The following is a 56,689-nucleotide window of genomic DNA, read 5'->3' as shown; positions in this document are numbered from 1 at the left end:
CGGCACTCGAAATCATCGGTCACGCGAATCAGACCGCCCACGAGAAGGGCAAGTGCGTCATCGAGTTCGAGAAGACCGAGAGCGGCGCGATGAACATACAGGACATTACCCAGCACGTCGAGGTGCTGGAGGGTGTCAACGACCTGCTGATGCAGGACGACGAGGAAGAAGATGCCAACCCAGAGTGACCGACTGACGAGCCTGCGTGACAGCACCCCGAAAGGTGAACTCCCGTATATCAGCAAGAGTCGGCTGACGAAGTACGTGAAGTGCCCCGAGCAGTTCCGGTACTCCTACGTTCAGGGCCTCAAGGAGCCGGGAACCATCTACACCCGGCGCGGAACCATCATCCACGAGGTGCTGGAAGACTACTACTACGCCGTCGAGGCCTACGTCAACGAGACCGGGGAGTTCCCCGAAGACCTCGTCGCCTTCCTGCCGGAGTGGGACAGGTGGGCCGACTATCTGGAGCCGTACATCACGAACTTCATCAACTTCGAGTACGCCCGGATGGAGGTCTCACCCGACCCTGAGACGTGGCTCCCGGTCGGCATCGAGGCGGAGTCGTGGCTGGAAGACCCCCTACCGGACAGGGAGGGCCGACAGCCATCGTGGATGGGGTACGCGGACGCCATCTACGACGACCGCTCCGTTCCCGGCGTCGAACCCGCCGGGGGAGTGGTCATCACGGACTTCAAGACCGGGAAGACCCCCAAGAAGCAGTACCGCGACGAGGGCATCTACCTCGAAGGCGAATACTACGCCGTCCTGTTCGAGCAGGAGTGGGACGTAACAGCGGTCGCTGGGTACTACCCCAAGGGGGACGACCTGATTATCAGCCCCCTCAAGGAGTCTCGCCGGGACTTCATCTACGAGACCATCAGCGAGATGCTGGATATGATGGAGGCTGACGAGCCGCATTGGCCCATCAACGAGACCCCGCTCTGCAAGTGGGGGCCGGGCCGGGACGAGCAATGCTCCTACTACGATATCTGCTCCTCGACGTGGGGAGAAGCCCTGAAACACGACGACCAATTGAAGGAGATGCTGGACGCCGGTATGACGCCCCACGAAATCGCGCAGGAACTCGGTACGAAGTCGAACTACGTGACCTACGCGATGCGGAAGATGAACCTGTAACGGCCCTTCCTGAGTCTGAAAATGTATGAAAGCGGCAGGAAGCGAGGCGTAAATCCAGAGACCAATCAGACCCAGAGAGATGACCAACCTATTCGACTACGAGGACGTTGAAGCGCCGATACTGAAACACCAGCCCCGGCGGCATATTCGTGTCCCGGCCCCCGAGATGCACGGGGTAGCCGGGACGGTCGGTGTTCTCAGGGGGAGAGACGAGGTCGCGTACCTCTCAAAGAGAACCCGAGAAGAACACTTCTACCGGAAGCATCGTGGCTACGCAGTCTCCGACCACATCATCGACTACCTCGACCGGAAGGGCGTCAACACCGTCCTGATAGCCGAGGAAGACACCCGGACGGTCTACGAGTACCACATCAAGGACTTCCGAGACCACGGAATCGACACCACCGACGAGCCGGGCGACCCCCAGACGTGCGTTCCCGTCTCTTTCGCCGCTCGAACGTGGGAGAACCACGCCGCGTACTAACCACCCAACCAGACCCAAATGCTCGAAATACTCGTCACCAACACCGCCTGTATCGAGAACCACGACGACTCCTTCACGCTCCGCCTCTACGGGCGCGACGCCGACGAGGAGCGACACACGGTGACCATCACGGACTTCCGGCCCTACTTCTACGTGGAGGCCGCTGAGGCCCGTGAGCGGAAGAACGAACTCCTCGGAGAGTGCGGGATTCGGGAGTTCGACTTTGACGTTGACCGCACCGGCTTCTTCGGTGAAGAGGTCGCCTGCGTCTACGTCACCACCCCCGGAGACGTTCGGGACGCGAAAAAGGAGTTCCACGGCAAGACCTTCGAGGCCGACGTAAACCCCACCCAGCGCGTCCGAATCGACCGCGATGTGAAGGCGTGGATTCGCGTTCCCGCCGAAGAGGTCACTCTGGACGAGGTCGAGGCCATCGAGGCCCCCGTCGAGAACGACCCCCGGCCTCGGGTGGTCGTGTTCGACATTGAGACCGACGACCGTGGCTCGTTCCCCGAGCCGGGCGAGAAGCGTATCACCTCGCTGGTCGCCTACGACTCCTACGAGGGGGAGTACGTCGGCTTCTTCGACACGGCGGGAAGGCCCTCCGAGACCTGCTTCCCGAACGGCAAGCCGGAGGAACTTGACCGTCTCCACTACTTCCCCGACGAGCGCGTTATGCTCATCAATTTCGGGGAGTGGGTCGAAGAGCGCAACCCCGACCTGCTCACCGCGTGGAACGCTCCCTTCGACGGGCCGTACACCATCGAGCGGATGAAGAAGGTCTCGGCGCACCCCTCCCGGCTCTCCCCCGAGGGGAACGCCCACGTCACCCGGCGCGGCGACCCGAAGATTCTGGGCCGGACGGTCTACGACCTGCTCCACGCCTACAAGAAGAACTCGTGGGGCGAACTCCGCTCCTACTCGCTCGACTACGTGGCGGGCGAAGAACTGGGCGCGTCGAAACTGGCCCACGAGGAAGGGTACTTCGAGATGTGGCGGGACAACCCCGAGAAGTTGATGAACTACAACGCTCGGGACGTTCGCCTCACCGCCGGGATTGACGAGGAGGCCGGTGTGGTCTCCTTCCGCGACTCCCTGCGAAAGATGGTCGGCGTGGACTTCGAGGACACCCGAGAGAACTTCCAGTTCATCGAGATGATGGTTCGCCGCAAACTGGACGAGCGCGGCGAGGTCGGCCCGACGAAGACCCACTCGAACGCAGAAGACTACGAAGGGGGCTTTGTTGTTGAGCCGTACACCGGGAAGGCCACCAACGTCGTCGGAATTGACTTGGCGAGCCTGTACCCGGCGACGATGAAGATGCTGAACACGTCGCCCGAGGTGAAACTCGACGCGACGGAGCCGGAACTCGGGAAGGTCGCGGTCGCTCCGAACGGGCAGGCGTTCTCGCTGGAGCGGGATGGCCTCTTCCGGCAAATCGTTGACGACGCCCTTGACCTCAAGATGACCTACAAGCGCCTCAAGCGGGAGGCGGAACCGGGTTCAGATGAAGAGGAAAGATACGCAGAAATGTATCAGGTTAGTAAGACAATCACCAACTCAATCTACGGCGTTTTGGCTTGGTCTAAGTTCTTCCTCTACGACCGCAAGACAGCAGAGGCTATCACCCTCGCCGGGCAGGCGGTTCTCAAGGAGACCGCCCGCTACGTCAACGAAGAAACTATCGCGGAGGTGATATATGGCGACACGGACAGCAACTATATCAGATTCCCGAGGAATATGCGGCAGGAGTCCTGCCTCGAAGCCGCACAGGAGATTTGCGACACCCTGAACAACGAGGTCTACCCGGCCCTCGCGGAGACGATGGGCGTCCCCGCCGAGGATAACCTCTGGGAGATTGAGATTGAGATGTTCGCGCCCCGGTTCTTCCAATGGGGCCGCAAGAAGAAGTACGCCTACGCGGCCTCGTGGAAGGAGGGGATGGACTTCTCCGACTCCCTCGACCAGTACGATATCTCCATCAAGGGGTCTGCCGCAAAGCGGTCGGATGCTTCCCGCCTCACTCGGGACACCGAGAAGAAGGTCATCAAGGCCATCCTCCACGACAAGGACAACAACGAGATAGCCAACTACGTCTATCAGGCGGGAACCTCGCTCGACCCCGACGACCCCGACTGGGAGAACATCGGTATCCCCGGCGGCATCGGCAAGGAGTTCAACGAGTACGACTCCCCGACGGCTCACGTCGAGGCCGCGATGAACTCGAACGAACTCCTCGGCACGGAGTTCTCGAAGGGAAGCAAGCCGATGCGGTGCTACATTATGCCCACCTACGTTGACGCGCTGGGCGAGAAGATAGACCGCATCGCCTACGAGGACGCCGAGCAGGTCGAGAACACCGGCTTGACGCCGGACGTGGGCCGTATGACCCAGACCCTAATCATCAACCCGCTCGGCCCCGTCCTCGACGCGGTCGGCATCGACGTGGAAGCCGCCGTTGAGGGCCAACTCCAGACCGGCCTCGGGGCGTTCTTCTAACCACCTAACCAGACCCAAATGAGTACCCAGCAGAAACTACCCGTAGGAGATACATCTGTACCGACCTCAAACCAGCGGGAACGCGACGTAGTCTTCACGGCCCGTGGTTCCGCCGACGCTACCGAAGCGGCGTGGCGGGTCGGGGCGCTAATCGGCTACGAGTCGATGAACTACCGCCCCCCGGAGCGGTTCGATGTGGACTTCGTGGACTGGCCGTTCTCGAAGTTGAAGAAGCAGACCGTTCCCGACGAAGAGGGAGCGTGGCGAGAACACCAGAAGACGGTGCGCTCGGAGAAGCCCCGTTACGCGGTCGCCCCGGACGACGACGAGAACAGTCCCGGTTGGGGGTGGGTTCTCGACCGGGCCGCCGACCTCGCGGAGTACGCGGAGACTGTTATCGTTGTCCCGAAACTCCATCACCCCCGCGACGTTCCGGCTCGCTATCGGGTCGGCCTTCCCTGCCAAGAACGGTACGGCCCGAGTCCGCACCCGTGGACGGCCTACCGTGACTGCCCGGAAGTCCACTTACTCGGTGGCTCCCCGGTGAAACAGGCGCAGGCCCGGAAGTATGGCGTTCCCGTCGAGAGCGCCGACACCACAAGCCCCCTAACGGCGGCGAACTGGATGGGCTACTTCGACGGCTACGGCTGGACGAAACTCCCCAGCGAGCGGTCGGACTACTACGAGTGCGTCCGGCGTTCGTATAGCAATCTGCGGTTTGCCCTGAACCCTGACCGCTCGGTATGGTCGCCCCGCGCCCGGAACGAACAGCACGACTACGAAGAGGCCTTCTACGACTCCCACCCCGACGCCGACTGTTGGGGGCCGGGAGAGGAAGCGCCGTCTCGGATGTACGAAATGTATGCGGACTAACCAGACCTAATGACAGCATTTGACCTATTCGGAAGCATCGAGAAAGTGAAGGACGCGGCCTCTCTCAAGGCCCTCGACACAGACGACCCGACCATCGAGTTCGCCACGGAGCCGGAACTCTACGGGGCCATCCCCGAGCCGATTCCAGCCAACAAGGTTCTCCCAGAGTGGTACAAGAACCTCGAAGGCAGGATGGGCGACGGCATCAAGCAGTCCACCGTCAAGCGGTGCGCTCCGTTTCTCGACGCCCTCTCGATGGGCTGGATTATCCCCCTCGCCGGGGAAGTCCAGTTCAACTCGAACGGTGAGGGCAACGTGGACTATCAATGGGGCTTCGACCGCGACCTGATTAGCAACCACAGCCACGGGCAGGTCGGGGGAGACGAGTTCCCGACGTTTCCGGCCCCGATTATGAAGTTCCACAACTTCTGGGCCATCAACGTCCCCGACGGCTATTCGGTGCTGTTCACCAAGCCGTTCAACCGCATCGAGCGCCGCTTTCAGGTCTTCTCGGGAGTAGTCGATTGCGACTCCTATTACAACCACATCAACTTCCCGTTCATCTGGTCTGACCCCGAGTTCTCAGGTGTTATTCCGGCGGGAACCCCGCTGATTCAGGCAATCCCGTTCAAGCGCGACGGTATCATCTCGGACGCGGTCGTGAAGGAGATGAACGAGGACGAGCAGGCGGCCCTCCAGAAGACGAAGACGATTCTGGGGAGCCGGGAGTCCGCGTACCGGAACGAGATGTGGCAACACAAGCGCGGCTCTCGAAACATCCCTGAGCGCGACTAATCGTATGACAGAAAATCACTTACCCGACCCAGAAGTTAGCATCGAAGTCGAATACAGCGGGTTCCCGCCGTATGCGGACAAGTACGGCCTCAACTGGTACACCTGCCTCCAGTTGACGCTCGTGATGAAGTTCCCGGTCTCGGAGACCGCTCACCTCGAATCAAGGATGCCAGCGACGATGGAGAGGGTGGCTCTGTAAAGGGCGTGGAGTGGAGCGTTTACCCGCACGTTTATTTGGACTTGCCATCCAGATAGCAGTAGTTCACGGAGTCAATTTACTCAATGTCTTCCGATTCATCCTCCACCCCGACCGAGTTTGTCGCTGATGCCTTCGAGACAACCGTTTCCGAGCCGGAAGAGGCTCGGCTCATAGAGACCATCAACGAGTCTGTCTCGAACCTCCGCGACCAGATAGACGACGAGACCCTCGAAAGTATCCTTCGAGCCGACCCCGGTTCCTACGAACTCAAGAGTGGGATGACGAAAGACGGGCTTCAGCCCGAGTCTTTCACAAAGCAAGCCGTCATCAATCCTCTTCTCGACGCGCTCGGCCACGAATACTCTACCGAGGCTGGTGGCCTCTCCGGCGGGCAAACCCAAGTTGCTGACTACACTATCTCTCTCCGCGATTTCCACGGAATTGACTCCACTCGACTACTTATCGAAGCCGAACACATCAACAAAGACCTCGATAGCCGTAAGCACGGTATTGGGCAGGTACGCGATTGGCTCAGTCAACGAGAGTTCGAGTCGGACTTCGGCTTCGCCACGGACGGCCTCCGGTGGGTGTTTGTCCGGTACGACCCCGATTCTTACACACTCAACACTATTGAGGAAGTGGACTTACAGCCCGTCTTCCTCGCTCTCTTCGAGAATCAGGTCGGGAAGCGAGACGACCCGGTGGAAGCCCTCTTCGACGCCGACCGCGACCTCGTCACCCGGCTCATCCGTACCTTCGAGTTCGAGAACTTCACATCCATCGCCGGAGACGCCCGGCAGGTCATCAAGCAAAAGAAGGAGCAGGTCACCGATGAGTTCTATGACGACTATATTCGGTATGTCTTCGGTATCGTTGACGATGGTGAGGAGACTGCCCGTTCGCTCGTCGGGGATGGTGTTGTAGTCCCCGACGCCGCCACCGAAGACGACGCTCGACTCTTCGCGGTCGAACTGATGAACCGCCTCGTATTCATCAAGTTCCTCGAAGACAAGACCCTCGTTCAGCCCGACCTCCTTCAGACTCTCAAGGATAACTACGAGAACGGGATGCATCCCGCCTCGTTCTACGAGACGTTCTGCAAACCGCTGTTCTACGATGTGATGAACAACAAGCCGGACGACCGCCCCGACTCCGTCCAGAATATCGACCTCTTCCAGAACATCCCGTACCTCAACGGCGGTCTCTTTCGGCCCTCCATCGATGGGGACGACTTTGAGGAAGAGGACTTCGACGTGCGGAACTCGGTGCTGTTCTCTATCATCGACCTACTGGAGCGATACACTTTCTCCGCCGAGGGCGCACCAACCGACCTCGACCCGAGTGTTCTTGGCAACGTCTTCGAGAAGACTATCAACTACATCACCAGCGACAACGCGGACACGAACAAGGAACTCGGGGCGTACTACACGCCGAGCGAGATAACCCGATTTTGTGCTGAGGAGACCGTCCGCCCGGCTCTGTTAGACCGCTTCGAGACTGCTCTGGTAGAGGAGGCCGACTGGCCGGAACACGAGGCGACGGGCTTCAACTCCGTCTACGAACTCATTGAAGACCTGCCGGGACGCTGGAGTACGGTAAGCGCCCTTCTCGCTGAGGTGGACGAGTTCCGTGTAGTTGACCCCGCGTGTGGGAGTGGTCACTTCCTTACCAGCGTCCTCGAAGAAATTGTCAACGTCCGCAAGGCCCTCTATGCTCAAAGTGAATCATACCCAGACGAGTACCGTCTAAAGAAAACGACTGTTCTCAACAACATCTACGGTGTTGACCTGATGGGGCCAGCCGTGGAGATTGCGAAACTCCGCTGTTGGCTCTCGGTTATTTCTGAACTTGAAACCGAGAACGTGGACGACCTCGCGGAAGACGACGCCCTCGCACTACCTAACATAGCCTTCAACCTGCGGGAAGGCAACAGCCTCATTGGATACACGGGATTCCCCGAAACGAACGGTGACGACCAGTACCGACTCGGGAGTTTCAGCGAGGACACCGTCCGCGACCGCTATCAGGATATTATTGACGAAATCGAGAAACACGAACAGGCTATCGACAGCGAGACCGCCGAAAAACACCGCAGTCAAGCCTTCGAGAAACTACGGAACGCCCGCGAAGAACTGATAGACGACATTCACTCAGACTTCGTAGATGCGGGCATTGATGATATTACACCGGAAGAAGTCAGGGAATTAGAGCCGTTCAATTGGGTTCTTGAATTTGCTGAGGTCTATGCCGACGGTGGCTTCGATGTTGTTGTAGGAAACCCGCCTTGGGATGTGCTACGGACGAATCGAGATGACTTTTTCTCTCGGTATGACCCGACCTTCCGAACTCGGATGCCGGAAAACAAGGACGCGAAAATGGAGGAGTTACTGGAAGACCCCGAAATCGAGGAGGGCTGGGAACAATATAATCAGCAGATGCAGGCACGAGCCGACTATTTCAATAATTCCGATGGATATGAACTTCAGAGTCCAGTTGTAGACGGCAAAGAAGTAACATCAGAAAATGAGTTATCTGCTCTTTTCTTAGAGCGCGTATATAACATAGCGCGAGACGATGCCTATGTTTCTCTTATCCTGCCAAATGTGATATTCACCAGTTCCACCGCCAAAGACCTCCGGTTACACCTACTAAACAATACTACCGTGGATTCGCTCCTACATTTCGAGAACCACGGCATTTTCGAGGGGTTACACAATCAGTATCGGTTTGGTATCCTCACCTTCCAAAACGGTGGGCAGACAAATGAACTCCGAGGAATATTCTTGGAAAAGACCATTGATGTGATTGAGAAATTTGAGGAAAAAACAGTCAAGATTCCACGTAAGGTACTAACAAATTATTCGCCCGAAGCGGCGCTGTTCCCGCAGATTTCATCGCGTGGGGATACCGACCCTGAAAATGAAGTGGGTGTTTTGAGCAAACTCCTTGACCATCCCTCGCTTGACGAGCCAATTGAAGATTCTTGGAACGTCAGTATCCATCGTGAATTAGACCGTACATACGATGCAGACCGATTTGTGGAATCTCCCGACGAAGGTGATTACCCAGTTCTGGGCGGAAAAAACATCTATCAGTTTGTCTACGATGATAGATTTCTGGACGTGGAACCCCCCGAGTTTTGGAGTGTAGATGAGGACGTGTCAACCGAACTCAGCGCAAAAAGCCGTATCCGCGAAAAGGAGGTTCGTAATCTAAAAACGGCACTCTATAACGAATTTGATGGAACGGGGTCTCAGAAAGGCTTTGTAAACAATCTTCTTGAAGATGCCCGTGGTGAGCCTCTCTCCGAGGATGATGTTCTCCTTGATTGTACCACCCCACGAATCGCGTTCAGAGACATTGGAAACACTACCAACGAAAGGACGTTCATTGCGACAGTCCTTCCCGCCGGAGTAGTCTGTCACAGCAAACTTCGGACATTCAGACCACACGAGACGGTTGCTCAGGAATCCGATTTAGACGAAATGCCGCTACGGAGTATCTACCAACCTCGATTTACTAATGAAGAGATGTTCGCCGCTCTGGGATTGATAAATAGTCTTGCCTTTGATTATCTGATGCGGACAAAAATCGATAATACTCTTGTGGCGTACAAAGTTCGTGAATCACAGGTTCCGAGGTTGACGGACGGAGATGAATGGTTCGAGCATATTTGGAAGCGTGCCGCTCGACTGAACTGCTACGGAGAGGAGTTTGAGTCACTCAGAGACGAACTCGGTATCACACCAGCAACGAAGCACGAAGAAAGAAAGCGACTACAAGCCGAAATGGACGCTGGTGCGATGCTGGCGTATGGTTTAAGCCGAAATGAGATAGAGCATATGTTAGATAACTTTGGTCGGGTCAACAATCCGCGCCTGATGGACGAGGACTACTTCGATATGGTGTTGGAGGAGTACGACGACCTCGCCTAAACAAGTCTCGCGTGTTCCCGCCGCACACCGAATCTCTCTGTTTTCGTACCCTTATTCGGCCCGAGCCACGGCGTCGTTAACGGCTCAGCCCCCTACCGGCAAACACAACCGCTACCCGCGTACCGGATTTTCGTAACACGGCAGTCCCCGACAGTCGATTCGGGGTTGAGTACCTTCTCTGAGTACCTCGAAACACTTTTTAAGGCAACCGCTGAAATGCCTGTGTTCACCCGTTAGAGCGTTTGAAGAACGAGATAGTGGGGCCGGAGGGATTTGAACCCCCGATCGACTGATATCTCCGGCACGCCTCGGAACTCCAGAGGGTCGTCAACGCGAGCGATGATCAGTCGCCCGCTCGGTATATCAGTCTGGAGTGTCGTCCCGGGCGTGGCCTCTGGAGTCAGTCGCCATGCCTGGCTTGGCCACAGCCCCGCGCTTCTGCGAGTGTGGGTTGCCGAAACGCGGATAAAGGGGTTTCGATCCCGAGCGATCGGGGGACGTGACCGTCGTCGAACTACTCCCGGTCGTCGTCGGACCAATCGCACTCCTGGCACTTGTATCCGGTCACGAACTCCGTGACGCTCGGCATGTACCCGACGCTGATGACGTCGCCACCGCAGTCGGGACACTCGCGGTCGGCGTCGGCGATGTCCTCGGCTTCGAGGATCGACTCCCCTTCGACCAGTTCTGCAAGCGTTTCCGGCGTCACCATCCGACCCTGCACGACGCGATTTGACATACCCGACGTACACGACGGAGCTACCTAAAACCCGTCAAGCCGGTCGGGCGATCGTGAGGACGATCCCTCGACGCGGGAGGAGGGACGAGGTGGGTGACGACGCGACTCTCGAGACGACGCGAACCGCGCTACAGCCACGGCGCGCGCGAGTCGTCCTCGGTGAACGGGGTCGAGGGCTCCTCGCCGTCCCCGTCGTCACTCGTTGCGGCCACCGCCACGTCGTCGTCGACGAGACCGCCGGAATCGGTCGGCGCGTCCAACGGCCGATCGCTCGGGTCCGGCGTCGCCGGATCGTCGGTGTCCGCCCTCGAATCGTCGGCGGCGTCCGCGTCGTCCGGACCGTCGGCGTCTATCGAGCCGTCGTCCCCGTCGTCGGGGTCGTCATCGCTCCCGGGGGCTCCGATGCCGTCGGCGTCCGGGTCGTACGCGAACAGCGCGGTGACGCCGAGTACCGCCAACGCGATGGGAGCCTCCGTCTGCATCAGGCCGAACGGCCGCAACAGGATGGGAAGCGCGAGCACGCCGAGTGCGACCGCCGATCCGAACCGGAACCGGTCGATGTCGACGCGACCGCGCAGATGCGGGGACAACAGCGCGACCGAGAGCGCGAAGCCCACCCCGATGGCGGCGGCCGCGGTGCCGTTCACGACGTACTCCATGGACGTCTCGACCGCGAATCCGGCCGGATCGAAGCTCGCGACGAGCCCCAGTCCGATGATGACGGCCGGACTCGGGAGGTACTCGCCGAACTCCGCGCTGGCGGTCTTCGCGGCGATGGACAGGATGACGAGCCCGGCGAACCGCTCGAAGATGGCGAGTTCCAGGAACCCGCGGAGGGTCGGCGCGAACGCCGCCTCGATGGCGGCGACCGGTACGATGACCGCACCGATGAGCAGGACCGAGATCACCATCTCCCTGCGGGTTCCGTCCATCTCCGCGAGGATCACGGCGATCGTCGCGGAGCCGCCGAAGATGAGGATCCCGGTCTCGACGACGCCCGCCGCCGATCCGAGCACGCCGGCGACCACGAGCGCCGGGAATATGCCGTCGACGAGCGGCAGCGCCATCACCGTCGCGAGCAGCTTCGTCGCGCCGCCCACCTGCTGCTCCAGGCGGAGCGCGACGGGGTGACGTGAGACGCTCATTCAGGGACGATGCCCGTGACCGTGGGGCACGCGGCGGGAAGCGGACGACCTCCGATGACCGATCCGGTCATCGGAGTCGGAGCCGACCGAGGTCCGACGAGTCCGTGTAAAGGCCGAGTGCGTATTGCCGGGTGTAAAGGGCGCGCCGAGTTCGATCGTCGGCTGACCGGCGATACGCACGTTCACGGGACTGTCGGAGTCCATACCGGTATTACGGCTCGCGCGTGGGTTAAACGTTGTGTGAGGGTTGATCGCACGACTCGACCGCTTCGAAATCCGTGTTTATATATGATAGTGAAGATGTTCAGGTTCTATCGCGTATTCTCCGAGGATCCATCGGTAAACGAATACCACGAGAAACGATCCAGATATCGATGGTTTCCGGACGACGACCCCGCCGTGTCGGGAGCGGTCGGACGTGCGCATCACGACCCGCCGATCCGATCCATCCATGATCCTGATCAACCGGGCGGGATCGGATGTGAATTCCCGGCACATCCGTGCTGACTCGCAACGTTTTTGATTCCGCTCTCACGACGGTTTACATGGCGACAGATTCCGGTCGATTCTCGGAGAAGCTCGACGTTCCGGAAGCGCTCACGTTCGACGACGTACTGCTCCGTCCGATGGAGAGTCGCGTCGAACCCGACGATGCGGACCTCTCCTCTCGCGTCTCGAGAAACGTCGAACTCAACGTGCCCGTCCTCTCGGCGGCGATGGACACGGTAACGGAGAGCGATCTCGCGATCGCGATGGCCCGCGAGGGCGGTCTCGGCGTCCTCCACCGAAACATGACCGTCGAGGAGACCGCCGCGGAGGTCGAGCGCGTCAAGCGCGCCCACGAGCTCGTCATCCGTCGCGAGAACGTCGTCACGGTCTCGCCGGACGACACGGTCCGTGAGGCCGATCGGCTGATGGAACGCGAGGGCGTCTCCGGTGCGCCGGTCGTCGACGACGACGACGTCGTCCTCGGTATCATCTCCGGGACGGACATCCGCCCGTACCTCGAGGTCGGCGAGGAGGACGCAGTTCGCGAGGCGATGACCGACGAGGTGATCACCGCCCCCGAGTCGGTCGACGCGCGCGAGGCGCTCGAGCTGATGTACGACCACAAGATCGAGCGAGTTCCGGTCGTCGACGACGACGACCACCTGGTCGGGCTCGTGACGATGCAGGGCGTGCTACAGCGGCGCGAGCACGAACAGGCCGCCCGCGACGACGACGGTCGACTGCTCGCCGGCGTGGCCGTGGGTCCCTTCGAGGAGGAGCGCGCCGTCGCCGCCGACGAGGCGGACGCCGACGTGCTCTTCATCGACTGCGCGCACGCGCACAACCTCAACGTGCTCGAGTCCGCCGAGGCGATAAAGGAGACCGTCGAGGCCGACGTCGTCGTCGGAAACGTCGGCACGCGGGAGGCCGCCGAGGCGGCCGTCGACTTCGCGGACGGGCTCAAGGTCGGGATCGGCCCGGGCTCGATCTGTACCACTCGCGTCGTCAGCGGCGCGGGGATGCCGCAGATCACCGCGGTCTCCGAGGTCGCGGACGTCGCCGCCGAACGCGACGTGCCGGTCATCGCCGACGGCGGCATCCGCTACTCCGGCGACGCGATCAAGGCGATCGCCGCCGGAGCCGACGCGGTCATGCTCGGCTCGTACTTCGCCGGCACCGAGGAGGCGCCCGGCCGCGTCATCACGATGCAGGGGAAGAAGTACAAACAGTACCGCGGGATGGGCTCCGTCGGCGCGATGAAGTCCGGCGGCGGCGACCGCTACCTCAAGGACGACGACGAGGACGAGGAGTTCGTCCCCGAGGGCGTCGAGGCCGCGACCCCGTACAAGGGAACCCTCGCGTCGGAGCTCCACCAGCTCACCGGCGGCATGCGCTCCGGGATGGGGTACGTCGGGGCGGGCACGATCCCGGAAGTCCACGAGACCGCCCGGTTCGTCCGCGTCTCCAGTGCGGGCCAGACCGAGGGCCACCCGCACGACGTGATGATCACCGACGAGGCGCCGAACTACAGTCCCCAGGAGTGATCGCTCCGCGAAGCGTGTAGCCTCCACTCCTACGCGTGTGATCGTCTCTCACGCGTTGGACTTAATGCGTGCGTACCTGTGTACGGAGACATGGACGCATCCGAGCTGTGCCGGGTGTTGCGCGACGCCGGCCTCTCGAAATACCAATCGCAGGCGTACACCGCGCTTCTCCGGCTCGGTACGGCGAGCGCGACCGAGCTCGCGGACGAGAGCGGCGTCCCCGCCGCGCGGATCTACGACGTCCTCCGGGACCTCGAGGAGAAGGGATACGTCGAGACGTACGATGGCGACACGCTGCGGGCCCGTGCGTCGGAGCCGGACACCGTCCTCTCGGAGCTACGACGACGTTCGGGGGAGCTCTCGGAGGCGGCCGACGAGATCGAGACGCGGTGGGAGGCTCCCTCGCTGGAGCACCACCGCGTCGACATCGTCACTCGATTCGAAACGGTGTTCGAACACGCACGCGAAGCCATCGCCGAGGCCGAAACGGAGGTACAGGTGGCGGTGACGCCGGAGAACTTCGACGAGCTTCGAGAGTCGCTAACGACCGCTCACGACAACGGAGCGGTAGTGAAAGCGTCGATCCACACCGCGGACGGGAGCGAGGTGGTCCCGACGGAGTACGAGGGGGTCGCGACCGAGGTCCGCCACCGGACGCTTCCGACGCCGTTCGTCGCCATCGTGGACCGAACCGTCACGTGTTTCGCGCCCCACCGACGGTCGGTGAACGAGTACGGCGTGCTCGTCCGCGACTTCTCTCTGACCTACGTCTTCCGTTGGTACTTCGACACCAGCCTCTGGGAGGTGTGGGACCTCGTCTACGACGGACGACCGGAGGACCCGCCGCTCGTGTACGCCAACCTTCGTCGGTTCGTTCGTGACATCGAGCCGCTCTTCGCGGAGGGTGCCGACGTTCACGTCACCGTCGAGGGATCGAACATCGATTCGGGCGACCCCGTCACCGTCTCCGGGACGGTCACCGACGTGGTGTACGCCGGCGAGCCGCGCGAGGACGGCGAGATCCCGATCGGACAGCTCGCCGGACAGGTGACCGTCGAGGTGACGGCCGACGACCGGCGATGGACCGTCGGCGGCTGGGGGGCGGTCGTCGAGGACATCGAGGCGAGACGCATCACCGTGACGGGATACGACGGACCGGAGGAGGCGGTTCCGGGAGGCGTCGACGTGTGACCGGGAGGGTGTGTCCGGACGCCTCGAGCCGTCGCTCGACCTCCCGCGTCCATGGCACTCGCGTCCCTCGGTCGGGATCGAAGAGGTATTTTAATATAGTCCGCGGCGAGACGAAACGTGTGAGCGAACTCGTCGTCGCTCGGGTGACCCATGAGTGAACAACCGCCGCTCGTCCTCGTCGTCGAGGACGAACCCGACCTGGCAGACTTGTACGCCGCCTGGCTCGGCGACGAGTACCGGGTTCGAACGGCGTACGGCGGCCACGAGGCACTCGAGACCATCGACGAACTCGACGACGACGTCGACGCGATCCTGCTCGACCGGCGGATGCCCGGACTCTCCGGCGACGAGGTCCTCGACGCGGTTCGGGAACGCGGTATCGACTGTCGCGTCGCGATGGTGACCGCCGTCGAGCCCGACTTCGACATCCTCGAGATGGGTTTCGACGACTACCTCGTCAAACCCGTCGCCAGCGACACCCTCCGGGACACCGTCGAGGGGCTCCTCCGGCGGGGAGAGTACGACGCCGGCGTCCAGGACCTGTTTGCGTTGACCTCGAAGAAGGCGATGCTCGAGTCCGAAAAGAGCGCCAGCGAACTCGCCGACAACGAGGAGTACCAGGAGTTGACGGCTCGGATCGAGGAACTGCGCGAGGACGTCGACCGCTCGCTCGAGGCGGTCACGGAGAAGGACGACTTCGAGGGACTCTTCAGGGAGTTCGACGCCGAGGAGTGAGCCGTCGGACTCCTTCACTGCCGGTCCCCGGACACTATTTAAATACGATCGCGGCGAACCAACGTTCGGATGCGCGTCCGTTCCCTGCCGCTTCCCGAGCGGTTCGTCGATCACTTCGCGGGTCGGGGGATCCGCGAGTTGTACCCCCCGCAGGTCGCCGCGGTCGAGGCCGGCGTCTGTGACGGCGCGAACGTCGTCGCGGCGGTCCCCACCGCGTCGGGAAAGACCTTCATCGCCCAGTCGGCGCTCCTGACCGCCGGCGGACCGGGACTGTACGTCTGTCCGCTCCGCGCGCTCGCCCGTGAGAAGTACGAGACGTTCGCGGCGTTGCCCGGCGTCGACGTGGCGATCTCGACGGGCGACTTCGACGCGACCGGCGAGGACCTCGCGGGCCACGACGTGGTGGTCGCCACGAGCGAGAAGGTCGACTCCGCGATCCGAAACGGCGCGGAGTGGGTCGATGACCTGGCGTGCGTCGTCGTCGACGAGGTCCATCTGCTCGGCGCGGAGCGGCGCGGCCCGACCCTGGAGGTAACGCTCGCGACGCTCCGCCGACACAATCCGGCGATCCAGGTCGTCGCGCTCTCGGCGACCGTCGACAACCCCGAGGAGATCGCCGAGTGGCTCGACGCGACCCTCGTGGAGTCCGAATGGCGACCGGTCGACCTCCGCACGGGCGTCTGCGTCGACGGCGAGATACGGTTCGACGACGGTACGACACGCCACGTCGAGGTCGGCGGCTCGGCCGCCGAATCCGTCGCTGATGGAGGCGATGGGGCCGTCGAGGACACGATCCCGGAGGACGGCCCCGACGCGACGGACGTCACGGCCGCGCTCGTCGCGGACGCGGTCGCGGAGGGCGGCCAGTGTCTGGCGTTCGTCCGCTCGCGGGCGGAGGCCGCGACGCTCGCCGAGCGGCTCGCCGAGGACGATCTCGCGGATCGGATGGGGATCGGTTCCGCCGCGGCCGCCGTCGGCGACGACGTGGCCGACATCGACGGAACGGTGACGGGCCAGGAGCTCGCGACGTGTCTCCGGGCGGGCGTCGCGTTCCACCACGCGGGGCTCCGCGCGGACCACCGCGCCGCCGTCGAGGCGGCGTTTCGCGACCGCGAGATCGCATGTATCTGTGCGACGCCGACGCTCGCGGCGGGCGTGAACGTCCCCGCGCGTCGCGTGATCGTACGCGACCAGAAGCGGTACACCGGCTCGTCGATGGAGTGGTTGCCGACGCTCGAGGTCCACCAGATGTGTGGCCGGGCGGGTCGGCCGGGACTCGACCCGCACGGCGAGGCGGTCCTCGTCGGCGAGGCGTCGACCCGCGAGGAGCTGGTGGATCGATACGTGGAGGGTGAGCCCGAAGCCGTCGAGTCGAAGCTCGCCGACCCGGCGTCGCTCCGGACCCACGTGCTCTCGGCGATCGCGACCGGCTTCGCGGAGACGGAAGCGGAGATCCTCGACGTGTTCGACGGGACGTTCTACGCCCGCGAGACGGGGGCGGGCGGGCTGGCCGATGCGGTCGCCGTCGCGGTCGACGACCTCGTCGACGCGGGGATGGTCCGACGGCAGGGGGACGCGGAGACCTACCGGATCGTCGCCACGCCCGTCGGCGAGACGACCTCGAAACAGTACGTTCGCCCGGAGACCGGCGCACGGATCGTCGAGGGGCTCCGGACCGCCGCCGGGATGGAACACGCCACGACGCTCACCGTCTTCGAAACCATCTGTGACACGCCGGACATGCAGGACACGTACCTCGGGAACCGCGAGCGCGCGGAGATGTACCGGTTCGCCCGGGCGAACGCCGCGCAGTTGACGACCGGAATGAGCGACCCGGACGATTTCGAGGGCTGGCTGGAGTCGGTGAAGACCGCGCGGATCCTCGAGGAGTGGATCGGCGGCGCCACCGTCGAGGAACTGGTGGAGGCGTACCGGATAGGTCCCGGCGACCTCGATTCGCGAGTCGAGCGCGCGGAGTGGCTGTTGAGCGCGACGGAGGCGCTCGCGGACACGATAGGGATCTCGATGGCAGCGGTGACGCGGGCGCGAAGTCGGATCTGAACGGGAGAGACATCCGAGCGGGAGAAGGGCGATCGACCGATCGGCTCAGTCGGCGGGCTCGACGGCTCGGTGGTACGGCGTGTTCGCGATCGTCTCTCTGAGGTCCGCGAGGGAGTCGCGGCCGGCCTCGCCGGCGACGGCCATCACCGCGAACACCTCCTGTCTGGAGACCTTTACGCCGGTCTCGGTCAACGCGTCCTCCGGACGCGACCGGAGCTCGCGGAGCGTGCCGACCGCGAGCAGGTACGGGACCGTCCACGCCTCCATCGTGTTTCCGTGTGAGAGCGGCATGGTCTCGAGGTACGCCTGCGCGTCGTCGAGGAACGACCGAGCGTACTCGGCGGTGCGGTCGACGACGCGTGCGGACGACTCGCGGTTCTCGGGGTCGATCACCGCCTCCTGGTCGACGCCCTCATCCTCGAGCCACTGCGCGGGGAGGTAGACGTTGTTCTCCTCGGTGAAGTCGTCGTAGACGTCCTTCGAGACGTTCACGAGCTGTAAGAGGAGCCCGAACTCCTCGGCGGTCTCCCGGAGCCGTCGTGCGCGCGCCTCGCCGACCTCGCCGCGCGTGAGGAGGTTCGTGATGAGGTTTCCGACCGTGCCGGCCGCGTAGTAACAGTACTGTTCGAGCTCGTCGCGGTCGTCGATCCGGAGTCCGCCCTCCTCGGCGTGCCGGTCGACGAACATCGCCATCCCGTCGACCATCTCCAGGACGGGCGGGACGATCGCCTCGCGCGCCTCGGGCTCCAAGTCCTCGAAGGTCGCGACGATCGTCGGCGACTCGGCGACGACTTCCCAGTCCTCGTTCCGCTCCTCGGGAGCGGGGAGCCACTCGTCGACGGCCGCTCGGAAGTCAGTGATATCGGCGTTTCCGTCGGGATCGATCGCCTCCCGGTAGGTCTCGAGGACCGCGGTCTGTCTCTCCGGCGGGATGTGACCCGCGTCCTCGACGGTGTCGGCGACTCGACAGAGGAGGTAGCCGAGACAGATCTGTGAGGCCATCGGCTCCTCCAACACGTCCACGGTCAACGCGAAGGTACGGGACACGCCTTGAACCGCCTCGTGACACCACTGGAGGTCGGGATCCGCCGTGTCGTGTTCTCGTCCGCTCATTCAGTTACCAGACCTTACGGCACGACCCATAAAAAAGCCTCGCGGGACACGCCTCGAGGAGCGAACGGAGCGAAGTCGACGCCGACGGCCGGGGTGGAGATCCGGATTCTCCAGCCGGCGCAGCCCGCGTTCTCCCTCAGCGATTCGATCGGTCGCTCACGTCGTCCCGGGCGGGATCGTTCGGACCGCCGTCGCTCCTCTCAGAACTATCGTCGCTGTCGTTCCGGTCGTCGCTGCCGTCCCTCTCCGTCTCGGGTCGGTGAGCCACGTTCGCGTCCGAAGGGAACCGGTCGACGGCGTACTCGCCGGTGTCGACGCGCTCGGCGGGCTCGGAGTAATCGCGCTCCGACGTCGAGAAGTCGGGCCGGACGACGCCGTCGGGGACGTCGAGGTCCTCGTCGCGTTCGGAATCCTCGTCGCGTTCGAGGTTCTCGGAGGCGTCGCGTCCCTCGGCGACGCGATCCGGGCCGGCGGGATCGGCGTCGTCGCCTTTCGCGTCCGCTTCGTCTCTCGCGGCGGGTTCCCCCTCGAGCCACTCGAAGGACGCCTCCGGCTCTCGACGGTCGCGAAGCGCCCGTTGGAGCCGCTCGCCGAGTTCCGCCCGGAGATCGGTAGCCTCGTCGATGTCGAAATCGACCGCCGCGGCGTCGCTTCCGACGAGCGACCCGGTCCCGGCGGTGTCGGCGATCACGGTCGCCACGCCCCATCGCCGCTGGAAGACGGACCGGCTGTCGATCACGTTCTGGACCCGGTAGTACGGAACCACTCGCACGCTGCGGCTCCAGAACCCGTTCCGAGTCACGAGGTGATCGTCGCCGAGCCAGTAGCCGCGGTGTTTCCACTTCAGGTGGGCGGCTGGCGGCACCGCCAAAAACAGCGCGGCGGGCGCGTACCACGGAATCTCGGCGGCAACGTACCAGTCGACCGCGAAGGCGACGCCGAGCAGAACGGCGACGACGAGGACGTACCGGACCGCATACCGCCAGCGGATCCGCCGTGGCGGTCGCCGGAACGACGGCTCGCCGAACGACTCGATCTCGTGTGCGAGCTCGTAGACGCGACCGGACCTCGCGATCGGGATCGCGGCCTCGCTCCCGTACTCGCCGCCCTGTCCGGGCGCGTATCCGGCGGTCTCGATCGAGAGGGTCGCGTATCCGAGCGCACGCTTCGCGGGGTTGTCCGAGACCGTCAGCGTCTGGACCTTCTCGGTCGGGATCGAGCCGCTGTACCGGCGGAACAGCCCGCGTTCGTACCGGAGCTCGTCGCCCGCCCGGGAGAGCCGGAAGCCGTAGTAGTTCGAGAAGGACACCGCCGCGCCGATTGCCCAGGAGACGAGGAACAGCGCCCCGGCGGCGACGACCGCCGCCGCGCTGAGCGCCAGCGCCGAGGTCTCCGGGAGGTATCCGGACAACACGGGAACGGACCCCGTTCCCGCGAACGCGAGGAGCCCGATGAGCCGGCCGTCGAACGACAGCGCCCCGACCAGGGCGAGCTCGCGCGGCGAGATGGCGAACAGGTCCTCCTCGACGGGTCCCGTCGGGTCGCCGACCGCGTCGTTTTCGTCCGAGGCCGATCCGGTCGACCCGGCCGACTTCCGCCGCTGGACCTCGCGCTGGAGCCGCGTGGCCTCCTCGGGAGTCACGAACCGGATCGACCCCTCGGTGCTCGATCCGCCCGCGGTCTCCAGATCGACGGCGGCGACGCCGATCGCTCGCTGGATCACGCTCCGGCTCACGTCGACGTTCTGTATCCGGCGGTAGGGGATCTCCCGCTCGCGTCGCGAGATCACGCCCGACCGGATGTCGAGGGTGTCCTCGGTGAGTTCGTACTCGAACCGTCGGTAGTACGCGATCTCGTACCCGCCGGCGACGAGGAGGACCGCGCCGACGGCGCCGGCGGCCGCCGGGAATCCCCATCCGCTATCGTTCACGACGAAGAAGAGGACGACGACGATCCCGGCCACCTTCTGGAGCGCGCGGTACGGGACCGACTGGGGAGCGAGTTTCACACCGCGTCCTCCCCGTCGGCGCGGATCGCCAGTCGCTTCAGCTCCTCGCGGAGGTCGCTTGCCCCGTCGGGCGTCAGCCCGGGGATGCGGACGTCGGCCCCGCGGGAGCCGGCGGTGTACACCACACACGAGGCCAGCCCGACGCCCCGCTCGACGGGGCCGCGCCGCGAGTCCACGTGCTGGATGCGGACGAGCGGGACCGTCGTCCTGACCTGCGTGATCACGCCGCGGTCGAGGTAGAGGGCGTCCTCGCGGATCTCGTAGCTCCACTGTCGGTAGCGGAGGATCGCGTGGACGACACCGAGAGCGACGAGGACTCCTCCCGTGGCGACCGGAGCCCACTCCGGGAGGTATCCGAAGTAGTACCCGCCGGCGACGGGGGCGGTGAGTATCGCGGCGGCGAGGACGGCGCGAAGGATCCAGACGATCCGTACGCGGGGATGGAGTCGCTGGGTCGTCATCGGCCGTCCTCCGTCGCGTGTCGAGGGCTCATGGTCCACCGTTGTCGACGACCGCTTATAAGATCCGGCGGAACGGGTGACCCGCCGTGTCGCCCCGGCCGTGTTCGTTCGGCCCTTCGTCTCGATCCCGCCCCATGCGTGTTATTTACACGCGCTCGCAATATTTGCGAAAGGAATATAATCGATCATGGAGGAATCCTCGATGATGGCCGACGATCCGTTCGAGAACATGCTCGCACAGATGGACCGCGCCGAGGAGTACGCGGACGTCGACCACGGCGTCTTCGAGCGGCTCAAACACCCCGAGCGGACGCTAAAGGTCACGCTCCCCGTGGAGTTGGAGTCGGGCGAGGTGGAGGTGTTCGAGGGGTTCCGGTGTCAGTTCGACGGCGCGCGCGGGCCGTTCAAGGGCGGCGTCCGGTATCACCCGACCGTCTCCCAGCGCGAGGTCGAGGCGCTCGCGGGATGGATGACCTGGAAGGCGGCGCTCGTCGATCTCCCGTACGGCGGCGCGAAGGGCGGCGTCATCTGTGAGCCGAAGGACCTCACCGAGCGCGACCTCGAACGGCTCACCCGGCGCTACACCGAGGGCATCCGCCGCATGATCGGCCCCGACGTCGACGTGCCCGCGCCGGACATGAACACGAACCCGCAGACGATGGCGTGGATGATGGACACCTACTCGATGTACGAGGGTTACACGGTCCCGAAGGTCGTCACCGGCAAGCCGCTGGAGATCGGCGGAACGCCCGGTCGCGTCGAGGCGACGGGCCGGGGCGTCTCGATCATCACCGAGAAGCTCTTCGAGTACCTCGAGCGGGACCTGACCGACGCGAGCATCGCCATCCAGGGCTTCGGGAACGTCGGCTCGAACGCGGCCCGCCTGCTCGACGACGCGGGCGCGCGGATCGTCGCGACCTCGGACGTGACCGGTGCCGCCTACGACCCCGACGGTCTCGACGTGGCCGCGCTGGGCGCACACGTCGAGGCGGGCGGCATGGTCGAGGAGTACGTCGCCGGCAACGTCCGCGGAACGGGAGTCGGCGACTCCTCCGGGGACGACGCCGACCTCGTCTCGAACGAGGAGCTGCTGGCGCTCGACGTCGACGTGCTCATTCCGGCGGCCATCGAGGGCGTGATCACCGCCGACAACGTCGACGACCTCCGCGCGAGCGCGATCGTCGAGGCGGCCAACGGTCCGACGACCGTGGCGGCCGACGAGACGCTCACCGAACGCGACGTTCCCGTGGTCCCGGACATCCTCGCGAACGCCGGCGGGATCATCGTCTCGTATCTCGAGTGGGTCCAGAACTCCCAGGAGTTCTCCTGGCCGCTCGAGACGGTCAACGTCGAACTCGAGCGTCGCATCGGCTCCGCGTTCGACGAGACCATCGAGCGCTACGACGAGGGGGAAGTCCCCGACCTCCGGACCGCCGCGTACACCCTCGCGCTCGAGCGCACCGCGAGCGCACACGAGTACCGCGGACTCTTCCCGTAGCGGATCACGGGGCGCGTCGTCCTTCCCGAACCACGCCTCGGTCTCACTCGCCTCCGGCCGGATCGTTCCCGTTCGCGTCCGATCCACCGTCTCCGTCTACGCCCGGTCGGCCGTCGTCCGCGTCCTTCCACTCGCCGAGGCCGGAGGGATCGAGGTGGACGTGGACGTCCCCGACGTCCTCCAGCCCGCGAAGCCGCGTGACGAGTTGCGTCTCGATGTCGTGGGCCCGTCGGAGCGTCATCTCGCCGTCGACCTCGACGTGGACTTCCACCTCCAGATCGGTCCCGTCGTAGAACACGCGGAGGTCGTGAACCCCGACGACCTCGGGATGATCGCGGAGCGTTCCGGTGATCCGATCGCGGTCGTCCGGCGGCGGGGCCGCACCGACGAGATACGTGACGTTCTCCCGCCCGATTTCGACGCCCTGGTACACGACGAGCAGGCTCACGACCGCGCCCGCGATCGGATCGAGGATCGGGACGTCGAGGAACACGCCGAACACGCCGATCACCGCGGCGACGGTGGTGTAGATGTCGTTGAGACAGTCGACCGCGAGCGCCGAGAGCGCGGTCGATCCCAGGTCCGCGTTCACCCGCATCGTGTACCAGTAGAGGACGTACATGTCGACGAGCGCGAACGCCAGGGCGCCGAGCAACAGCCGGCTGAATCGTACGTCGGTCCCGAACCGGATCCCCTCGATCGAACTCCACAGCAGATTGAGTCCGAGGAGGACGATCACCGCGCCGACGAAGAGGGCGGTCAGCGGCTCGATCCGCTGGTGACCGTGCGGGTGTTCCGCGTCGGCGGCGTCGTATCCGGACCCACCCCAGACGAACACCACGCCGCTGGCGACGAGATCGGCGACGGAGTGGGCCGCGTCGGCGACGAGCGCGACGCTACCGAACGCGAACCCCGCCGCCCCCTCGACGAGGATCTTCGCGGCGTTGCCGAGGACGTTCACCCCGGCGGCCCGCCTGAATCGTCGCTTCTCGTCGCCGACCGGGGGAGCCGTCATATCGGTGTCTCGCTCGCCATCGGTGTTAAGTGGTGCGCCCCGGCGCGAAGCCGACGGCGTGCCCGGGATCCGAGTCGATCCGCTATCAGATCCGATAGCCGAGGGTCGACGTTTAACCGTCTGGGGCGCCGAGAGCCGGCATGTACCGCAGCGAGCGCGCCCAGAGCGAGGTCCTCGGGACCGTGCTCCTTCTGGGGATCACGATCGCCGCCGTGACGGTCACGGTGGCGACGGGGAGCGTCGCGCTCGCGGCCGTCACCGACGAGGCGCAGACGGCGGGCGTCGAGAACGGGATGTCCCAGTTCACCTCCCAAGCCAGCCTCGTCGCCCTCGGCGAGACGGACGCCAAGCGGTTCGATCTGGGCTCGGTCGACGGCGGCGACCTCCGGCTCGACGAGGACGCCGGGCACGTCGAGGTCCGGATCGAGGGGGAGAACGGAACCGTGGCCAGAAACAGGTCCAGTCTCGGGACGCTGGTTTACACGGGCAAGGGTCGGGAGATCGCGGTCCAAGGCGGCGGCGTCTGGACGACGGACGGCACCCGCGGCAGGATGGTGTCGCCGCCGGAGTACCACTACCGAGGGGAGACGCTCACGTTCCCGATCGTCCAGTTGACCAGCAACGAAACCGCCCCGTCCCGAGGGACCGGCGTCGTTCGACGGACGACCGCCGGCGAGGAGGTCTTCCAGAACGTGTCGAACCCGCTCGAGAACGGGACCGTCGTCGTCGAGGTCCAAAGCGACTACTACGAGGGATGGTACGACTTCTTCAGTCAGCGGGCGGAGGGCGAAGTCACGAAGGACGACGCGAACCGGACGGCCACCGCACGGCTCGTCGTCCCCGGGAAGGTCGAGTTGGACAAGCCGCTGTCTCTCGGCAGTTCCGATACGGACACCGACATCCCGCTTCACGAGGACGACTACGAACTCGGCGCGTCCCACCCGTCACCGTCGCCGATCATCGACGAACGGATCGAGAACGCCTCGACGAACGGGCAGCCGATCGGGAACTGTTTCAACGCCAGCACGTGTTCCTCCGGACTCTACTACGCCGATAGCGACACTGCGTTGAGCGGAGACGTCGACTTCAATACGACCGGCGGAAACGTGACGCTCGCGATCGACGGCGACTTCGACATCGGCGGCAACGACCTCCAGATCACCGACGGAACGGACAACGTGGTCAAGTACTACGTCAACGGTAGCCTGGAGCTCAACAACCCCACGATCGGAACCGAGGCGTCGTCGGTCGACGCCCGACGGACCCAGTTCTACGTGAACGGCGGGGTTGCGGAGAACACCAACGGGATCGGGAACGCGGAGATCGACGCGATCATCTACGCCCCGAACGCGAACGTGGAGGCGAACGGAAACCCGACGCTCAGAGGGGCGTTCGTGTTTGACCGGCTCGATCTCGGCGGCGCGTCCTCGATGTCATACGACACCGATCTGGGTGCCCTCGAGTTGACGATCACCGGCGGGGCGGGGCAGAACCCGATCACGTACCTCCACGTGAGCCGGAACGAGATCGAACTCCGGTTCGACTGAGAACGGGTTTTGGCGGATCGATGGCGTGACGTCGACCGAGTTTTCCTTCCTATCCACTCCCCGACTCACTCATCCTCCGACCGTCTACCGACGGTACGACACGTCCTCTACCGACGGTACGACACGTCCACGACGATCACGCGCACGTACACCGTTTCGTCGTGTTTGACCGTCGCGACCACCTCGTCCGTGCCCGTCGAGACGTTGGCGAACCGGTCCGTCCCGTTGAGATATCTCCCCCACGCGTTGGCGCGGGAGGAGTCGATCCTGACTCTAATATCGTACGGACCGACGTTCTCCTCCGGAAACTCGAACCGACGCACCTCGCCCACGGAGGCGGATATCTGAACCGTTCCCTCTCCGGTCGCGGTCTCGGGGCCGTCACCGGATCGGGTCCGTACGACGGTGATCACCGTGCGGTTCGAACCGTTCTCCGCCGAGACGAACCGGGGTTCCGAACGGAACAGCGTCGTGTTCCCGTCCGTCCGGAACCGCGCCCCCATGTCGTAGCCGATCGTCGTCTCCCCGCGGGTGTACGTCACCGCGCTGGAGTTCGCCCGCGTTACGTTTTCGCTGACACGCGTCCCGTTGTGGACCTGTTCGACCGTGACGTTCGTTTTCGACGACAGCGAGAGCTCGCCGCCGCTGAGCCGGACCTCGGTCGCTCGGCTCGGGTCCCCGTACCGTTCGAGGTCCCGGACGTTGTCGTCGAACACTTCGAACGCGCGCTCGACGTTCTCGACGCGTTCGGCGTCCCGTCGGTCCTCGATCCCACCCATTCCGATGGCGAACACCGACGTGATCGTCGCCGTGACCAGCGCGAACACGAGCACGTATCCGACCACGTCGCTGACTCCCCGCTCGTCGAGGAAGGGGGCCCGTCGACCCGCGCGACCGCGGCGATCGGGGCTCATCGCTCACGCACCACCAGGGATCCGTTGTTCGGGTCGGTGCGGTCGGGATCGTACGCGATCCGAACCGGTCCCCCGCGGGTCGTCGCCCGGTCCACCGTCGTGTGTGACCGGTGGGGAACTCGGACGATCACCTCCGGGCGGCTCGTCCGGACGACGACCGTCTCGTTAGTGACCTCGATCGTGTACGGGATCCCGGCGGTCCTCCCCGGGAGGTCGACGTCCACGGCGGCGGTCGCGTTCGCGTTCCCGGGGTCGAGGTCGGGGTCGGTCCGTCCCGCCTCCGCCAGCCTGGCGAGCCGGTCCGCGCCCTCGATCTCGGCCGCGAGCTTCTCGCCGACGACCGTCAGGTCGCCGCGGACCGCCCTGTCGGTCTGGGAGTCGACGACGCCGCCGACGCCGATGACGACCCCCGAGAGCAACACGGCTCCGATGGCGAGCGTCAACACGTACCCGACGGTCGTGCTCACCGCCCGGTCGTCGCTACGGAGTGGTCCGCTCTGTTGGGCAGGGTCACGCATACGGCTCACCCGGGGCGACCCGGACCGTCGTCTCGAACCGGAAGTCCGCCGTTCGGTAGCGGAGGTCGACCGTCGCGTCGTAGACGGCGGGAGAGACGCCCGCATGGTCGGCGTCGGGATCGGCCCCGGTCGGTCGCGGCCTGACCGTCGCGGTCGCGGTTCCGTCGGCCGCGTCCGCGTTCCCGAAGTCGATCGCGTACGGATTCGACGGCGCGAGGAGCGCCGAGGGCCAGACGCCGAGACAGGGCGTGTCGTTGAGGCGTTCGCCGGTGAGATCGAGTCGGACCTCGTCACCGGGATCGACCGCGACCGAACACCGTTCCGTCGGCGTCGCGCCGTCGCTTCCGTTCGCGACGACCACCTCATCATTTCCGTTCCGATAGACGTACACCTCCTGACTCTCCGAGAGAGCGGAACCGTTGAACGCGACGTGGAACGCCTCGTCGGTCGCGTTCGCCGCGGTGGTGTTATTCACGCTGTCGAAGTCCAGCGTGAACTCCCTCGTTCGGTCGACGCCGCCCGCGAACGTGTATTCCGTCGCGTTCGTCGCGTTCGCCAGCGACGTGGCGTTGCCGTCGGTCGTGACGTACTTCCCTCTCGTGAGCCGCGAGTCGTTGGTGGCGAGGTGGACCGTTCCGCCACGGTCCGCGTAGCTCCGCGCCATCCGCCGGTCGAGGTCGGCGACGCCGTCGACGACGGTCCCGGTCGCGGCGGCGTGGTCTCCCGGTTTCGCCCGGTTCGTCGCGTCGATCAGCTCCCCGACCCCCCCGACCGCGGTCGCCCTGACGTCCGCCGCCTCGCGGTCGGCTCCCTCGACCCCGCGCGTGGCGAGGTTCTCGCCGTAAATGGTGGCGTTCAACAGGACGACGAGCACGACGAGCGAGACAGCCATCACGAGTCCGGCGACGACCAACATCTGCCCGCGGTCGGTCTCGCGGAACCGTCGTCCGTCCGGCTGGTGGGGGATCACATCCGCCATGTGACGATGCGCACCTCCAGGTGGTTGTACGTCGGGCCGTCGTCGACGGGCGGGGCGTAGAACTCCCCGTCGGGGTCGGCCGCGACTTCCGCGAGCATCCGGTTCTCGAATCCCGGGGCAGTCAGAGCGGTGTCGTTCGACACGGTGATCGTTCGGCTCGCCGTCACGGCGTTGTCGCTCGGCGTTCCCATGTCCACCATCTCCTGTCGGTTCACCGGTGTCCCGTTGTAGGACGTCGGGTCGACGTGATAGCGGACGTGGACGTTGAACGCGATCCGCTGGTCGAGAAAGGTCCGATCGAGGGCGTCCCCGAAGTCGTTCGGCGGTCCGCCGGCCGCGTAGTAGTCGCGGTCCTCGCTCCGCGAATTGAACCCGAGCGAGTCGGTAGTGTTGTTTCCGGGATGCCAGTCGAGGACGGCTTCGCGGAGGTCCCCGTTGGCGGCGCTCGTCTCGAGGAGGTCGGTCGCGGCCGCCCGCTGTTGGTTCTCGATGTGCTGGTTCGACGTACTGGCGGAAAGCGGGGTCACGGCCGTCGCCTGGAGCGCGAAGGTGAGCCCCGCGACGAGCAGGATCGCCGCCACGAACGCCTCCAACGTGTGGGCCTGTCCGCGGTCGTCGAGGCCGATCCGGATGGAACGGGAGTGAGACATCGTCACCACACCCGCACCGTCAGACGGTACTGAGCCCCGTTCAGCGAGACGATCCGGCGGGAGACGGTGACGTCGTCGACGACGAACCTGGGATCGGCGGTCGACCGATGGAGGCTGACGTTCTCGACGGTTCCGGCCCGCGTCTCGACGTCGAGTCCGTCGGCGCCTTCCGTCGGCGCGGTTTCGTTGAGGTCGTGGACGACGATCTGGACGTCGTCGTCGGTCCCGAACAGCACGGCGAGGTCGGTGTCGGCGTCGAACGGGCAGCCGGTGTCGTTCGCGAACGGTGCGTCAGGTGCGAAGAACGCGACGGTACACGCCGGCGAGAGGACGCCCGGTCGGGTCGGCGCGTGGACCGCGGTGGCCTCGCCGGAGACGTTCGTGGAAGCGCCGAGCAGGTCGACGGTCCCGTCGGCGATCCGGTCCGAAACGAGCGGCGAGGCGGTATCGGCGACGGCGAACGGCTCGAAGAGCGTCGGAACGAACGCGATCACGAACGCGAGCGTCACCAGGAACACGCCGGCACCGACCGCGAAGTCGATCTGGGTCTGGCCGCGGTCGTTTCGGCGGCTCCGGCCCGCTCGGCGACTCCCGCCCGCGGCGGAGACCCTTCGGAGTCGCTCACCCGACATAGATCCACACCCCCAGCGCGAGCGTCATCAGGGCGACGGCGAACTTCACTCCGGAGAGGAGCTCCGCGTTCCGGATGTATCCGGCGATGAACCCCGAGAGCACGGCCTGGATCGTCACCGCGTGAAAGAACAGCATCGAGAGGGTGTCGGGATCGACGCCTCCGCCGCCGAACCCGCCCCCGCCGCCGGCGACGGCTCCGCCACCGCCGGAGGCTCCCTCCGCACCCTGTGCGAGCCCGCCCATCACGTCGATGAACTGCGTCTGGAGGATGGCCATCACGCCGAGCAGCGTGACGTACGTCATGATGATGATCGCCACCTGCATCCGGGTCCGCGACCGCCGCTCCCGCTCGATGTCGTCCTGGTTCTCGGAGGCCTGTGCCGCGGTGGTCAACACGTCCGTGATCTGTGAGGAGGCCTCCTGTGCCTCGGCTATCAGCTTCACCGTCCGCGCGAGCCGCGGGACCGCGTACTTGTTGTTGAACTCGACGAGCGCGTCGCGCAGGCTCATCCCGTAGTTCACCTTGGCGTGGATCACCTCGAACTCCTCCGCGAGCGTTCCCGAGGAGGTGTCCGCGACGGTCCGGACGGACTCGAGAAGCGTCTGTCCCGTGTCGTTGGCCGACGACAGCTTCCGGAGGTTCTCCGAGAGCTTCCCCGTTACCGACCGCTTGGCGCGCTGGTCCCACTCGTAGAACGTCGCGAGCGGGATCAGCGTCAGGTACGCCGGGACGTACACCCAGAGGAACGCCGACCAGACCGGGGCACCGACCCAGCCGTCGAAGGTCGTCGGGGCCGCCTCCGCACCGACCGCGACCGCCAGGAGCGCCAGCGTGGCCGGGACGGTCAACGCGAGGGTGTAAAGCGGGTTGTCCCGGAGGAAGTGGTGTGGTGCCGCGAGGATCTGCTTGGTCTTGTAGGTCCCCTCACGGTCGCGGATCCGGTCGAAGACGCTGCCGCGGCCGACGAACGCCTCGATCAGCCCGAAGTGGAGCAGTCCCTCGCGGCTCGTCTGTCGGAGCCGGTCGCTGCCGCCGTCCGGCCGGAGGAAGCCGTCCCCCGGCTCGTCCTGTTTCACGGTCGAGACCAGTACGAGAAAGCCGATCCCCGTGAGCGGGATGAGGGCGTACACCGTCGCGTACAGCAGTCGATCGTCGGACTCGCCCATCATCCCCATGATCACGAGGATGATGATGAGAAGCAACGGGAAGAGCGAGAGCGTCATGTACATCTCCCCGAACAGCTCCAGCGTCTCGAGGGTCATCTCTCGCTCCTGTTTGGACGTCCGGAGGTGTTTCTCCTTTTTGTCCTTCAGGAACGGCTCCATCTCGCCGCCGGAGTTGACGATCGAGAGCATGTCGGCGAGGAACTGTGACAGGTCCTCGGAGGGCGTCTCCATCGACTGTTTTCGAAGCGCATTCCGGTAGTCGGTCCCGAAGTACTCCGTCTCGTTGATGATGCTCTGGAACTCCCGTGACACCTCCCCGTAGGTGTCCTCCGCGGTCGCCATCGCCCGCAGGATCTCGAGCTGGTTGAGCCCGCCGACCGATAACGCGTACATGAAGGAGACGGAATCGGCGAGCAGCATGTTGATCTCCCGCTCCCGGCTCGCCGACCGCGAGTACGGGACCGCGAGCAGTCCGCCGAAGCCCGTCGCGAACCCGATCGATCCGAAGACGACGCCGCTGACGAGGACCGCCCCCGGGACCACGAGCGACCGCATCAGCTCCCGAGCGCCCGGGTTGGGTGCGGGGATCCCGAGCGACAGCGCCTCCGGCGAGAGCACTCCGAGCGCGAACACGCCGTACCCGAGAAGCGTTCCGACGACGGCGAGGGCGACGCCGACCAGTACGCCCACTCCGAGCGCCCGGGAGACGTACATCTCGACCGGGTCGGGCATCCGCGCCTCCGCGAGTTTGCGCTCGACGTCGCCGACGAGGTCGCCGTCCGGATCGAAGAGCAGGCCGAAGACCGGATAGAAGAGCTGTCCGAGGAGGTCGCCGTCGACCGAATCGGCTCCGACGCCTGCGTCGAGGCTCATCGACGCCCTCGGCGGGATCTCACGGTGCTATCCCCCCTCCTCGGCCGGCTCGACGGCCTCGAACCCCCACCCGTCGTCGACGGGCTCGGCATCGTCGTCGGCCGCGTCTTCATCATCGGCCGCGTCCCCCTCATCTTCGCCTTCATCTTCGGCCACGTCTTCCTCGTCCTCGCCTTCATCCTCGGTTGCGTCCCCCTCGTCCTCGACGTTATCGTCGGCCATGCCTTCCTCGTCCGAACCCTCATCCTCTACCACGTCTCTCCCGTCCTCACCCTCATCGTGAGTCGCCTCCTCGCCGTTTCGCCCGCCTACTTCCCCGTCGCCGGCCTCCCGCGCGTCGCTCTCCTCCCGTGTGGACTCGCTTTCGTCCCACTCGCGATCGATCGCCTCCGTCGGCGGATTCTCGGACGACCCGGCGTCTCCGAGGAGGCCGTCCGTCTCGGTTTCCGGGTCGGACACGGGTCCGACCACGTCGATCCCGTCGTCGAAGGATCGTCCGAAGTCGATCCCGCCGCCGGCATCTGCGTCCGACCCCTCCCGATCCACGGTGAAACCGTCACTGGGGCCGTCCACGCGGTCGTCACCCCCGGCCGTCGGCTCGGCTGCGTCCGCCTCGAACTCGGCTGCATTCGCCTCGAACGCGGCCGCGTCCTCCGCTATCTCCGCGAGGACCTCACGCTCGTCGTCGGGGTGGGCCTCGACGCCGGGGGCGGGGTCGACCGCGAGCAGCGCGCCGGCGACCGAGTCGGGGACCGAGCCGCGGTAGGTCTCGAACATCTCCTCGGCGTCCGCGAGGATCGCTGCCGCCTCCTCGCGACCCGTCTCGTCGGGGTCCGGTCGCGGAACCATCGCCTCCTTGTCTCGGTCGACGTCGATCAGGACCGACTCCATCTCCCGGAGGTCCTCCAGGGACCGCTCCAGTTCGTCGTTGGCCATCAGCGCGAGCACCGTCTCCGGGTCGTTGATGAACGCCTGGAACGTCGCGGCCACCTGCGCGTAGCTGTTGAGCCCGCGGTCGATGAGGTACGCTAACACGACTCGACGCTTGCGGAGCTCGTCGTCCAGCGTCGCCCGGCTCCACCCGCGGTCGAACATGATCTCCTCGAGGACGTTCGAGTCGCCCATCCGGAGGAACTCGTCGGTCTCGGCCTGCCACTGGAAGACATCCTGGACGTTGATCTCGTCGTTCTCGGCGTCGTAGTGGTTGATCTCGGTGATCGACTTGTTCCGGCGCACCTTCCTGCCCTGGACCCGCGTCGACGTCTGGATGGAGACCAGATCGAGCGCCGTGAACATCGTCTTCGAGACGTTGATCGGATCGGTGGTGAAGCGCTTGAGCACCTCGCCGACGGAGTCGGCGTGGAACGTCGTGTAGGTGGTGTGGCCCGTCGACATCACCTGGAAGGCGGTCCGACCCTCCTCCCCGCGGATCTCGCCCATCACGATGTAGTCCGGGCGCTGGCGGAGCGCGGCCTCGAGCAGGTCGAACTCGTCGACGTCTCCCTTGTCGTCGTCGGAGAAGGAGGGTCGCGTCACCGACGCTATCCAGTTGCGCTGGGGCAACTCGACCTCGCGGGTGTCCTCGATCGAGACGATCTTCGCGTTCGAGGGGATGAAGAGCGACACCGCGTTCAGGCTCGTCGTCTTCCCGGAGGCGGTCCCGCCGGCGAAGATCAGGTTCTTGTTGTTCTCGATACAGAGCCAGAGGAACGCCATCTGGTCGAGCGAGAACGTCTTCCAGTTGATCAGGTCGATCGGCGTGAACGGGATGTCGTTGAACTGCCGGATGGTGTAGTTGGTTCCGTGGTCCGAGACCTCCCGGCCGAGCGTGAGCTGTGCCCGCGAACCGTCCGGGAGGGTCGCGTCCACCTGCGGGCGGCGCTTCGAGATCCCCTTGCCGGACCGCTGGGCGAGCTTCACCACGAAGTCGTCGAGCTCGTCCGTGCCGTGGTAGACGTTGGTGATGATCTGCTCGTAGTCGGCGTGGTAGACGAAGACCGGCGACTCGTACCCGTCACAGGAGATGTCCTCCACGTTGATGTCGTGTTTGATCGGGTCGATCCGCTCGTACCCGATGAAGTCGCGTTTGAGGTAGTACAACAGCTTCTCCACCTGATACGCCGAGAGGGTCCGTGCGTCGTCCTCGAGTATCGCCGGCTCCGGACGCACGCTGATCCTTACGGGAGCGTCCTCGTCGCTCGCGGCGTCCCCGTCGCCCGCCGGACGGTATCCGATCGCCTCGGCGAGCCGGCCCGGGAGACCCTCGGTCGGGTCGATCCCGAGCCGGTCGAAGTCGATCCCCAGCCGGTCGAGTCGGTCGAGGAGGTCCGTCACGAACTCGTCGGTTCCTCCCGTCTCCTCGTAGAGGCCGTATCGGTCGAGCAGCGCTCTGGTCTCCTCGGCGATGACGCCCTCGCGGAACGCCTCGTCGCCGCCCGCGATGGACTCGTCCGCGTACTTGATCGAGGTACGGAGCTTTCCCGTGAGGAACTCGGTCAGGTCAGTCTCGATCCGCGTCAGATACGGCTGGACCGCGTAGTACTTCCGCTCGTTCTCCTTCGTCGAGCGGAACACGATCACGAACGCGTACGGCTCGTTCACCCAGTAGCGCTCCTCCTCGCGGAAGTGGGCCTTCTTCGGCATCGGGACCGCCTTCTCGAGGTCGTAGCGGTTCACGAGGGTGGTCGACCCGTCCGCCGTCGAGAAGAACGCGTCCTCGTCGATCTCCGGGTCGACGTCGACCGTCCGCTCGTCGACCAGCTCGGCGAGTTCCTCGGCCGCGTCCCCGCCCGAGGAGAGGGCCTCGTCGATCCGGTCCGGATCGAACCTCAGCGCGTCGGCCTTGTCCCGGTGAGTGAACGACAGCGGCTCCCCCTCCTCGTCCGTGGGCGGGTTCCCCTCCTCGTCGTAGAAGTACTCGTCGGCGTAGTCGTCCCAGGTGTAGTACCCCTTGAGCACCGGTACCTCGTAGAGGTTATACCGGGCGTGACACCGGTCCCACAGGAGGTCGCCGACCGCGACCGCCCCCCGGACCCGATCGTTCGTCTCCGTCGGATCGAACCCGAGGAACTCCGTCGGATCGAACGCGACGCGTTCCCAGTCGAGGTCGGTCGGCGGACCGGCCGGCACGGGCTCGACGTCCGTTCCCGAGACGACGACGGAGCCCGGGACTCCGTTCGTGTCATCCACCCCGTCGGCCCCGGCGTTCGAACCGTCGGCCCCGACGTTCGAACCGTTGCCCCCGGCGTCCGGGTCGTCGGGGGCGTCTGAGCCGCCGAAACCGTCGTCGAAGACGGCTCGACCGTCGACGACCACGTCGCGGTCCCCGACGACGAGCGCCCCCTTCTCGGGGGTGCCGTGACCGTCGACGGCGGTCGAGCCGTCCGCCAGGAAGGGCTCCACGACGCCGACCGCACGGACGACGGGGCCGTCGGGGGCGTCGAACCTCCCCTTGATCGCGCTCGCCGGCACCGAGGGGACGTTGGGGATCCACTCGTACAGCACGGACGCGACGTCGTCCCTCCCTCGTTCCACGAGGAAGTCGTGCCAGGTGTACCGGCCGACCCTGGCGACGTCGGCGGACGGTGGCGTCGCTCCCGCCCTTCCGTCGTCACCCTCCGGGGAAACTGGCGAACGCTCCGTGCCGCCTCCGTTCATGAGTCGGTACACTCCTCGCCCGTTGAAAAAGGTGTCTGGCAAATACCCGTGATTGATAACCACGGTGTCGGGAGCGTGAGGTTTTAGCCGTCTCACCGCTCACACGGGGACGTGACTCGTCTCCGTCGGCTCCGCGATCCGACGGTTCGTCGGCGAGTTCGTGACGCGGTCGCCGAGGAGCTGCTCGGGGACGCTCGCAGCCTCGGCGTCGTGTTCGGACTGACGGCGTTCATGTTCCTCATCGGCGTCGACTACTACGCCGGCACTCTCGGAAACGTTCCGACGGTCCTGTGGCCGCTGTACGCCGACTCCGCGGTGGCGGTCGCGCTCGGTAGCCTCTCGCTCGCGACGCTTCTGCCGACCGTCGGCTCCGGGGACCCCGTGACGGAGACCCCGACGAACCGTCCGCTCGCGTACCTCCACACCGTCTCGTTCGTCTGGCTCGTCCAGTTCGGACTCTGGCCGGTCGTCTCGCTCAACCTCGCGTTCCGGTCGTACGTGACCGCGCCCGACGCGTGGATCTACTACTGGGGAGTGTTGGGGACGCACCTGTGTTTCGTCGGGCTCGCGCTCTCGTTCCCGGCGTTCGGGCGGACCACCCGCGGGGCGCTGGCGCTCGCGGGCGCGCTGGGCGTCGCGAACGTCGTCGTCGACTACTGGGTCGGCTACCATCCGCCGCTTCTGTACGAGCCCGGCGGCCGACTGGCGCTCGCCACGCTCGGGATCGCCGGAGCGTCGGTGTGGCTCGCCGGTCGATCCTTCCGTCGACTGGACGCCGGTCCGGGTGAGAGCTGATCGGTCGCCGTGAGAGCCGATCGTCGCCATGAGAGCCGATCGGTCGCGGTGAGGACCGATCGGTCTCGAGGGTCGATCGAAACACTCCGACGGTCGGAGTGACGAACGTGTTCGGGTCGTCGTTTACCCGGATGGCGAACGCATCCTCCGACATGAGCACGACCGCCGAGGAACGCCCGGACGAACGGGCGACCGAGGACGACGCCGCGACCGCCGAGGAGCCGCCGGAGACGACCGTGACCGTCAGGTGTACCGGCCACGTTCGCACCGAACTGGACGGGACCTACGAGTTCGAGTACACCTTCGCGGGGGACACGCTCCGGGACTTCCTCGACGCGCTCTTCGAGGACTATCCGGAGCTTCAGGACCTGCTCATCGCGGAGACCGAGGCGGACGCCACCCACAGCGGCTGGGCCCCGACGCCCGAGGAGCTTCCCGGGACGTGGACGAAGAACCCCGTCGGCGAACAGACCATCGCGTACGCCCGGATCCTCGTCAACGGCCGCTTCAACGAGAACGAACGCGGGTTCGACACCGAGCTGGAGGAGGGAGACCGGGTCGCGCTCGTCTACCCGTTCATGTTCTGCTGTTGAGTCGGTCCGGACCTCCGACGTACCGTTGGACACGCGGACACGTCGGTACGGTCGGATACGTCGACACGGTCGGACACGTTTATACGCCGACGGCTCCGACCGTCGGTCGTTCGACCGCCCGCGACGCCGGGCGGCTCGGGTGATCACCATGGCACAGATACGCCTCCTCGTCGACCTGCCGGACGGCCCGTGGATAGCCGACGTCTCCCGGGAGTTTCCCGACGCCGTCTTCCGCGTGTTGACCGCGACGCCCGGGGACGAGGCGGGGTTCGCGCTCGTCCGGATCACGACCGACGAGGTCGAGGACGTGCTCGCCGCGATGGAGGCCCACTCCGGGCTCGCCGAGACGTCGGTGATGACGCGCTCGTCCGACGAGACGACCGTCCAGATCGAGGCGACCTCCCCGCTCCTCCTCCTCGCCGCCCAGGGTGCCGGCGTCCCGATCGAGATGCCCGTCGAGATAACGAACGGGATCGCCACGCTCGACGCGACCGGTGCGCACGACCGCCTCTCGACGTTCGGCGACCAGCTCGCCGGAATGGGGCTGTCCTACGAGGTCGAGTTCGTCCAACAGCGTGTGAATCCGAGCCAGCTGCTCACCGAGAACCAGTTGGAACTCCTCTTGACCGCCGTCGAGGCCGGCTACTACGACGTCCCCCGCGAGAGCACGCTCACCGAAGTCGCCGAGGCGGCCGGGATCGCGAAATCGACGTGTAGCGAGACGCTCCAGCGCGTCGAGCGGACGATCGTCCGCGAGTTCGTCGAGGACCTCCCGACCGTGAGCGGCGAGCTGAAACGGAAGCTGACGGGCGAGGGGTCGAACTGATCCGCGTCAGTTGCCCTCGTAGCCGGCCATCTCCATCACCGAGGCGAACTGCTCCGTGTCCGTGACGCTCTCGTAGACCATCCCGCCGATCATGCCGCCGGGGTAGGTGTCGCCGTTCATCGCGTGGTTCACCTTGTGACAGTGGATCGCGTAGACGCCGGGGTCGGCGTCGGCGGTGAACTCGATCGTCTTCCGCTCGGCGGGCGCGATGCTCGTCACGTCCTCGCGGTGCCGGGCGGATTCGGGGATGACTCCGCCGTCCTTCTCGACGACGGTGAATCCGTGGTTGTGGGTGTGCATCGCGTGCGACTCGTAGCCCGCGTTCGCGAAGTGGATCCGGACCCGGTCCCCCTCCTCGACGATCATCGGCGAGCCCTCCTCGGGATGGAAGCTGTACGGCGCACAGCGCCCGTTCACGGTGAACGCGCCGGGGTTGCGGTCGCGGTGGCTGAAGTCGACGTCGCCGCCCGCCGTCGACGCCGACAGCCGGGTGTCCCAGTCCTTCACCGTCGTGAAGAACTCCTTGTCCGCCGGCTCGTACCCTTCGGGATCGACCCGAAGCAGTCCGTACATTCCCATGTCGAGGTGGTTCTGCGTCTGGTAGTGACAGTGGTAGAGGTGGGTTCCCGGCTGGTTCGCGCTGATCTCGTAGGTGTACTCCTCGCCCGGCGCGACCTGCCGTCCCGTCGTCGTCGGGACCCCGTCGTCCATCCAGTCCTTGGAGAGCCCGTGGACGTGGAACGTGTGTGGTCGGTTGTGCTCGGTGTTGTCGTAGGTGATCTCCAGGTCGGTCCCCTCCGTGACTCGGAGCAACGGGCCGGGGACGCTCGGGTCGGTGTCCGGCGTTTCCCACGCCCAGACCTCCGGGAGCTCCCAGGGGCCGCCACGCGCCTCGTCGCCGAGCAATCGGTGGCGGCACGCCCGCGTGGACATCGTGATCGCCCCGTCCGTCTCGTCGAGGTCGATCGTCGTCCGGGGCGTGGTATAGGAGTGGTCCGTCTCGACCGCCGTCGAGTCGCTTCCGGACCACTCCTCGGCCGGTTCGGCCTGCTCGACCGGCTCCGACCCGCCCTCGTCGTCGGTGCTCGCCGCGCTCGCCGTACTGGCGTCCGATCGCGGAGCCCCACACCCCGCGATCGCCGCGTTTCCGAGCGCCGCCCCCGCCGCGAGGAAGCCGCGTCTGGAAGCCATGCGCCGACCGGTCGGGTCGTCGTCGTTCATCACGAATCGGCCTCGGGCCCGCGTTCGGTTAAGGGGCGATCGGAATCTCGAGGTTCGGAAATCCACACGAACACGTTCGGGGCTGTCTCGATCCCCCCTCGGACCGTCCCCTCACCGGACCGTCTCAGTCGGACCATTCCCCCTCGGACCGTCTCCGTCGGGTATTAACGCCCCCGTCGCCTACGACTCCGCGTGTTACGGAAGGACCTCCTGCGCGTCTCCCGCGCCGGCGGCGGTTACCGTCCCGAGTTCGTCGGCCGGGAGCGCCGCCCGCTCGCCGCGAAGGTCCTCGGGACGTTCGAGGCGCACGTCGGCGAACGGCGGGCGGCCCTGACGGACGCGCTCGACGCGTTGGAGGCGGAGTCGGACGACTTCAAGCTCGTCCGCGGGCTCGCGGCGCTGGTCGAGCGCGAGTGTACCTTCGAGACGCGCGCGACCGTCCCGCCACCGCGGGTCCGTCGCGCCGCCTTCGAGGCGGCCGAGGCGGTCGGGGTCGCCGGCGAAAGCGACCGCGAGCGGGCGGTCGGCCGCGCCGCCGAGCGCCTCGGCGTCGAGCCCGAGACCGTCGACGCCGACCTGTACGCCGACCGCGACGTCAACGAGGTCCTCGTCGACGCCGACGTCCGTTTCGACCCCGACGCCCTGCTCGAACAATACGACCTCTCGCTCGCCCAGACCGCGCTGTTCGACGCCACGGAGGTGCGGGTTCGATCCGTCGACCCGAAAGCGCTCGTGAGCGCGGTCAAGCGGCTGCGACTGATGTACGAGCTCCGCCGCACCGACGACGGCCGGGAGCTCGTGGTCACCGGGCCGGACGCGCTCTTCCGGCGGACCAGACGGTACGGCACCGCGTTCGCCCGGCTGCTCCGGACCGCCGCCGGGACAGCGGAGTGGCGGCTGGAGGCGACGATCGACGACCGGGGAACCGAGCGCACGATGACGCTCTCCGAGGCCGACGTGACCGTCCCCGGCGTCGAGCCCGTCGTCGAGCCGGACTTCGACAGCGGCGTCGAGGCCGACTTCGCCGGGCGGTTCCGCGGGCTCGACCTCGACTGGACGCTGGTTCGGGAGCCCGAGCCGCTCGCGACCGGAACGCGGGTGATGATCCCCGACTTCGCGTTCGAGTACGACCACGCGGACTTCCGGCTCTACTTCGAGGTGATGGGCTTCTGGACGCCGGAGTACGTCGAGAAGAAGCTCGACCAGCTCGCGAACGTCGAGGACGTGGACCTGCTCGTCGCGGTCGACGAGAGCCTCGGCGTGGGCGAGGAGATCGCCGCCCGGGACCACCGCGTGCTCACGTACACGGGGACCGTCCGCGTGAAGGACGTCGTCGACGTCCTCCGCGAGTACGAGGCCGACCTCGTCGCCGAGGCGACCGCGGAGCTCCCCGAGTCGTTCGCGCCCGCGGACGACGTCGTCGGGCTCGACGAGCTGGCGGCCCGCCACGACGTGAGCGAGTCGGCGGTCGAGGACGGCCCGTTCCCCGACCACGAGGTCGTGGGACGGACGCTGGTTCGCCCGGCCGTCCTGGAACGACTCCGCGAAGAGATCGAATCGGGGATGTCGCTGTCGGCGGTCGAGGAACGCCTCGACGCGTACGGGATCGACGACGCGAGCGCGACGCTCTCGGCGCTCGGCTATCGCGTCGAGTGGGAGGGGTTGGGTGGCGGGACCATCCGGGAGAAGGGCGCGAGCGACGGCGACGATGGCGGTGGATTTGACGGTGGGGATGACGCCTGAAACCGTTCGACCGGGGCTTACAGCCCATCTCAGCGTTCTTGCCGAGTGGTAATCCGGAAATAAATATATGTACCTGGTGGTCGCAGTGTAACCTGTAATACATATGGTTACAGACATCAAAACGCGGTTGCTCGGCCAGGACGTGTCGTTCCCGGTCGACGAGTCGCGGCTGGCCTACTGGCTGGTCGTGATGCGGCTGATCGTCGGCTGGTGGTTCCTCCATGCGGGACTGGACAAGTTCCTCGCGTGGCCCTTCGACGCGAGTTGGTTCGTCGGCGGTGCGGCCGCACAGACGACGCTGGGACCGATCCTCGTCCTGTTCTCCGACGGGATCCTGCTCTCGTTCACGAACGTGATGGTGCCGCTCGGACAGACGCTGATCGGGCTCGGGCTGATCGTCGGCGCGTTCACCCGACTCGCCGCCTTCTTCGGCGCGTTCCTCATGACGTTCTTCTACTTCGTCAACGGCGAGACGGGCGACTGGTCACACGGCGTGATAACCGGCGACCTGCTCGGGCTGTTGATCTTCGCGATGATCGCGACGCTCGGAGCCGGCCGCGTGCTCGGGATCGACGCCTACCTCGCCCGGACGGACTTCGTGAAGGACCACCCGCGGCTGCGGCACTTCATCGGCTAACGGAGGAACCAGACATGACTCAACTCACCACGGCGGAACGGATCGCGTTGTACGGCGGCGGCGGCCTGCTCCTGATCGGGACGCTCGGGATCGGACTGCTCGAGATACTCGCGGGCGCGCCGCATCCAGTCTCGGGGGAGGGCCAGATCGTTCACGAGACGCTGGTCCCGCTCACGGTCCGGTCGTCGATAATGCTGCTCGGCCTACTGCTCTGGGGGGCGTACGCGGTCGCCAGCGTGGCCCGCGAGCCGGCGGTCGACACGTCCATCTGAGCGGAACGAGCCGGACGGTACGACGGCGTTTTTTGTGCGTGCCGGAATCGACTCACCGATCGACGACCGACAGGTCCGCGCGGCTCCCCTTCGGCACCACGGAGCGCAGTTCGTCGTAGAGGTAGAGACCGACGCCGATCGGGGCGCTCGCGTCCGCGATCCGGTGAGCCACGATCAGGTATCCCCAGTCGCCGTCCCAGTCGGGGAGGTCCTGGTCCTCGCCCGCGGCGAACCGGCTCGCGCGCTCGGCGTCGAGCTCGACGACGTTCCGGGTCGCGTGCTCACCGAACCGCTGGACCGCGCGGGTCGTCGGCTTCCAGTGTTCCTGGCGGGTTCGCAGGAAGGTCATTCCGATCGCCTCCACCCGGCTCGGGTCGTCCGCCTCCCCGTTGAAGACCCACACCTTCCCGGCACCCTTCTCCCAGAAGCTGTACCCGTCGAGGACGTCGCGGCCGATGCCGAACCGGTCCTCCCACCAGTCGAGGACCTCCTCGCGGCTGGCGCGTCCCGCGACCTCGCGGTCGGCTGGAGTGGCCGGGAGCCGGTCGAACCGCTGGCCGTCGTTGGCGGGTTCGGGGGTGTCGCCGTCGCGGTCGCCGTCGCCGCCGGGATCGCTCATCGCGCCACCTCCGTTCCGCCGGCGTGGTCGATCACACTCTCCGGCCCGCCGACGCGCAGCTTCGCACAGAAGAACCCGCCCGTGTCGTTGTGGTGCGGGTAGACCCGGTGTGCGCGGCTCACGCTCGGGTCGTACTCCTCGCCCTCCCACTCGGTCACGCCGGAAGCCGTCTCGACGGGGAGGTCGAACGGGACGACCGCACACGCCTCGGTCGCGAGGGCGTGGTCGAGCACCGCCTCGTTCTCCTCGGGCGCGAAGGTACAGGTCGAGTAGACCACGGTACCGCCGGGGCGGGTCGCCTGGATCGCGCGCGTCAGGATCCCCTTCTGGATCCCGGCGACGCCGTGGACGTGGTCGAGGGTCCACTCGTCGAGCACGTCGGGGTTCTTCCGGCAGGTCCCCTCACACGAGCAGGGGGCGTCGACCAGCGCGCGGTCGAACTCGTCGAACGCGAGCGGTTTCGTCGAGAAGTTCCGGGCGTCCTGGTTGGTGACGATCGCGTTCGTCACGCCGAGGCGTTCGGCGTTGTGTCTGAGCGCCGAGAGCCGGCCGAGGTTGTTGTCGTTGGCGACGACCGTCCCCGTGTCGTCCATCGCGTCGGCGATCTGGGTCGTCTTGCTTCCCGGGGCCGCACAGGCGTCCCAGACGCGTTCGCCGGGCTGCGGGTCGAGCGCCAGCGTCGGGAGCACGGACACCTCCTCCTGGCCGTGCGTCCAGCCGTGGAGGTGCGGCCAGTTCCCGCCGGGGTTCCCGTCCGGGAGCCGAAAGAGCCCGTCGTGCCAGTCGACCGGGTCGTACGCGACGCCCGCCTCGTCGAACGCCTCGCGGACGCGGTCGGGGGAGGCCTTGATCCCGTTCGTGCGCACGACCGAGGGAAGGGGTCGGTCGCAGGCCGCCCGGAACGCGTCGACGTCGTCGACGAGCGTCTCGTACCGGTCGAGCGGATTCATGTGCTCCCTTTCGTGGCGTCCGGTTAGTCGGTTTCGGGACGTGGACGGACGTCCTCGAAGGCTCGATCCCGCCCCAGCGGCTCCGTCGAACGGACGGTGTTCGCCGGATCGATCGCGTATAGACGACGGTCACGTCGAGAGGGACCGAGCTGACGGATGTTGGATCGTTGTCGATGCGATGAACACCTCCAAAGCCCCAACCCCTTTGCGTCCCACCCGACCGCACCCGCACCTCACGACTCCCCAGCCTCGTTGCTCGCTGCTCGCTTCGCTCACCCCTCGCACCCCTCGCGGGCCTCCGGCCCGCTCCCGGGCGCGCCACAGCTGGATCGATGCCTCTCTCACTCATACAAAGGTCGAGGATTCCGAGCGGATCGTCTACGGCGAGTTACGGAGAATCGGGGGGAAGCCGACGGATTCGAACCTGTACCCGGGTTCAGGCGGACGCGGACTGGGGTTCGGGGTCGGGATCGAATATCTCCGGGTTGGCCTCGCCCTCGGCCTCGATGACGCCCATGAACCCCTTACGGGCCACGCGCGAGAGCGCGTGGTCGACGAGTTTCACGGGGCCGGGCACCTCGAACCGCATCGTCGCGATGGTACACGACCCCGGCATGACCGGCGTCGTCTGGACGTTCTCGTGGGGCCTCGATCCGATCCCGCCCTGCGGCCAGACCTCCTCCCAGACCGAGCCGATGGGGTGGAAGCTGGAGGTGAGGTTCGGCCCCCCGCTGGCGAAGAAGACTCGGGCGGTGTCGCCCACGCTCACGGTCTCGGGACCGTAGCCGTCCCCGGTGATCGCGCCCTTCTCGCCGTTCATGAGGACGTACGTGGGCTCCTCGGCCGCCATCGCCTCCATGTCGAAGTCGTGATGTCCCTCCTCGCCGGCCTCGCCCGTCGTGTAGAGCTCGTTCTGGCCGAAGTAGAACTCGTGGTCCACGGACGGGAGCCCCTCCTCGGGTTCGACGAGGATGAGCCCGAACATCCCCGAGGAGATGTGGTAGTCGAGGTTGGGCACCGCACAGTGGTACACGAACGCGCCGGGGTAGGTGGCCTTGAAGCGGAACGTCGCCGTCTCGCCGGGAGCCACCATGGACGCCTCCGCCCCGCCGCCAGGTCCGCGGACCGCGTGGAGATCGATGTTGTGCGGCATCGAGTTCTCCTCGCGGTTGGTGACGGTGAAGTTGACCGTGTCGCCCTTCCGGACCCGCAGCATCGGTCCGGGTACCTGATTGTCGAACGTCATGTACGTGTAGGTGACGCCCGGTTCGACCTCCGCGACGACCTCGGTGGTCTCGAACTCGACGTCGATCGTCCTCGGCGACGACCGGTCGATCGGGTCGGGGACGTCGGTCGGGTCCGCGGCGATACGGTCGACGTCGACTGATTGGGTGTCGTTCATGGATGGCTCCGTGGGTTCCGAGGGTACTTCATTCGCGGTCGGCGCGGTCATACACCCCGCGAGGGAGGCGGCACCGCCGACCCCGAGGGCCTTCAGCACTCGTCGCCGCGTCGTGGTTGGGACGGACATCGTCTGGCACCTCTACCTCATGGTAGGGAGGACGGAACCAAGTACACATCAGATGAGAATCATGCGCTGGGAACCGATCCGAATACGTTCGGCCGCGATCGCATAAACGAGGACGCGGCGGGGCGTCTCGGCTTCGATCCGCCCTCGTTCTCGAGATCGCTCCCTACCTTTAGGTCCGGGGGTCGCGTATCTCGTGGCATGGCCCGAATCTCCGTTCTCGACGAGGCCGTGACGCTCGAGAATCCGACGCTCGTGGAGGGGTTCCCGGGCGTCGGGCTCGTCGGCAAGATCGCCACGGACCACATGATCGACGCGCACGGGATGACCCACTACGCCAACGTCCACTGCGACGGGCTCCCGCCGGTGGCCGTCTATCGGGAGGACGACTCGGCGGTGACGACGCCGGTTCGGCTCTACGCCGATCCCGACCGCGGCCTGGTCGCCCTTCGCAGCGACGTGCCGGTTCATCCGAACGCGGCGGCCGAGGTCGCCGGCTGTCTCGACTCCTGGTTCGACGAGACCGGCACGTTCCCGGTGTTCCTCTCGGGGCTCGGCCGGGAGAAGGACGAGGAGCCGCCCGAGCTGTACGGGATCGCGACGGGGGAGGGCGGCGAGGCGCTGTCGCGCGCGGAGCTGTCGAGCCCGCCCGAGGCCGGCCTCGTCTCCGGGCCGACCGGCGCGATGCTCGCGGAGGCGTTGGAGCGGGACCGCGACGCGGTCGGCCTCGTCGTCGAGTCGGATCCGCAGTTTCCCGACCCGGAGGCCGCACGGTGGCTCATCCTCGACGGGATCGATCCGATCGCGGGCACGGAGACGCCGACGGACGGCCTCGTGGACCAGGCGACGGAGATCCGCGACGCGAAACAGAAGCTCGCCGAGCGGATGCAACAGGCCACGGAGGAGAGCTCGCAGGCGGAGCCGCTGAAGATGTTCCAGTGAGGAACCGCGACCGCTATCGGTCCGCCTCCAGCTCGTCGAGGATCGGTCGGTACTTGAGTTGGATCTCGTCCCACTCGCGGTCGGGGTCGGAGTCGCCGACGAGGCCGACGCCGGCGAAGAGCGTGGCCCGAGTGGGCGTCGCGACCGCGGAACGGATCGCGACCGCGAACGCGCCGTTGCCGGCGGCGTCGATCCAGCCGACCGGGGCCGCGTACCAGCCGCGGTCGAACGGCTCGGTCTCGTGGATCGTCTCCAGGGCTTGGTCCGGCGGGAGCCCGCCCACCGCCGGGGTCGGATGGAGCGCCTCGACGAGCTCGAGCACGTGTCGATCCGCGTCCAACTCGGCCGTGATCGGCGTGTGAAGGTGCTGGACCGTCGCGAGCCGGCGGACGCGACGGTCGCCGGCCGAGATGGACGCGGCGTACGGCTCCAACTGATCGCGCACCGTCTCGGCGACGAGCTCGTGTTCGTGGACGTTCTTCGCGTCGGCGAGTAGCTCCTCGGCGAGCCACTCGTCCTCCGCCGGCGTCTCTCCCCGACCGGTCGTCCCGGCGAGCGCGTCGGTTTCGACGGTCCGTCCGCGAAGCGAGACGAGTCGCTCGGGCGTCGCGCCGAAGAAGACGCTCCCGCCGTCGTCGGGTTCGAAACAGTAGCGGTGACAGTCGGGGTACTTCCCGGCGAGGCGCTCGAGGGTCGCCGCGCGCGGGAACTCGTTTTCGAGGTCCGCCTCCAGCGCCTGCGCCAGGACGACCTTGCGGAGTTCGCCGTCGCCGATCCGGTCGAGCGCGGCGGTGACGCTCCCGCGCCAGGCGTCCCGGCTCGTCGTTCGTCGCTGCTCGCGGATCCCGGGTCTCACGGGGCGAGGGCCGTCAGTCGAGCGCCCCGATAGCCGATCGATCTCGCGGTCCAACCGTCGTTCGACCGCCTCCGGCGACGCGTCCGATCCGGCGTCCGTGGCCGTGAGCCAGGTTCCGTTGTCGGCGAAGGTGACCTGGACGCGAGGCAGGACGAACCGCGCCTCCGGAAACGGCTTCCAGGGGTCGCCGGCACAGGCCCCCTCGTGGAAGGCGAACCCGCCGAACACGCGCGGCCGGGCCGCCTCCGTTCCCGCGTGGACGTCGCCGGAGTCGAACAGCTCGTCGGTCGCCTCGCGGATCGCGGCGAATCGGTCGGCCCCGCTCGCGGTCAGCGTCGCGGCCGCGCCGCCCGCCACCACGACCGCGTCGTCGGGGGCGCTCCAGACCGTCCGGGGCGTCGGGAGCGCGTCGAACGCCGCGGCGAACGCGGGCGGGTCGATCGCGGTCGTCCGGCTGACCAGCGTCGGCGACGACGTCGAACGCGCCGGTTCCATTGAAACGGATTCGGGACCGGAGGCTCTTAAGCGTGTCAACTCATCCGGCCGACGTGGCCGGCCGGCGTCGCCCGTCGGCTAGCTGTACCGCTCCTCGTTCCACGGGTTCGCCGTGTCGCTGTAGCCTCGCTTCTCCCAGTATCCCAGCTCGCGGTCGGTGAGAAACTCGACGCCGGAGACCCACTTCGCGCCCTTGTAGGCGTACTTGTGTGGCGTGACGACGCGGAGCGGGCCGCCGTGGTCGGCGGGGAGATCCTCGCCGTCGTATCCGTAGGCGAAGAGGACGCCCTCGCGGGTACACTCCTCGAGCGGGAGGTCGGTCGTGTAGCCGTCGAGGGCGTGGAACATCACGTGTTCGGCGTCGCCGTGAACGCCCGCGCGCTCCGCGATCTCGGCGAACTCGACGCCGGTGAACGCACAGTCGAGCTTGCTCCAGCCGGTGACACAGTGGAAGTCCTGCCGCTGGGTGACCGCGGGGAGGTCTCTGAACTCCTCGAGCGACAACGAGAGCGGGTCGTCGACCGAACCCCAGACCTCGAAGGCGTCGTCGGGACCCCACGAGGGCGTACCGCTCTTCGAGAGCACCGGAAACCTGTCCGTCTCACGCTGCCCCGGCGGAAGTCGATCGTCGCCGTACTCGTGGTATAGTCCGGTGAGGTCCTCGATATCCACGGTTTCGGGATCCTCGATCCAGTCCGTCCGTGTCTCGGTCATACCGGTGATACGACCTCGGGGAACGTATGGGTACCGTTCGGCCGCGTACCGGTACCGTTCGGACGCGATGGGTACGTCTCGGCCGCCGCGAACGAGTGTTTTGGAGGATCGCGTACTGAGGATGTGCGATTCGAAAGTATTGTTTCGAAAGCAAACGGATCGAGTTTCGAATCACCCGACATCCGACGCTACATTTATATACACTATCCTGTTAGACGCGGCCAAGAGAATGCCACGGGTGAAGATAACCGTCCCGGAACACTTGGAGATGCAGATCACACAGATGGTTGAGCAGGGCGAGTTCCTCAACCGCGAGGAAGCCGTCGAGGAGCTCCTCTCGACCGGGATCAAGGCGTACAAGACCAGCGGACCCATGGAGGACGACGACTCCGGCGGGTTCGAGGACGAGGGAATGATGGGCCACGAAGACGAGTACGTCTTCTGACCGGTAGCCGGGACGTGACGCGTGCGTCTCGTCGTCGATCCGTGCGTCGCATCCTCAACAACGCTTAAACCGGCTCCGACCCGTATTTGGCTCCATGCACAAGGACGAACTGCTCGAGCTTCACGAACAGATGGTGACGATCATGGAACACTTCCGGGAGCAGGAGACGGTCGACGCGGGACTGTTCGACCCGTACGACGAGCTCGACGTCGACCCGTCACACGTCCACAAATCCAAAAGCGAGCACAAACACGCCGTGTTCGTGCTCGGGAACGCGTTGGCGAACGCGATGAGCGAGGACGAGTTCTCGCCCGCCGGGCGGGTCGGCAAGCGGATGAAGGAGCTCGCCGACGACGCCGAAAACAAGATCTGAGGCCGCACTGCTCGCGTCCGGGTGGTCCGTCGTCCACGTCGACCCGCGAATTGATATGCGATCGGTCGCTGTAGTGGGGATATGGCTCTCGAGGCGCTTCCGATCGATGCCGTTCACCTGCTGGTCGCGGGTGCGGCGTCGATCGTCGCGCTCGCGGCGGTGGTCGCCTCAGACCGCCCCGCCGGGAGATGGGGACGGCGGCTCCGCTCGCGGCTGCTCTTGGGCGTCCCCTGGGGAACGCTCGTCGCCGTCGGCTTCGTGATCGGCGTCTACCTGTTCGTACAGAGCGGGTTCGAGAACCCGAACCGCCCGGTCGTGATCCCGTTTCGCGCGTGGTCGTACTTCTACCCGGAGGGGATGCTCTGGGCGGGGTTCTCTCACGCGAGCCGCGGGCACGTCACCGGAAACCTGCTGTCGACGCTCGTCGCGGGGTCGCTCGCGGAGTACGCCTACGGGCACTTCCCGCGCGAGCGCGGGAGCGAGACGTTCGGATCGCTCCGCCGGAACCCGTACGTTCGGGCGTTCTGTGTGGTTCCCGGCGTGATCCTGTCGTTCGGGATCGTCTCCTCGCTTTTCGCTTTGGGACCGGTGATCGGCTTCTCGGGCGTCGTCTTCGCGCTGTGGGGGTTCGCGCTCGTTCACTACCCGATCGGAACGATCGCGTCGCTGACGGCCGCGACGCTCGTGAACGTCGTCTACGAGACGGTACGAACGCCGGTGGAGGTCGCGGAGGCGACCCCCTCGTTCGGCCCGCCGAGCTGGGCGAACATCGCGATCCAGGGACACGCGCTCGGACTGATCGCCGGCGCGCTCGTCGGCGCGTGGCTTCTCCGACGGCGGCGGCGACGGTCGCGGGGAACGGGTCCGACGGGACGCGCGTTCGAGATCGGTGCCGGTCCGTCGCGCACGTCGGCGCTCGTCGTCTTCGCCGGCGTACTGTTGTTCGGTGCGTCACGTCGACTGTGGGCGGTCTATTGGTATCTCGGGAACGACCGGTACGAGCTGTATCGCGCGCTGGGACTGGCCGGCGTCCTCGCGCTCGCCGCGACCGTCGCGGTCGCGGCCGCGGGTCGTGACGAGCCGATCCGGCCGGCTCTCGCGGTCCCGGAACCGCGGACGATCCGCGAGAGCGTCGCCTCCGTGACGCCCGCGGCGGTGGGGCTTCTGTGTCTCCTCGCCGCGTTCGCGGCGGTCGCCGGCCCCGCGGTCGTCCCCAATCTCGTCGCGGTCGACGAGGGGAACATCCCGGGCGACCCGGTCGAGGTGGAGGGGTACCAGGTGACCTACGCGGAGGACATCGAGGACCGGACGGTGAGCGCCGTCGACGTCGAGGCGTTCGGTCGCTCCACGTCGGTGCGGACCTCGGGGGTGATCGTCGCGAGCCCCGACCGGGAGATCTGGACCACGGCGGTCTCGAAGGGGAACCTCGCGTTCTGGGGGTACCGCGCCGTCGACGTGGGCGGGACGGGCTGGCGCGAGACGGTCTGGGTACAGCGTACCGGGTGGGTCGCCGTCGGCGGCAACGCGACCTACCGCGTCGACGCGGTTCGCGAGGGGAACCGATCGACGCTGTTCGTGAGCGGTGTGGCCGACGCGGAGCCGCGCCTCGACGGCCGGAACGTCACGGTCGCGGCCGTCGAGGAGGGATTCGAACTCCGGATCGTTCACGAGGGTACGAACGCGACGGCGCCGATCCCGCCGGAGAACGAGTCGGTGACGCTTCGCGGCGTGGAGTTCGTCCGTGAGGAGGAGGCGATCTACGCCGAGCGCGGCGACTCGCGGGTCCGGGTCGCGGAGCGGGAGCGATACGAGGGGAGACAACGGAGCCGAAACTGACCTCCTCGCCCGAGCGATGCCTGCGAACGGCGATGCTTCCGGCCTACCCGGTCGAGTTCGTGCGAATTCCGGACCATTTATATCGTTGATGTGAGGACGTGAACAAGTATGGCCCTCCACCTCAGCCATGCGGTTAGCGACGGGCTTCGACGAACGCTCACCCGAACTGGCGGGATCCTCTTCACCGGATTCCTCCTCATCCAGTTCGCAACGCAAGCGGCCGTCAACACGGCGGTCCTCGGCTATCTCCCGGCCGACGCGGCCGATCAGTTCGGCGCGAACGTCGGGATCACCCTGCCGGTCTCGGGGCCGGTCGCGCTCGCGCTGTTCTGCGTCCTGCTTCCCGTGTCCGCGGCGTTCTTCGCGGTCGTCGCCCGCGCGCTCGTCCAGCCATTCGAGGGGCTGTCGGCGTTGCCCGCGGACGCGACGCGACGGCTCGGCCGCACCACGGTGCGGCTTTTCGTCGGCGGGATCGTCGTGACGGTCCTGATCTTCCTCGGGACGGCGTTTCTCGTCGTTCCGGGGCTGTTCTTCGCCGTGTCGTTCCTGTTCTTCGTCTTCGCGATCGCCGTCGAGGACCGCGGGCTCGTGGACGGTCTCAAACGGAGCTGGGCGCTCGCCCGTGGCTCGCGACTCAAGCTGTTCGGCATCGTCGTGTTGGCCGGCGTGTTCGGCGGCGGCATCGGCGTCATCGCGCCGTTGTTCGATCTCGCCGGCGCTCCGGTCGCCGGCGACGCCGTGACGATCGTCGCCTCGGCCGTGTTCTTCACGCCGTACTACGCGATCATCGCGTCGGCGTATCTCCAACTGCGTGAGGATCCCGACGGGACGGATCACGACTCACCCGAGCCGGTTGATGTCTCGGGGACGTCCCGGCTCTGACCGCGTCGGTCGTTTCGGTTTCCGATGGCCGTCGACGGGCGTCGTGTCGTCGACCCGTCTCGGGCCTCGATGACACGGACTCACACGGTTCTAAGTAACTCGGAACAGGTCCACACTTTTGTATGGTATACGGACGAACCTCGGCACGCATATGCCCTCCACCAACCGCCGAGCGTTCCTCGGCGCGAGTACGGTCCTCGGCCTCGGTAGCCTGGCCGGTTTCAAGAATCTTCGGACGGCGGACGCTCAAACGGAGACTCCAGCGACCGAGAACGACGACGACTCGTTGGACGACTGGCTTGCGACCGCTAACGACCCACGGACCCCCCGGATCCGTGACTTCCGGTTCGACGACCCGCCGACGGTGTATCTCGACGTGTCGAACTCGAAGTCGTTCTCGCCGCCCGCGATCAAGGTCACGCCCGACACGACCGTGACGTGGGAGTGGACCGGCACCGACCGCGAGCACAACGTCGTTGCCGCGGACGAGACGTTCGACAGCGGCGCGCCCGACGACGAGACGGGAACGACGTTCGAGTATACCTTCGAGACGGAAGGGACGTATCGGTACGTCAGCGAACCGCAGGCCGAGGCGGGCATGAAAGGCGTCGTGGTGGTCGAATCCGCGCCGTCGAGCGGCTACCCCGTCGTCGACGAGTGGTTGGTCGATACGAACGAGTACGACGGGAGTATCACGGACCGGACGGACGAGGACCTCGTCGAGATCACGACCGGGGCGGACGGCAACGGCGGGAACCTCGCGTTCGACCCGCACGCGGTGACGGTCTCGACTGAAACGACGATCCGATGGTCGTGGACCGGCAGCGGGGGCGGACACGACATCGCTTTCGAGGACGCCGACGTCGGAAGCGAGATCAACGTAGAGCCAGGCGTCCACTTCGAGCACACGTTCAACGAGACCGGCGTCTTTCGGTACGCCTGTCAGCCCCACCGCGCGCTCGGCCACCGCGGCGCGATCGTCGTCGAGTGATCGACGGGTCGGGTAGCCGGCCGAAGCGCCACCCTCTCCAGGTGGAACGGGCTCCGACGATACGACGCTGACCGAGTGACGCGCTTCGCATCGCGTCAGGTGGAACCCGTCACCTTTCCATCCTGCGAGATATCGAGGTTATCAGCGTCTCTGTCGGCCGTTTGAGGTCCGTTCCGGATCTTCGATTCGAACGAGATCCATCCGGAATCACGTGAGCCGAGCGGAACCTATGGAGTCACCGGAACTGTGGCTACTGACTCGAGTAACAGATATATTTTACATATCCTATATTAAAACATACATGTACTTCTATCTTATATTTATGAGATCACTCGGATGAAGTCGTACATCCGCACCCGCCCTGCTGAAGCAACTCGCCGATCGAGGAGTCCGACCCACACTTCGAGCAGATGGCTCGAACGTCCACGAGAACGTCGTAGTCCGCGTGGTCGTGTTCGCCCGCCGAAACCAGCGACTCGATCGTCGTCTCCGTGACGACGGCGACCCGTCCCTGGAGTTTCTCGATCGTTTCGATCTTCCGTTCGACCACGTCGCCGTCCCGTTCGGGGAGGCTCGCCTCACGGTCCTTCCGCAGGTAGGTGTGCACCGCCTGGTGTGTCACGAAATCGTTCGAGAGCGTCTCCACGTCCACGCCCTCGCGTTCGAGACGACGTCGAGCGCGCGTTCGCTCGGAGCCCGATCCCTCCTGAAGCGTCTCGTAGGTTCCCGTGACGTCGACCTCGTGAGGCGAGACGCCCGCCTCCCGAAGCGTTACTTCGAGCAGTCGCTCGTTGAACTCGTCGGCGAGATCTCGGAGGCTCGTCCGCTCGCCGGACGCACCGGTCCACGCCGCTTCGAGTCGCGCGCCCGTCCCTGGAAGGTCGTACTCGTCGATGAGCCGCGCGACCTTCGTTCCGCGGCTCCGCACCCCGTCGCTCATACGCCTCCTATCCGAGCAAGCGTTACAAAGTTACTGATGTCACGTCGGTGCCCGTCGATACCGACGCGACGGGAGCGGACGCGGTCGAGCGACCGCCCGTCGCTAGTCGATGCTCGTCACGTACGTGTACTCGTCCGGAAGCGCCTCGGCGTCCTCGGGCAGCAGAGCCGCGACGAGGTACTCCGCGTGGGTTCTGAAGTAGTCGACGACGCGTCCGATCCGGTCCGAATCGATCGCCTCCAGCGAATCGAGAACGACGAACGGAACCACCTCGTGGACGTCGTGGACGAGGTAGCCGGCGAGCGCGAAGACGAGTCCGGTCACCTCGCGTTCGCTCTCCGAGAGGTGGTCGATCGTGTCCTCGTATGCGGACCCGTCCGCGGCGGACCGGACGATGTGTAACTCGAACCGCGTCCTCGTCACTTTCCGGCGTCCCTCGCGCACCTCCTCCCGACGGCGTTGGATCCAGATCCGATCGAGGTTGTCGTACTCCAGGATGTCCAGTACGGTCTCCATGTGCTCGTTGAACGCGGTCACCGCGTCCTTCTCGATGCGCTCGACGTGGGTCCGGAGGTCAGCGAGCCGTTCGGTGAGGTCCTCGTGTTCGGCCTCGAGTCCGTCGCGTTCCTCGATCGCTTCCTCGCGGTCCGCGATCTCCCCGTCGATCGTCTCGAGGTCGCCCTCGAGCCGTTCCACCCGCAGCTCGAGTTCGTTGGACTCCCGGTGGAGCTCGAGCACTTCGTCGTGGTCCCGTACCTCGATCGCCTCGGTCTCTGCTTCGAGGTCCGCTATCTCGGCGCGTTTCGTCTCGATCCGGTCCTCGAGGTCGGCGATGCGCTCGTTCGTCGTCTCGATCTCCGCTTCGACGTCGTCGAGTTGCTCCTCCGCCCGCTCGGCCTTCCGTCGCTCGGTACGGAGCTCGGATCGTCGCTCCGTGAGCTCGGTGATGTCGGATTCGACACCGTTGCGTTCCTCGAGTTTCTCCGAGCGAAGGTCACGCAGCTGTTCGACGGTCGCTTCGATCTGTTCGGTCGCGACGGTCGACCCACAGGTCCAACAGGTCGTCTCGTCGCCTCCGGTCAGCGCTTCGATCGGGTTCGTCGCCGTCGCGGTGTCGTCCCGATCGAGGTCGAGCCCTTCCTCCTCGAGCATCTCCTCGTTGAAGCTCACGACGTTCGCGAGATGGTTTATCGTCCCGTCGAGTGCTCGCTTGCGGTCCCGAAGCTCCTGAACCCGCCCCGCGAGTCGGTCCGGGTCCTTCTCGGGCGGCTCCGCGTCGGCGAGCCGCTCCTCGAGTTCGTCGCGCTCCGACTCGAGTTCGGAAAGCGTCGACCGCTCGGTTTCGAGGTCGAACTCGAGGTCGTCCAGTTCCGATCGGGCGTCCCGGACGCGTTGGAACGCCTCCTCGAGCTCCCGTTTTCGGGAACGGCTCCGTTCGACGTCCATCTCGAGGTCCTCGAGTTCGGACCGAACGGTCGCCAACTCCTCGCGGGCCTCCTCGAGTTCCGCACGGTTTTCGCGGCGTTCCTCCTCGAGTTCGGGCAGTTCCCCCTCGAGCCGTTCGAGCCGTTCGATCTCGTCGTCGAGCTCCTCGCGCTTGCGTTTACACGACTCGATCTCGGCGTCGATGCGGTCCGTATCGATGGGTCGCATGATGATCTCGCGGAGGTCGTCGCCGCGGGCGACGGTGCGTCGCGCCTCGTTGTTCTCGAGCAGGAAGGCGAACAGGTCGGCGAGTTCCGGGTCATCGAGATACGGGTCGCCATCGAACGCGACCGTGTCCCCGTGTCGGGTCAGCGTCCGGGTGTAGGTCTCTCCGTCGATCTCGAGGGTGACCGATCCCTTCTCAGCGTCGCCCTTGAGCGAGGCCCTCTCGCTGCCGAGTCCCGCCATGAGCGCCGACAGAAACGACGTCCGATTCGTCGCGTTTCGTCCGGTCAGTACCGAGACACCCGGCGGAAGGACCACTTCGGCTTCATCGATCCCGCCGATCTTTCGAACGTCGACCCGCACACGTGATTCGGAGACTCGTTCCGCCGACATACTCTCCTCCAGGAAACCGCGCTCATTAAATGTGCTCATGCCGAAACGCGGCTTTCGACCCCCCATTCGGTCACGTTGATTCTCCGGATGTCCCCTCCCAAACGCTAAGCGGATAGTCACGATCGAAAGCACATAGAATTACAGTTTCGATGTTATATAATAAATCTGGTATACTATATGAAAGTATTAGTATATTATCGGGGAGCCATCGAACGGGTCCGTCGGAACGCGAAGAACCGTCGTCACGGAGACGCACCTCTCCTGACACGGTCGGCGTCTCGTACCGGTCGATTCGATCCATACGAGCGGATCGACCACTCGCCGGATCGGATACGGATGAGACCGGATCGAGTACGGCGGACGGCCGAACGCGACCGGCTTCCTTCCGTGTCTACGGTCGAGGATCGACGACGGTTCACTCGGATGACGCCGACTCCCATTCGATCCGGTACACCTCGACGTCGAGTTCGCGGGACGCCTCGTCGTGGTGGTCGAACTGGGCGTCCACCGCGAAGTCGGCCGCGAACGCGTGGGTCACATCGCCGCCGTTGTCCGCGGCGAACGCCTCGAGGAACTCCCGGCTTCCGGCGTTGTGGACGGAGTAGGAGACGCTCGCGAGCTCGCTCGCGGTAGCGAGGAACGACCGGTCCGCGTTGCGGTTGCCGTCCTGTGCGCCGAACGGCGGGTTCATGACGACGGTGACCGGTTCCGAGAACGTCACCGGAGGCCGCGTCGCGTCTCCCTGTATCCAGTGAACGGGAGCGCTCGCCGCGATGCGGCGCTCGTTGCCGCGTGCGGTGGTCAACGCGGTGCGGTCGAGCTCGAGAGCGACGACGCGTGCGGGCCCGCGAAGCGCGGCCGCGAGCGCAAACATGCCCGTCCCGGCACCGAGGTCGAGGACCGTTCGGCCGTCGACGTCGCCCTGGAGGTCGGCGAGATGGACGACGTGTGCGGCGAGGTCTGGAGGAGTGGGGTACTGTTCGAGGGCCGCACGTGGGTTCTCGAACCCGGCGACGACGCCGAGCTTCGTCGCGAGCGAGCGCTTCGTTGCCATGCGTTCAGGCGGTCGTGTGGTCGGCGTCGCTGCCGTCCGTCACGACGCCGTCGTCGACCCGAACGAGTTCGACCCCCTCGCGGCGGGCGCGCTCGGCGAGCGCCGAAAGCGTCGAGTCGACGGCGTCGGCGTCGGCGACCTCGCCGAGACGGATCTCGATCCGGCCGGCTCCGAGGAACGCGGCGGCGCGAACGAACCCGCGCAGCCGGTCGGCCTCCTCGCCGGTGGCGAGCGGACAGTCGTCGGAGAAACGGGCGTCGACGACCAGCGTCGCCGGCTGGTAGCCGCGCGCGGAGAGGCCGGCTTTGAGATCCCGGAGGTAGTCGGGAGCGGTACTCTCGAGGTCGGCCGCGTCCACGACGATCGGGTCGATCTCGGCGGGACGACAGCCGTCTATCGCTGCGTCGATCCCGCGTGGCTCCGTAGTGCTCATATCCGTCATAGTTTCTGGTTATACAAAAGCTTTGTTGAATGTTTAGTAGTAATATATCGTGTGCCGTATGGAGTCGGTCACGTTTCGTGTTCGGACGCGATCGATGGGGGGCGGTTTCCCCCGACCGATCCCCCTTCGATTCCCGCATTGATCGGCACCGAATGCGTAGTATGAGCCTTTACGGGCGTATATTCGATATTTCACCCCATCGATCGTTCGTGTTACCTCTCCAACATCTGTGAAAAAGTCTTAAATACGGCAGTGACCAGAAACCTTATAATGGAACGTCCGAGCCGCCAGCGCCAGAGGGAGCGGGACACCGAGCGAGAATCGGACGAGGAAGCGATCACCTGTCCCGAGTGTGATTCCGGCGAGATCGTCACCGACGCGGACCAGGAGCTCGTCTGTGAGGACTGCGGGCTGGTCTTGGACGAACAGACGATCGATCGCGGTCCGGAGTGGCGGGCGTTCAACCACTCCGAGCGGCAGTCGAAGTCCCGCGTCGGCGCGCCGACGACGAAGACGATGCACGACAAGGGGCTGACGACGACGATCGACTGGAAGGACAAGGACGCGTACGGGCGGTCGCTCTCCTCGGAGAAGCGCTCGCAGATGCACCGGTTGCGGAAGTGGCAGGAG

The 56,689-nt window shown here is 65.8% G+C and carries 50 protein-coding genes and 1 tRNA gene (1 of these 51 only partly in view); 27 read left to right on the top strand and 24 right to left on the bottom strand.

All coding sequences use genetic code 11. The features are described 5' to 3' along the window. The 8 genes from OKW78_RS02180 to OKW78_RS02145 all read left to right on the top strand — a co-directional run. Nucleotides 1-188: the 3' portion of a hypothetical protein gene (locus tag OKW78_RS02180; RefSeq protein ID WP_200531571.1), read on the top strand. Its footprint begins 64 nt before the window's first position; 188 of the gene's 252 nt are visible here — the last part of the coding sequence; the start codon falls outside the window, past its left edge; it ends in the stop codon at nucleotides 186-188. Next, nucleotides 172-1,140, top strand: a complete 969-nt coding sequence (locus OKW78_RS02175) for a PD-(D/E)XK nuclease family protein (RefSeq protein ID WP_281193699.1) — start codon at nucleotides 172-174, stop codon at nucleotides 1,138-1,140. The genes OKW78_RS02180 and OKW78_RS02175 overlap by 17 nt, the downstream gene beginning before the upstream one ends. A gap of 79 nt (nucleotides 1,141-1,219) precedes the next feature. Next, complete coding sequence (locus OKW78_RS02170) at nucleotides 1,220-1,624, top strand: hypothetical protein (RefSeq protein WP_200531569.1); 405 nt, start codon at nucleotides 1,220-1,222, stop codon at nucleotides 1,622-1,624. A gap of 18 nt (nucleotides 1,625-1,642) precedes the next feature. Continuing rightward, the gene (locus tag OKW78_RS02165) at nucleotides 1,643-4,123 is read left to right on the top strand and encodes a DNA-directed DNA polymerase (RefSeq protein WP_281193698.1); all 2,481 of its coding nucleotides are present in this window, start codon (nucleotides 1,643-1,645) and stop codon (nucleotides 4,121-4,123) included. Between the two features lie 18 nt (nucleotides 4,124-4,141). Beyond that, nucleotides 4,142-4,996 (top strand): DUF6610 family protein, encoded by an 855-nt coding sequence (locus OKW78_RS02160; protein WP_281193697.1) that lies wholly within the window; start codon nucleotides 4,142-4,144, stop codon nucleotides 4,994-4,996. Nucleotides 4,997-5,005: 9 nt separating this feature from the next. Then, a complete protein-coding gene (locus OKW78_RS02155; protein ID WP_281193696.1) occupies nucleotides 5,006-5,791 on the top strand; it encodes a hypothetical protein in 786 nt (261 codons plus the stop codon). A 4-nt stretch (nucleotides 5,792-5,795) separates the two neighbouring features. Further along, nucleotides 5,796-5,990 (top strand): hypothetical protein, encoded by a 195-nt coding sequence (locus OKW78_RS02150; RefSeq protein ID WP_281193695.1) that lies wholly within the window; start codon nucleotides 5,796-5,798, stop codon nucleotides 5,988-5,990. 83 nt (nucleotides 5,991-6,073) lie between these two features. Next, nucleotides 6,074-9,925, top strand: a complete 3,852-nt coding sequence (locus OKW78_RS02145; RefSeq protein WP_281193694.1) for a DNA methyltransferase — start codon at nucleotides 6,074-6,076, stop codon at nucleotides 9,923-9,925. Between the two features lie 258 nt (nucleotides 9,926-10,183). Here OKW78_RS02145 and OKW78_RS02140 read toward each other — a convergent pair. The 3 genes from OKW78_RS02140 to OKW78_RS02130 form a co-directional block, all read right to left on the bottom strand. Then, nucleotides 10,184-10,357, bottom strand: a tRNA-Trp gene (locus OKW78_RS02140). An 82-nt stretch (nucleotides 10,358-10,439) separates the two neighbouring features. Then, complete coding sequence (locus tag OKW78_RS02135) at nucleotides 10,440-10,664, bottom strand: DUF5795 family protein (protein WP_122105761.1); 225 nt, start codon at nucleotides 10,662-10,664, stop codon at nucleotides 10,440-10,442. 128 nt (nucleotides 10,665-10,792) lie between these two features. Next, nucleotides 10,793-11,809, bottom strand: a complete 1,017-nt coding sequence (locus OKW78_RS02130; protein WP_281193693.1) for a DUF5794 domain-containing protein — start codon at nucleotides 11,807-11,809, stop codon at nucleotides 10,793-10,795. Nucleotides 11,810-12,354: 545 nt separating this feature from the next. On the opposite strand from OKW78_RS02130, the gene guaB reads away from it, so the two are divergent. The 4 genes from guaB (at nucleotide 12,355) to OKW78_RS02110 (ending at nucleotide 17,829) form a co-directional block, all read left to right on the top strand. Beyond that, entirely contained in the window at nucleotides 12,355-13,842 is a 1,488-nt protein-coding gene (gene guaB, locus OKW78_RS02125) for an IMP dehydrogenase (RefSeq protein WP_281193692.1), read from the top strand. A 90-nt stretch (nucleotides 13,843-13,932) separates the two neighbouring features. Next, complete coding sequence (locus tag OKW78_RS02120) at nucleotides 13,933-15,033, top strand: TrmB family transcriptional regulator (RefSeq protein ID WP_281193691.1); 1,101 nt, start codon at nucleotides 13,933-13,935, stop codon at nucleotides 15,031-15,033. Between the two features lie 150 nt (nucleotides 15,034-15,183). Continuing rightward, nucleotides 15,184-15,768, top strand: coding sequence for a HalX domain-containing protein (locus OKW78_RS02115; protein WP_281193690.1), 585 nt, complete (start codon nucleotides 15,184-15,186; stop codon nucleotides 15,766-15,768). 69 nt (nucleotides 15,769-15,837) lie between these two features. Further along, a complete protein-coding gene (locus OKW78_RS02110; protein WP_281193689.1) occupies nucleotides 15,838-17,829 on the top strand; it encodes a DEAD/DEAH box helicase in 1,992 nt (663 codons plus the stop codon). A 45-nt stretch (nucleotides 17,830-17,874) separates the two neighbouring features. Here the strand turns inward: OKW78_RS02110 and OKW78_RS02105 are convergent, their stop codons facing one another. The 3 genes from OKW78_RS02105 to OKW78_RS02095 form a co-directional block, all read right to left on the bottom strand. Next, entirely contained in the window at nucleotides 17,875-18,942 is a 1,068-nt protein-coding gene (locus tag OKW78_RS02105) for a phytoene/squalene synthase family protein (protein WP_281193688.1), read from the bottom strand. Nucleotides 18,943-19,078: 136 nt separating this feature from the next. Further along, complete coding sequence (locus OKW78_RS02100) at nucleotides 19,079-20,950, bottom strand: PH domain-containing protein (protein ID WP_281193687.1); 1,872 nt, start codon at nucleotides 20,948-20,950, stop codon at nucleotides 19,079-19,081. Next, nucleotides 20,947-21,411: a PH domain-containing protein gene (locus tag OKW78_RS02095; RefSeq protein ID WP_281193686.1), complete on the bottom strand. Its 465-nt coding sequence runs from the start codon at nucleotides 21,409-21,411 to the stop codon at nucleotides 20,947-20,949. The genes OKW78_RS02100 and OKW78_RS02095 overlap by 4 nt, the downstream gene beginning before the upstream one ends. A gap of 205 nt (nucleotides 21,412-21,616) precedes the next feature. Here OKW78_RS02095 and OKW78_RS02090 point away from each other — a divergent pair, with 205 nt between their 5' ends. Then, the gene (locus tag OKW78_RS02090; protein WP_281193685.1) at nucleotides 21,617-22,909 is read left to right on the top strand and encodes a Glu/Leu/Phe/Val dehydrogenase; all 1,293 of its coding nucleotides are present in this window, start codon (nucleotides 21,617-21,619) and stop codon (nucleotides 22,907-22,909) included. Nucleotides 22,910-22,952: 43 nt separating this feature from the next. Here OKW78_RS02090 and OKW78_RS02085 read toward each other — a convergent pair whose 3' ends face one another. Further along, nucleotides 22,953-23,924: a cation diffusion facilitator family transporter gene (locus tag OKW78_RS02085; protein ID WP_281193684.1), complete on the bottom strand. Its 972-nt coding sequence runs from the start codon at nucleotides 23,922-23,924 to the stop codon at nucleotides 22,953-22,955. 140 nt (nucleotides 23,925-24,064) lie between these two features. Here OKW78_RS02085 and OKW78_RS02080 point away from each other — a divergent pair, with 140 nt between their 5' ends. Further along, complete coding sequence (locus OKW78_RS02080; protein WP_281193683.1) at nucleotides 24,065-25,471, top strand: archaellin/type IV pilin N-terminal domain-containing protein; 1,407 nt, start codon at nucleotides 24,065-24,067, stop codon at nucleotides 25,469-25,471. Between the two features lie 107 nt (nucleotides 25,472-25,578). On the opposite strand, the gene OKW78_RS02075 is transcribed toward OKW78_RS02080, so the two are convergent. Genes OKW78_RS02075 through OKW78_RS02045 form a run of 7 tightly spaced genes read right to left on the bottom strand, consistent with a single transcriptional unit; the run spans nucleotide 25,579 to nucleotide 34,862 of the window. Beyond that, the gene (locus OKW78_RS02075) at nucleotides 25,579-26,385 is read right to left on the bottom strand and encodes a hypothetical protein (protein WP_281193682.1); all 807 of its coding nucleotides are present in this window, start codon (nucleotides 26,383-26,385) and stop codon (nucleotides 25,579-25,581) included. Beyond that, entirely contained in the window at nucleotides 26,382-26,903 is a 522-nt protein-coding gene (locus tag OKW78_RS02070; RefSeq protein ID WP_281193681.1) for a hypothetical protein, read from the bottom strand. Before OKW78_RS02070 ends, OKW78_RS02075 begins: the two co-directional genes overlap by 4 nt. Beyond that, nucleotides 26,896-27,882 carry a hypothetical protein gene (locus OKW78_RS02065; RefSeq protein ID WP_281193680.1) on the bottom strand — a complete coding sequence of 329 codons (987 nt, stop codon included), beginning with the start codon at nucleotides 27,880-27,882 and terminating at the stop codon, nucleotides 26,896-26,898. The genes OKW78_RS02070 and OKW78_RS02065 overlap by 8 nt, the downstream gene beginning before the upstream one ends. Beyond that, a complete protein-coding gene (locus OKW78_RS02060) occupies nucleotides 27,870-28,532 on the bottom strand; it encodes a hypothetical protein (RefSeq protein ID WP_281193679.1) in 663 nt (220 codons plus the stop codon). The genes OKW78_RS02065 and OKW78_RS02060 overlap by 13 nt, the downstream gene beginning before the upstream one ends. A 2-nt stretch (nucleotides 28,533-28,534) precedes the next feature. Continuing rightward, a complete protein-coding gene (locus OKW78_RS02055; protein ID WP_281193678.1) occupies nucleotides 28,535-29,164 on the bottom strand; it encodes a hypothetical protein in 630 nt (209 codons plus the stop codon). Beyond that, entirely contained in the window at nucleotides 29,154-31,205 is a 2,052-nt protein-coding gene (locus tag OKW78_RS02050; RefSeq protein WP_281193677.1) for a type II secretion system F family protein, read from the bottom strand. The genes OKW78_RS02055 and OKW78_RS02050 overlap by 11 nt, the downstream gene beginning before the upstream one ends. A 27-nt stretch (nucleotides 31,206-31,232) precedes the next feature. Further along, on the bottom strand, nucleotides 31,233-34,862 hold the full coding sequence (locus tag OKW78_RS02045) for an ATPase, T2SS/T4P/T4SS family (protein WP_281193676.1): 3,630 nt from the start codon (nucleotides 34,860-34,862) through the stop codon (nucleotides 31,233-31,235). A gap of 111 nt (nucleotides 34,863-34,973) precedes the next feature. Between OKW78_RS02045 and OKW78_RS02040 the strand changes: the two genes are divergently transcribed. From OKW78_RS02040 to OKW78_RS02030, 3 genes are all read left to right on the top strand, one after another. After that, the gene (locus OKW78_RS02040) at nucleotides 34,974-35,657 is read left to right on the top strand and encodes a DUF1405 domain-containing protein (protein WP_281193675.1); all 684 of its coding nucleotides are present in this window, start codon (nucleotides 34,974-34,976) and stop codon (nucleotides 35,655-35,657) included. A gap of 152 nt (nucleotides 35,658-35,809) precedes the next feature. Further along, complete coding sequence (locus OKW78_RS02035) at nucleotides 35,810-36,250, top strand: MoaD/ThiS family protein (protein WP_281193674.1); 441 nt, start codon at nucleotides 35,810-35,812, stop codon at nucleotides 36,248-36,250. Between the two features lie 148 nt (nucleotides 36,251-36,398). Then, on the top strand, nucleotides 36,399-37,076 hold the full coding sequence (locus tag OKW78_RS02030; RefSeq protein ID WP_281193673.1) for a helix-turn-helix domain-containing protein: 678 nt from the start codon (nucleotides 36,399-36,401) through the stop codon (nucleotides 37,074-37,076). A 6-nt stretch (nucleotides 37,077-37,082) separates the two neighbouring features. On the opposite strand, the gene OKW78_RS02025 is transcribed toward OKW78_RS02030, so the two are convergent. Beyond that, on the bottom strand, nucleotides 37,083-38,297 hold the full coding sequence (locus OKW78_RS02025) for a multicopper oxidase domain-containing protein (protein ID WP_281193672.1): 1,215 nt from the start codon (nucleotides 38,295-38,297) through the stop codon (nucleotides 37,083-37,085). Nucleotides 38,298-38,489: 192 nt separating this feature from the next. Here OKW78_RS02025 and OKW78_RS02020 point away from each other — a divergent pair, with 192 nt between their 5' ends. The 3 genes from OKW78_RS02020 to OKW78_RS02010 all read left to right on the top strand — a co-directional run bounded on the left by OKW78_RS02020 (nucleotide 38,490) and on the right by OKW78_RS02010 (nucleotide 40,949). Next, nucleotides 38,490-40,040, top strand: coding sequence for a DUF790 family protein (locus OKW78_RS02020; protein ID WP_281193671.1), 1,551 nt, complete (start codon nucleotides 38,490-38,492; stop codon nucleotides 40,038-40,040). Nucleotides 40,041-40,143: 103 nt separating this feature from the next. Then, on the top strand, nucleotides 40,144-40,677 hold the full coding sequence (locus OKW78_RS02015; RefSeq protein ID WP_281193670.1) for a DoxX family protein: 534 nt from the start codon (nucleotides 40,144-40,146) through the stop codon (nucleotides 40,675-40,677). A 14-nt stretch (nucleotides 40,678-40,691) separates the two neighbouring features. After that, complete coding sequence (locus OKW78_RS02010) at nucleotides 40,692-40,949, top strand: hypothetical protein (protein ID WP_281193669.1); 258 nt, start codon at nucleotides 40,692-40,694, stop codon at nucleotides 40,947-40,949. A gap of 52 nt (nucleotides 40,950-41,001) precedes the next feature. Here OKW78_RS02010 and OKW78_RS02005 read toward each other — a convergent pair whose 3' ends face one another. From OKW78_RS02005 to nirK, 3 genes are all read right to left on the bottom strand, one after another. After that, nucleotides 41,002-41,568, bottom strand: a complete 567-nt coding sequence (locus OKW78_RS02005) for a hypothetical protein (RefSeq protein WP_281193668.1) — start codon at nucleotides 41,566-41,568, stop codon at nucleotides 41,002-41,004. Then, the gene (locus tag OKW78_RS02000; RefSeq protein WP_281193667.1) at nucleotides 41,565-42,518 is read right to left on the bottom strand and encodes an RsmB/NOP family class I SAM-dependent RNA methyltransferase; all 954 of its coding nucleotides are present in this window, start codon (nucleotides 42,516-42,518) and stop codon (nucleotides 41,565-41,567) included. The genes OKW78_RS02005 and OKW78_RS02000 overlap by 4 nt, the downstream gene beginning before the upstream one ends. A 436-nt stretch (nucleotides 42,519-42,954) precedes the next feature. Then, a complete protein-coding gene (nirK, locus tag OKW78_RS01995; protein ID WP_281193666.1) occupies nucleotides 42,955-44,049 on the bottom strand; it encodes a copper-containing nitrite reductase in 1,095 nt (364 codons plus the stop codon). A gap of 198 nt (nucleotides 44,050-44,247) precedes the next feature. Between nirK and OKW78_RS01990 the strand changes: the two genes are divergently transcribed. Beyond that, nucleotides 44,248-44,988, top strand: coding sequence for a proteasome assembly chaperone family protein (locus OKW78_RS01990; protein ID WP_281193665.1), 741 nt, complete (start codon nucleotides 44,248-44,250; stop codon nucleotides 44,986-44,988). A gap of 13 nt (nucleotides 44,989-45,001) precedes the next feature. Here OKW78_RS01990 and OKW78_RS01985 read toward each other — a convergent pair whose 3' ends face one another. Then, the gene (locus OKW78_RS01985) at nucleotides 45,002-46,339 is read right to left on the bottom strand and encodes an isochorismate synthase MenF (protein ID WP_281193664.1); all 1,338 of its coding nucleotides are present in this window, start codon (nucleotides 46,337-46,339) and stop codon (nucleotides 45,002-45,004) included. 78 nt (nucleotides 46,340-46,417) lie between these two features. Then, nucleotides 46,418-47,053 carry a molybdopterin-dependent oxidoreductase gene (locus tag OKW78_RS01980; RefSeq protein ID WP_281193663.1) on the bottom strand — a complete coding sequence of 212 codons (636 nt, stop codon included), beginning with the start codon at nucleotides 47,051-47,053 and terminating at the stop codon, nucleotides 46,418-46,420. 229 nt (nucleotides 47,054-47,282) lie between these two features. Between OKW78_RS01980 and OKW78_RS01975 the strand changes: the two genes are divergently transcribed. The 5 genes from OKW78_RS01975 to OKW78_RS01955 all read left to right on the top strand — a co-directional run bounded on the left by OKW78_RS01975 (nucleotide 47,283) and on the right by OKW78_RS01955 (nucleotide 51,580). Further along, nucleotides 47,283-47,498, top strand: a complete 216-nt coding sequence (locus OKW78_RS01975) for a ribbon-helix-helix domain-containing protein (protein ID WP_066415053.1) — start codon at nucleotides 47,283-47,285, stop codon at nucleotides 47,496-47,498. Nucleotides 47,499-47,592: 94 nt separating this feature from the next. Beyond that, nucleotides 47,593-47,871, top strand: coding sequence for a UPF0058 family protein (locus tag OKW78_RS01970; RefSeq protein WP_281193662.1), 279 nt, complete (start codon nucleotides 47,593-47,595; stop codon nucleotides 47,869-47,871). Between the two features lie 81 nt (nucleotides 47,872-47,952). Beyond that, nucleotides 47,953-49,707, top strand: a complete 1,755-nt coding sequence (locus tag OKW78_RS01965) for a rhomboid family intramembrane serine protease (protein WP_281193661.1) — start codon at nucleotides 47,953-47,955, stop codon at nucleotides 49,705-49,707. A 108-nt stretch (nucleotides 49,708-49,815) separates the two neighbouring features. After that, entirely contained in the window at nucleotides 49,816-50,589 is a 774-nt protein-coding gene (locus tag OKW78_RS01960; protein WP_281193660.1) for a hypothetical protein, read from the top strand. 151 nt (nucleotides 50,590-50,740) lie between these two features. Further along, nucleotides 50,741-51,580, top strand: coding sequence for a halocyanin domain-containing protein (locus tag OKW78_RS01955; protein ID WP_281193659.1), 840 nt, complete (start codon nucleotides 50,741-50,743; stop codon nucleotides 51,578-51,580). 328 nt (nucleotides 51,581-51,908) lie between these two features. On the opposite strand, the gene rdfA is transcribed toward OKW78_RS01955, so the two are convergent. The 4 genes from rdfA to OKW78_RS01935 all read right to left on the bottom strand — a co-directional run bounded on the left by rdfA (nucleotide 51,909) and on the right by OKW78_RS01935 (nucleotide 56,050). Then, complete coding sequence (rdfA, locus tag OKW78_RS01950) at nucleotides 51,909-52,520, bottom strand: rod-determining factor RdfA (protein ID WP_281193658.1); 612 nt, start codon at nucleotides 52,518-52,520, stop codon at nucleotides 51,909-51,911. Nucleotides 52,521-52,622: 102 nt separating this feature from the next. Then, on the bottom strand, nucleotides 52,623-54,563 hold the full coding sequence (locus OKW78_RS01945) for an archaea-specific SMC-related protein (RefSeq protein WP_281193657.1): 1,941 nt from the start codon (nucleotides 54,561-54,563) through the stop codon (nucleotides 52,623-52,625). 415 nt (nucleotides 54,564-54,978) lie between these two features. Continuing rightward, a complete protein-coding gene (locus OKW78_RS01940; RefSeq protein ID WP_281193656.1) occupies nucleotides 54,979-55,617 on the bottom strand; it encodes an METTL5 family protein in 639 nt (212 codons plus the stop codon). A gap of 4 nt (nucleotides 55,618-55,621) precedes the next feature. Continuing rightward, nucleotides 55,622-56,050: a hypothetical protein gene (locus OKW78_RS01935; protein WP_281193655.1), complete on the bottom strand. Its 429-nt coding sequence runs from the start codon at nucleotides 56,048-56,050 to the stop codon at nucleotides 55,622-55,624. A 279-nt stretch (nucleotides 56,051-56,329) separates the two neighbouring features. Here OKW78_RS01935 and OKW78_RS01930 point away from each other — a divergent pair. Further along, nucleotides 56,330-56,689 (top strand): transcription initiation factor IIB family protein (locus OKW78_RS01930; RefSeq protein WP_281193654.1); only part of this gene is annotated, 360 nt, incomplete at its 3' end.

It is taken from the genome of Halorubrum sp. F4, assembly GCF_027257195.1.
Classification (GTDB): Archaea; Halobacteriota; Halobacteria; order Halobacteriales; family Haloferacaceae; genus Halorubrum.
Note: the sequence above shows the minus strand (reverse complement) of the source record. Positions and strands in the feature narration are given on the sequence as shown.

Excerpts from the sequence above, each read along its gene's own strand:
- OKW78_RS01975 (WP_066415053.1), top strand. The coding sequence starts at position 47,283 with ATGCCACGGGTGAAGATAACCGTCCCGGAACACTTGGAGATGCAGATC.
- OKW78_RS02160 (WP_281193697.1), top strand. The coding sequence starts at position 4,142 with ATGAGTACCCAGCAGAAACTACCCGTAGGAGATACATCTGTACCGACC.
- OKW78_RS02170 (WP_200531569.1), top strand. The coding sequence starts at position 1,220 with ATGACCAACCTATTCGACTACGAGGACGTTGAAGCGCCGATACTGAAA.
- OKW78_RS02035 (WP_281193674.1), top strand. The coding sequence starts at position 35,810 with ATGAGCACGACCGCCGAGGAACGCCCGGACGAACGGGCGACCGAGGAC.
- OKW78_RS02110 (WP_281193689.1), top strand. The coding sequence starts at position 15,838 with ATGCGCGTCCGTTCCCTGCCGCTTCCCGAGCGGTTCGTCGATCACTTC.
- OKW78_RS02115 (WP_281193690.1), top strand. The coding sequence starts at position 15,184 with ATGAGTGAACAACCGCCGCTCGTCCTCGTCGTCGAGGACGAACCCGAC.
- OKW78_RS02175 (WP_281193699.1), top strand. The coding sequence starts at position 172 with ATGCCAACCCAGAGTGACCGACTGACGAGCCTGCGTGACAGCACCCCG.
- OKW78_RS01990 (WP_281193665.1), top strand. The coding sequence starts at position 44,248 with ATGGCCCGAATCTCCGTTCTCGACGAGGCCGTGACGCTCGAGAATCCG.
- OKW78_RS01955 (WP_281193659.1), top strand. The coding sequence starts at position 50,741 with ATGCCCTCCACCAACCGCCGAGCGTTCCTCGGCGCGAGTACGGTCCTC.
- OKW78_RS02090 (WP_281193685.1), top strand. The coding sequence starts at position 21,617 with ATGGCCGACGATCCGTTCGAGAACATGCTCGCACAGATGGACCGCGCC.
- OKW78_RS02065 (WP_281193680.1), bottom strand. The coding sequence starts at position 27,882 with ATGGCGGATGTGATCCCCCACCAGCCGGACGGACGACGGTTCCGCGAG.
- OKW78_RS02045 (WP_281193676.1), bottom strand. The coding sequence starts at position 34,862 with ATGAACGGAGGCGGCACGGAGCGTTCGCCAGTTTCCCCGGAGGGTGAC.
- OKW78_RS02120 (WP_281193691.1), top strand. The coding sequence starts at position 13,933 with ATGGACGCATCCGAGCTGTGCCGGGTGTTGCGCGACGCCGGCCTCTCG.
- OKW78_RS02105 (WP_281193688.1), bottom strand. The coding sequence starts at position 18,942 with ATGAGCGGACGAGAACACGACACGGCGGATCCCGACCTCCAGTGGTGT.
- OKW78_RS02015 (WP_281193670.1), top strand. The coding sequence starts at position 40,144 with ATGGTTACAGACATCAAAACGCGGTTGCTCGGCCAGGACGTGTCGTTC.
- OKW78_RS02150 (WP_281193695.1), top strand. The coding sequence starts at position 5,796 with ATGACAGAAAATCACTTACCCGACCCAGAAGTTAGCATCGAAGTCGAA.
- OKW78_RS02080 (WP_281193683.1), top strand. The coding sequence starts at position 24,065 with ATGTACCGCAGCGAGCGCGCCCAGAGCGAGGTCCTCGGGACCGTGCTC.
- OKW78_RS02050 (WP_281193677.1), bottom strand. The coding sequence starts at position 31,205 with ATGAGCCTCGACGCAGGCGTCGGAGCCGATTCGGTCGACGGCGACCTC.
- OKW78_RS02155 (WP_281193696.1), top strand. The coding sequence starts at position 5,006 with ATGACAGCATTTGACCTATTCGGAAGCATCGAGAAAGTGAAGGACGCG.
- OKW78_RS01945 (WP_281193657.1), bottom strand. The coding sequence starts at position 54,563 with ATGTCGGCGGAACGAGTCTCCGAATCACGTGTGCGGGTCGACGTTCGA.
- OKW78_RS01970 (WP_281193662.1), top strand. The coding sequence starts at position 47,593 with ATGCACAAGGACGAACTGCTCGAGCTTCACGAACAGATGGTGACGATC.
- OKW78_RS02130 (WP_281193693.1), bottom strand. The coding sequence starts at position 11,809 with ATGAGCGTCTCACGTCACCCCGTCGCGCTCCGCCTGGAGCAGCAGGTG.
- OKW78_RS02000 (WP_281193667.1), bottom strand. The coding sequence starts at position 42,518 with ATGAATCCGCTCGACCGGTACGAGACGCTCGTCGACGACGTCGACGCG.
- guaB (WP_281193692.1), top strand. The coding sequence starts at position 12,355 with ATGGCGACAGATTCCGGTCGATTCTCGGAGAAGCTCGACGTTCCGGAA.
- OKW78_RS02055 (WP_281193678.1), bottom strand. The coding sequence starts at position 29,164 with ATGTCGGGTGAGCGACTCCGAAGGGTCTCCGCCGCGGGCGGGAGTCGC.
- OKW78_RS01965 (WP_281193661.1), top strand. The coding sequence starts at position 47,953 with ATGGCTCTCGAGGCGCTTCCGATCGATGCCGTTCACCTGCTGGTCGCG.
- OKW78_RS02095 (WP_281193686.1), bottom strand. The coding sequence starts at position 21,411 with ATGACGACCCAGCGACTCCATCCCCGCGTACGGATCGTCTGGATCCTT.
- OKW78_RS01960 (WP_281193660.1), top strand. The coding sequence starts at position 49,816 with ATGGCCCTCCACCTCAGCCATGCGGTTAGCGACGGGCTTCGACGAACG.
- OKW78_RS01935 (WP_281193655.1), bottom strand. The coding sequence starts at position 56,050 with ATGAGCACTACGGAGCCACGCGGGATCGACGCAGCGATAGACGGCTGT.
- OKW78_RS02070 (WP_281193681.1), bottom strand. The coding sequence starts at position 26,903 with ATGCGTGACCCTGCCCAACAGAGCGGACCACTCCGTAGCGACGACCGG.
- OKW78_RS02060 (WP_281193679.1), bottom strand. The coding sequence starts at position 28,532 with ATGTCTCACTCCCGTTCCATCCGGATCGGCCTCGACGACCGCGGACAG.
- OKW78_RS02075 (WP_281193682.1), bottom strand. The coding sequence starts at position 26,385 with ATGAGCCCCGATCGCCGCGGTCGCGCGGGTCGACGGGCCCCCTTCCTC.
- OKW78_RS02145 (WP_281193694.1), top strand. The coding sequence starts at position 6,074 with ATGTCTTCCGATTCATCCTCCACCCCGACCGAGTTTGTCGCTGATGCC.
- OKW78_RS02135 (WP_122105761.1), bottom strand. The coding sequence starts at position 10,664 with ATGTCAAATCGCGTCGTGCAGGGTCGGATGGTGACGCCGGAAACGCTT.
- OKW78_RS02010 (WP_281193669.1), top strand. The coding sequence starts at position 40,692 with ATGACTCAACTCACCACGGCGGAACGGATCGCGTTGTACGGCGGCGGC.
- OKW78_RS02030 (WP_281193673.1), top strand. The coding sequence starts at position 36,399 with ATGGCACAGATACGCCTCCTCGTCGACCTGCCGGACGGCCCGTGGATA.
- OKW78_RS01985 (WP_281193664.1), bottom strand. The coding sequence starts at position 46,339 with ATGGAACCGGCGCGTTCGACGTCGTCGCCGACGCTGGTCAGCCGGACG.
- OKW78_RS02025 (WP_281193672.1), bottom strand. The coding sequence starts at position 38,297 with ATGAACGACGACGACCCGACCGGTCGGCGCATGGCTTCCAGACGCGGC.
- nirK (WP_281193666.1), bottom strand. The coding sequence starts at position 44,049 with ATGTCCGTCCCAACCACGACGCGGCGACGAGTGCTGAAGGCCCTCGGG.
- OKW78_RS02165 (WP_281193698.1), top strand. The coding sequence starts at position 1,643 with ATGCTCGAAATACTCGTCACCAACACCGCCTGTATCGAGAACCACGAC.
- OKW78_RS01980 (WP_281193663.1), bottom strand. The coding sequence starts at position 47,053 with ATGACCGAGACACGGACGGACTGGATCGAGGATCCCGAAACCGTGGAT.
- OKW78_RS01940 (WP_281193656.1), bottom strand. The coding sequence starts at position 55,617 with ATGGCAACGAAGCGCTCGCTCGCGACGAAGCTCGGCGTCGTCGCCGGG.
- OKW78_RS02085 (WP_281193684.1), bottom strand. The coding sequence starts at position 23,924 with ATGACGGCTCCCCCGGTCGGCGACGAGAAGCGACGATTCAGGCGGGCC.
- rdfA (WP_281193658.1), bottom strand. The coding sequence starts at position 52,520 with ATGAGCGACGGGGTGCGGAGCCGCGGAACGAAGGTCGCGCGGCTCATC.
- OKW78_RS02005 (WP_281193668.1), bottom strand. The coding sequence starts at position 41,568 with ATGAGCGATCCCGGCGGCGACGGCGACCGCGACGGCGACACCCCCGAA.